Below are 57,671 nucleotides of genomic sequence, written 5' to 3'. Positions count from 1 at the left end.
TTTTCCGGTGCATCTTGTGAGAAAATCGCATGAGTAGCGCAACCATAAATCTTAGCAGCACCAGCTGCTTTTAAAGCCGCGGCCGAAACATCAAAACGCGTCCCAGTATCAATCATGTCATCGATAACGATCGCGATTCGACCCTTAACATCCCCAATAATACTATCTGGAACGATATTATCGTCATCAGGATGCCGATTATCGATAATGGCAATCGGTGCCCCTAACAACTCAGCCATTTTCCGAGCCCGCGAAACCCCGGCATGGTCTGGTGAGACCACAACCAAGTTATCGGTAATCCCACGATCCTTAAAGTAACTGGCAAGTAACGGCGCTGCTTGCAAATGATCAACTGGGATATCGAAGAAGCCTTGAATTTGAGCCGCATGTAAATCAATCGTCAAAATTCGGTTAGCACGATCTTTTTCAAGCAACGTTGCAATTAATTTTGCTGTAATTGGTTCGCGTGAACGTGCTTTACGGTCCTGGCGTGAATAACCATAATATGGAATCACCACATTGATTTCACTAGCGCTAGCTCGCCGTAATGCATCAATCATGATCAATAATTCAAGAATCGTATCATTAACTGGGTCCGAAATTGATTGGACAACGAAGACTTCGGCACCACGAATACTCTCTTCGATATTGATTTGAATTTCACCATCACTAAAACGCTTGACTGAACTCTTCCCTAGTGGAATTCCCACCCGGTCTGAAATCTTTTGCGCCAATGGCATATTAGAATTGAGCGCAAATAATTTTAGCTTGGCATATGATTTGTCTGCTGACATAACGACCTCCAAAAGTTATTTTCATGACATATATCTTAATTATAGCAGTAACCCTACGTAAAAAGCAGTTAAAGCCACATAATTTTCTGATTAACATTTAGCAATTAATAAAAGCTGATATCAACTGATTTTTGCATTATACATCTAGTTCTAACTATGATAATTGTGGCATGAAATCAGCGGGTTTTATCCCTTGCATGCCGATCATCGGATCAATCCCCCCCGTTTGAACTAACGTTGGGGTTAGCCGATAATCAACCGGCGCTTTTGCAGTTGATACTGGTGCAGCCGGTTGCGCATTAGTTGGTACTACCGGTGATGCGTCAGCACTAGCAACTGATGTTGGTACTGCGCCGCTGCTAGTCACTGGCTGAGTGTGCGTTTCAGTTTCAGTCGACGCTGGTGTGGTTTGCGCCTCGCCAAAGACTTGTTGTAACCGTTGGGTCAAGGTCGTGAGTCGATTGACCGATTCATTGGTCACACTACGTTCAAACGACTGCACATCACCTAATAAGATCAACATTTGTTCGGCCCGGGTCACAGCAGTATACAACAAGTTACGCTGTAGCATTCGTGAAAACTGTGGCACCATCGGCAAGATAACCATTTTAAATTGGCTCCCTTGCGACTTATGAATCGACATACTATAAGCGAGCGTCAATCGGTTCCAATCACTCCGTTGATAAGTCACTTCATTTTGATCAAAGGCAATCGTAATCTGATCTTTTTTGCTCTTATTATGCGGGTCCTTTGCTAAATCGATACCAACAATTTTCCCGATGTCACCGTTAAACACATTGTCTTCTGGTGAGTTGACTAAATGTAAGACTTTATCACCGACCCGGAAGGTTTGACCATTATAAGTCAATTGCTTTTGACGTGCTGACTTAACCGGATTAAAAATATTTTGTACCGTGATATTCAATTGATCAATCCCAGCAGCACCACGATACATCGGCGCTAAAATTTGCACGTCATCGGACGTAAAGCCCCGTTTTTGGGCTTTCGCGACGATTTGTTCAATTAAATGATTGACCTGATACGCATTACAAGCAATAAATGAGCGGTCCTTTTGATTAACCGTAAAATCAGCTGGTAAGCGGCCATCTTTAATCGCATGGGCTAACGGGATAATACTTGAGTCATCATCTTGACGATAAATCGTATTGAGCTCAATTTGCGGTAACCATGGACTTGCCAATAAATCATGAAAGACTTGACCAGCACCTACTGATGGTAGCTGGTCTTTATCACCAACTAAAATCACTTGCATATGGCTAGGCACCGCTTGCAGCAATAATTGAAATAAGCTTGTATCGACCATCGACATTTCATCAATAATCAAAATACCGCCATCTAAATCCTTAGTGGGCATTTCAGGACCATCTTCACGCCCGGTTAATCCTAGTAAGCGATGAATCGTACTGGCAGGTAACCCGGTCGTTTCGGACATCCGTTTCGCTGCCCGACCAGTCGGTGCGGCCAATAAGATAGGAAAGGTTTTATCTTGATATTGATTAATATCTAATGACACATCATGTAGTTCTGCAAATAATGCCACCAATCCGCGAATGATCGTGGTTTTCCCAGTCCCAGGTCCACCAGTCAGCAAGAATAAATGTGACGTGATCGCAGATTTCAATGCTTGGGTCTGTGACGCATCATAAGTTAGATTACTGGCCTTCGCTACATGTTCAATCGCCCGATCAACCTTTTTTTCAGCTAAATCATCGCTATCCGCATCATGCAGCCGCTTTAAGTGCTCAGCAATCCCCCATTCAGCCTCATAAAGGGCGCGTAAATAAATCCGGTTCTCATCGCCGACAATCAAATTATCTTTGGCTAATGCCACCAATTGATCCGCTAACTTCTGGGGGTCAACGGCGACATTGCGTGAATTTTCCAACAGTTGCAATGTTGTATTCAATAGTGGCTTAGCAGTCGTGTACGTATCACCATTTTGCGCACAAAGTTCATTGATTTCAGTTAACAACCCAGCCCGCAAACGACTATCTGCTTGGGGATCAATATTTAGTTGGGCTGCAATCTGATCGGCTTTTTTAAACCCGACGCCCTTGATATCTTCAACCAGTTTGTACGGATTCTCTTCAATAACCGTCAACGTATCACCTTGATACTTGGCATAAATCGCAGCCGCTAACCGACTCCCAAAACCATACGCATTTAACCCAATAATGGTTTGTTCCAAACCATTATTAACACGCAACGTGTCTAACAACGTTTGCTTGACACTAGCGCGTAACCCGATTGGTTGCAGCACTTGCGGATCAGCTAGGATCTTGTCAATGGCTTGACTCCCGAGCGTATCCACGATTCGTTCGGCTGTACGTTTACCTAGCCCTGGAAAATCGTCGCCCGCTAAGTAAGCAATTAGGCCACTCCGCGAAGTTGGGGTTTCATTTTGATAATTATCGGCCTGAAATTGGGTCCCGTACTTAGGATGGCGCACTGTCTTACCGGTAAATCGATAGGTCGCTTCTTCTTGAATATCCGCAAAACTCCCGGTAACAACCATCTCATCTTCGGTCCAGTCAATGTTTTGTTCGGTAACTTTGACTAATAAAACTTTGTAAAAACTATCGGCGCTACTAAAAAAGACGGCCGCCACTTTACCGACAATGTAATGGGTCACCGTTTGACCATTAAAATCATCCGGCAATAAACTTGGATTAGGTTCCGCCACGTGCGCACCTCCTTAGATTTTACGACGGCGATGACTGGTCATCAGTTTGTGCCGCCAACATCTTTTCAATATCACTTAATTGTTGTTGATGGGTCTTAAAATAGGCCGCATCGAACTTCTGTGCTTGCGCAAACAAATCCGCATATGGTTTACCTAACACCATTGCGGTCAAGCCAGCATTAAAATAAGCCTTACCTAACGTTGGATCTATCTGAATGGCCTTTTGATAAAAATCGTATGCTTGCTGGTTATTGCCTAATGCAAGTAAAATATCTGCGACCAACAAATTAGTGTCGGCTGTTTGTGGCCGCTTTTCTTGGGCTGTAATTGCCCAGACCAATGCATGCTGATAATCTTTTTTAGCCATCAGTGCTTGGGCAATCATCAAGTAGGCATCGGTTTGTAACTTAGCATCGGTAATTTGTTGATAATAAGGCAGCGCCTTATCATATGCTTCAGCTTGGTAATAAACATTGCCTAAGCCATAAGCCAGTAAATCTTTAGCGGCAGGGTTAGCTTCAAATTGGCCCAAAGCTTTCATTAATAATTCTTCAGCTTGCTCAAAATCTTGCCCAGCGGTTAACAATACTGCTAAATCATAGTAAGCATGATAGTTCGTCGGTTGCTGATCAATTTTAGTGACCAGTTGATGAACTAGCGCTTGTTGTTCGGCCTTCGTTGGCCGTTGATTCGTTGCTTTTTCGGTCACAGAATTACCTCCTAAATCGTATCAGTTGGATCAGGGTGTCGTGAAAGATACGAGGTATCGTTCCACAATAAGAGTTTAAATGACTTGCCACGATCCTTAGTTTCTAAAATAGTCGTACTTGTATTAGATAGGCCGCCACGGTCACGCAGTGTGGCCAACGAAGCCCCTAACAACGTGTTTACTAATGCATTCAATGCGGCCCCATGGCTCACAATCAAGACATTATCATCGCGACGTGGATTAGCAGCAACAATTTGTTTAATCGCTGGCGTCATCCGTTTGACTAGTTGTTGGAAGCTTTCACCATTGATCGCAGTTGGGTCATATTGGTCAGGATGATTGCGAAAGGCATCAAATTCAGCCGGATATTGCGCTTCGACTGCTGTAAACTTCATGCCTTCCATCTTACCCAAATTAAATTCACGTAAGCGACTTAAAATCGTTATCGGTAACTCTGGTTGGGTCAGATCCTGTTTCAATGTCATTGCCGTATCGCGGGCCCGCTTTAATGGGCTAGCATAAATATGCTTAAAATGAATGTCTTGTAAGGCCGCTGCTAATTGATGAATTTCATCATAACTAGCTGGCAATAATGGTGAATCACCCTGTGAGCCTTGATAACGGCCTTCCAAGTTCCATTCCGTTTTGCCATGGCGTACAAATAACAATTTTGTCAAAAGATTACTTCCTCATCTTGGCCGGTATCGACCCATAATAGTACTATCTATTATGCCAGTTTTCGCACTAGTTTTCAAAAAGTGGTCTTAACTTAGCAAAAATAAAATTATGTTAACTAAGTGACTAAATCTAACTTGTGACGATAAAAAAACACCTTAGTCTAGTTAAACTACACTAAGGTGCCTGATGATTACGGCCCTAATTACTTGGTACCACCCCTAAAGTCCAGGTGATGATACTATGATAGTCCCCAGCACTAGCTAATGGGCTAGCAGCCAAGGTTAATTGACTAGCCGTTACATCGTATGTCTGACTATGATAACCACTTTGTGTGGCGATCGTCGTCGAACTATTATTTGCTGAAATTTCCTGATTCAAGCCGGCACTCGTGTCAATCAACGCCAATTGTGGGGTACTTAAACTGCTACCACCATTATCACTAGTCCCAAATGGCGCTAGACTTGCCGATAATGTCCAGGCATTGCCAACCGTACGCTGGTCGCTAACGGCTAATTTACCATCAGCATTACCGTCGGCAGCAGTCCCAGTTGCCTGGCTACTAGTATCAATAGTCAACTGTGTCCCATGGGCAAGTTGCGCGAAGCCCACGGTTCCAAAGTCAAGATTAGGCACCGCGGTCAACGTTAAATTGCCACCTTTCGTAACTGTCAATAACGCAGCATCGGTTGTCACCGTTTGTACTTTGCCATTAACGGTATAGTTCAACGCAGCATAATAGGCGGTCCCATCATCATCGGCATTAGTTGGCTTAGCAATGGTATAACTAGTTGCCGTACTATTTAAAGCAGTACTCTGACCGTTCTTGACGCGATACCAGTTGCTGACTGTCATTCCACTTGGTAAGTTCGCCAACGTAAACGTGGCGGCAGTTCCTTCGACAACCGTGACATTTTGCAACGCCCCAATGGTGATATCCACATGGTCGCTATAGCCGTTAACCGTCCCGGTAATCGTTACAACACCATGGTCATCCGCCGTACCACTCGTACTAGTTGCGGCGGCGGTCGCAGTAACATTACCATAATCATCAACGGTCGCTAAGGCATCGTCACTACTTTTCCAAGTTACTGTATCGGTTGCATTAGCCGGCGTTAAGCTCGCGTGGACCATCGTACTCTCACCATTATTTAAACTAGTGGCGTCCGCACTAACCTTAAGGCCAGTCGCTGCCACCCGACTTGGTTCTACTGTTACTTGGGCCACCCGTGACCAATAATCACTAAAGCTACCAAGGCCACTAAACTTATACTGCACTTGAAACATGAGGGTCGTAGCACTCGTAACCGTTGGTGCCGTAAACTGATAGCTCGAACTATTCGTCCCGACTTGTTGATAGGTTTGCCCACCATCCGTTGATTCCCACCAGACATACTTCCGGCTCCCAAGTGGATTGGTCACCGCTTCTAAAGCACTGCGGGTCCCGGTCGCCACTAAAGTCACTGATTGACCAGCAATTTGATTGGAGTCAATTGGTTGCTGGGTGAAGCCACCTGATAAGTTCAGTCCGAGTACTGAACTCGGTGCAGCACTAGCAGGCTGTGGCGCCGTTGTAGCACTGGCTGCTTGACCAAGTAATGTCAATCCAAACAGCCCCCACAACCAGCTGATCAGCAGTACATTCAACCACCGTCGTCGTTGCATGCCCACTCACCTCCATGGTTATGATTTCTTTGACCGTTGTTTGCCTAGCCAGTATGTTCCAACCAGCAATAGGCTCAACAAGGTCAAGGCTAAAATCAACCATAACCACCAGTTCACAGGCTGCTTAACCGCTTTGACGGTGGTATTGTGCTCTCGTGTGCGCTTAGCTGATAAAACAAAGTTCTGTTTAAAATGCCAATGCCGAGTACCACTCGTTAAGTGTAAATCAAGACTGTAAGTGCCAGCCGCTAAGTCTTTTGACCCTAGCTTGACCCCATAATTAAACCAACTATTAGGTGCCATCGATCCTTGCTTAAGGTGTTGCGTGGTGATCACACGACCCGTTGATTTTTGCCGAACTTGGGCTTGAATTTGTAACTGTCCAAATAAAACTGGCGCCAGATTCCGAATTTTTGCGAATACCATTGGTGTATTATTCTGCAAGCCCACTTTAACCGCTGCTAATTTCAAGGTAATTGGAATTGCCTTTTTTGGCTGACAAGTTAATGAAACCGCGGTCACTTCGGCATAGCGATTTTGTAACCGAAAGTTTTGTTTCTTGCTTTTTGGCTTTGGCACTGTGGCTTTGGGATCGGTCACGAATAACCCACCTAACACTTGACCGCGAAAGCCGCCCGCTGGAATTTTAGTTCTAAACGTGACAGTCTTGCCTTGATGCGGTGCCAATTTGATTGTCATCGCCCCCGACGTTAATGCCGTAAAGGTTGTCTGTGCTGAAGGATCACGCCGTGTCGATGGAATATAGACCACACTACCTGCATCAGAAGTCGTCGCATTAACTGGGATCACTTCTAAAGTTCGCGCCGTATCCCCGGGATTAGTCACGGCTAATTTTAAGACTTGTGTTTGTCCAGGAGTCACTTTTAAATCAAAGTAACCCGCTTTTTTGCTCAATTGATTTTTCGGTAGGAATGGCGTGGCAACGAAATTAGTTGGCTTAGTCGCTGCCTGTAATAGTGGTGGACGACCAATCAATAAACCAAATAATAATCCAATTAAACTAAACGCTAACCAACGTTTAATATGCATTGTCAGCCCCCCTTGATCCTCAAATCATCAACTTAATCAACTCAAAAAAACTAAGGCGTCGTGGTTGAACTTGCCGGTGCGGCCGCTGGGGCATTTTGTAAGGCCCAATAAAGCGTTGCATCATAAGTCCCGGCCGTAATCGTCGGTTGCTTACCAAGGGTCAACGAACTAGTAGGCTCAGCCGTCGCGGTATTGCTACCTTCACCGGTATTGGCATCAGCATTCCAAACCGTTTGCGGACTGCTGATCCACCCACTCGTTGTCGTCCCTTGTGTTAGATTCAATGTCATTGGGGCACTTGTCGACGTATTATCCGTTGCCCCTTTTGAAACATCAAGCGCCAATGAAGCACTTGAAACAGTTGCGGTACCCGATGTAAAGGGTCCCATCCCAACTGTCAACGTCCAACCAGCATGGTCACCACGATAATCGGTCACATTAACATCACTATTACCATTGCCATCATAGCCAGCACCACCCGTGGTATTACCTGCCACTAGTGGTAAGTTTGGACTACCAGTCGCGATACTTTTTACACTAACACTACCTAAAGCGATATTAGGCACCTGATTAAGCGTCAATGACCCTGGGGAAACCGTAAATTCAGCATTTGTCTGTGCTTCTGCATTCCCCGTGCTTGTCGCCGCATAACCATCTGAAACCGTCGTTAAATTACTTGAAGACGTCCCCGGGCCTGTTGTCGTGGTCGTTGCCGCACTGGCAAATAATGGTGTTAACGCCAAAACTGCTAAGGCAACGCCACTGCTAAGACCGCTCATTAATTTAGTTGCACGCATGTCGTTCTCCTCCATTCTTATGCGCTACTAGATGTTATCCATAACCATCCTTTTTTGATTAATATTTGCTGTTTTGTAGTCGTTTGACCACCATCCCTCTCTCTGACACCAGCCACAGCTTACCATGGTTGTACAAAAACTAACCATTCAAAATTTTTATTAGGAAGCTTTGCATACCAACAATCTTGGGCAACAAAAAAGCGTTACTCTGCAGCAACGCTCTTGTTAAGGTCCTATTTTTTTAGCGCTTCATCTAATGCTTCGACACCCTCAATGGGGCCGACAACCGTTAAAACATCGTGTAACGCCATCATATCCGTTGGTTGTGGTGAAACATTGATTTTGCCAGCATGCTTGATGGCAATCACAGTCAACCCAAAGCGCTGGCGTAAGTTCAAATCAATTAAGTTTTGATCAACAAACGTTGGATCAGTGATTTCAATCGCTGCCAACGTGTATTCCTCACTTAAATCAATAAAACTTAAAATATGATTCGACAATAATTTGCGGACAATGCTGTGTCCCATATCACGCTCTGGAAAGACGACCTGGTCAGCACCGACCCGTTCAAGGACACGCCCTTGATCACTCGTTTCAGCCTTTGCAATGACTTTTTTAGCCCCTTGCTCTTTACTTAACATCGTCGTCAAAATACTGGCTTCCATGTTATTGCCAATCCCGATAATCACATAGTCAAATGTGTCGATATTTAACTCCCGCAACACGTCTTCATCACGCGTGTCGGCAATTAAAGTTTGCGTGGCAACTTCCATGAGTTCATTGACGGGGCCTTCTTTAATATCGACTGCTAACACATCTTGATGGGCAGCAACTAGCGTTCGTACCACACTTTCCCCAAATCGGCCTAAGCCAAATACCGCAAAACTTTTTTTCATGCTGTCCTCCTTTTAACCAATTAGAATATTTTCTTCTGGGTAGCGAATCAAATTAACCTTTGCTTGACGCTTTGATAAGGAATATAGCGACGTAAAGATACCGACCCGCCCAATAAACATTAATAACATAATAATCAACTTACCAATAACGGTTAAGTGTGGCGTCAACCCTAGACTCAACCCAACCGTCCCAAACGCAGATAACACTTCAAAGACGATGTATTCCAATCCGAATTCTTTAGGGATATGTTCCGTTTGCGTCAAAATCAACGTTGCCACCGTAATGACAATACTGGCTAAGAAAATCAGCAACAAGGCGCGGCTAATATTGGCTTGGCTAAAACGGCGATGGCTAAATTCCACATCTTGCTTACCGCGTAATTGCGCAATACTTTGAAACATCAAAATTCCAAACGTTGTCGTTTTGATCCCCCCAGCCGTTGATCCTGGTGTCCCACCGACAAACATTAAAATCATCATTAAAAACAAACTCCCGGCTTGTAGACTCTGGGTTGGGATCGTAATCAGCCCAGCCGTACGTGGCGTCACGCTTAAGAATAAGGTATTCACAGTGCGATTAAACCACGAGGTGCCAGTTGGTAAACTTTGTAAATCGCGTTCCGTCACTAAGAATAAGATAAACCCAATCACAAACAAGCTAATCGTCGTTACTAAGGTTAATTTGGAGTTCAAGCTCAAGCGGTGGCGTTCGTGGAATAACAACAAATCACGCCAGACTAAAAAGCCTAAACCACCCGCAATAATCAACACCATCGTGACGATCAACACATACGAATCATCCCGAAATCCCATCAAACTATTGCCAAAAACATCAAAGCCAGCATTACAAAATGACATGACCGCATGATATAACGACACATACAGCCCGTGTCGCCAACCAAAGCGCGGGACAAAATCAAATGACAATAGCAGCAAACCGCCAACTTGAAACATTAATGATAGGCCCACCACATAACGCATTACACTTTTTGTATCACTGAGGTTTTCAAGGTTCAATGATTCCTTGACCATTAATTGCGTTGATAGTCCAATGTTGCGGCGCATGATATTAAATAACAACACCGCAAACGTCATGTAGCCTAATGCGCCAACTTCCGATAAACCTAAAATAACTAACTGGCCAAATGTCGACCAATGACTCGCTGTATTGACCACCGTCAGACCAGTGATACACGTCGCCGAAGCCGCTGTGAACAGCACATCGATAAATGCTGTTCGTTGGCCAGGAGCCGTTGCCATTGGTAAACTTAACAGTATTGAGCCAATCACAATCAACACTACAAATCCCGCTACCATTTTCTTGGATAGCGTATCTAAAAATTTTAATTGTCGCAACCGCGCCATGATTTATTCAGTCCTTAATTCATTGTTTGCGTCATCGTCTGTTAGTGACGGTATAACACCACATCCGTCGTCATCAGACACCGCTAATTCACCTTCCTTTAGCTTAAGCAACTCCCTGCTGAAAAGCAAGACCGATTTCTACGCACCGCAGGTTTTCGCCTATAAAAAAAGCTGACCAACCGCTTCACGCAGTTAGTCAGCTTAATTAAGCGCATTAGATGTATTGCAATACCCGCTCGTCATTATAAGCCGCATCGATCATGCCGGAACCTAAGCATTCCTCACCACGATAGAAAACGACTGCTTGACCTGGTGTAATGGCCCGCACAGGATCATCAAAGGTGACCCGTACTTGTGTACGATCATCATTAAAATGAACGGTCACACCGGAGTCCTTTTGGCGGTAACGGAACTTCGCCGTCACATGGAAGTCATTACCTAAGTCCTCATTAGTGACAAAGTGTAAGTCAGAAGCCTCCAAATAAGTCGCATAAAGGTGTGGGTTATGATACCCCTTACCAACATACAAGATATTTTGCTTCAAGTCCTTACCAACCACGAACCATGGCTGGTTATCCTCACCGTCACCACCGATACCTAAGCCGCGACGCTGACCAATGGTGTAATACATCAAACCAGCGTGCTCGCCCTTAACGTCACCGTCAAAAGTCATCATCTTACCAGGTGTTGCTGGTAAGTAGTGGCCCAAGAACTCATGGAAGTTCTTTTCGCCGATAAAGCAAATCCCAACCGAATCCTTCTTCTCAGCCGTTGCTAAACCAGCATTCAATGCTAACTTCCGGACGTCCGGCTTGATCATGTTACCCAATGGGAACATCACCTTTTGGAGCGTCTTAGAATCTAACTGGCTCAAGAAGTAAGTTTGGTCCTTATTGCTGTCAACACCACGCAATAAATGCATAGTGCCATCTTCGTCATGCTCTAAGCGCGCATAATGCCCAGTGGCAATGTAATCCGCGCCCAAGTCCATGGCATAATCTAAGAATGCCTTGAACTTGATTTCTTTATTACAGATCACATCGGGATTAGGTGTCCGGCCCTTTTTGTATTCATCTAAGAAATACGTAAAGACCCGATCCCAATATTCCTTCTCAAAGTTGATTGAGTAGTACGGAATCCCAATTTTATCAGCGACTTTGGCGACATCCTTATAATCCTCGGTTGCGGTACAAACACCATTTTCATCGGTATCGTCCCAATTCTTCATAAAGACACCCACCACGTCGTAGCCTTGCTGCTTGAGCAACAAAGCCACCACGGATGAGTCGACGCCACCACTCATGCCGACAACGACACGCGTGTTACTGTGATCAGTCATACTTGTTCACCATCATTTCCAAAAGATTCTGGAGAATCCACGATTTGAAGGTCGTACAATTCCAGTAAGTACCATTATAACAAAGAAAACGCCGGCTGCAAGCCAGGCGTTTCATCACTAGTCGACTGCGACGATAACATCACGGTCAAGCATGTCTTTTAAGATGTAATTCAGCTGTTCAACGGCATCAAGATGTGCATCATTTTTGAAGATATCGACGCGTTGCATCCCATTACCTGTAACGGTAGCCATCTTAAAACCTGTTAAATCAGCATTAACCGCCATCTTAAACTTAAAGGCCGCGTTATAAGGCGAAGTTGGGTCCAACGCCCGTTCGTACGCAAACGCCCCCGATTTACCCTTTGTAAATCCTAAATCCATTAACGTATATTTTTTAACGCCGGCACTCAATTGATAAGTCTTGGTGTCGCCGGTTAGTTTAACCGTGGTCGTATAAGCCATGCTGCTAGTCCTCCTTTATTTTTTTCAACAAGCGGTTAACGGTCTTCGTTAATACCGCAACAAATTGGTCTAAATCTGCGGTCGTTGTATAACGCCCAAAACTCAACCGAATTGATTCGCCAATCCGTGGTGAATCCTCACCAAACATGGCAATCAAAACGTGTGATGGTTCCAAACTCCCGGCCGTACATGCCGAACCACCTGAAACCGCGATGCCGCCTAAATCTAAATTCGTTTGCATCGTGTAAGTGGAAATACCCTTGATCCAGAGATTCAAGACATGCTGCAAGTTATTATCCCCTAATTGACCATTAACTTCAAAGTCGACCCCGTTAGCCGTTAATTGGTCAACAACATATTGTTTGAAGTCATGATACTTACTTTGCCGATGCGCCTTTTCTGCAACCGTCAATTCGCTGACGGCTTTAGCAAAGCCCGCAATTGCTGGGACATTTTCAGTACCGGCACGGCGCTTGTCTTCTTGCTCGCCACCCTTGATCAAACTAGGGAAGTTAACCCCATTGCGTTTGTACAAGAAGCCTAAGAACTTCGGCCCATTGATCTTGTGGGCTGAAGTCGACAACATATCAATGTGGTCGCGTTCAACATCGATGTCTAATAACCCATAAGCTTGCACAGCGTCAGTATGGAACCAAGCTTGATGATCCTTTAAAATTTCACCGATTTCATGGATTGGCATGTGTGAACCCACTTCATTGTTCCCCATCATAATTGACACTAAAATGGTATCTGGGCGTAAAGCGGCCTTAAAATCAGCTAAACTGATATCACCATTTTCATCAACTGGTAAATAAGTCACTTCAAAGCCTTGTTCTTCTAACGCTGCACATGACTTTAAAATTGCTTGATGTTCAATCGCCGTGGTAATAATATGCTTACCTAAATTTTGGCGGACTAAGGCAGTTTGCATAATGGCGGTATTGTCACTTTCGGTCCCACCACTTGTAAAGATAATATCATCATCTTGCGCATTGATACTTTGCGCAATCACATGCCGACTATCATCTAAAACTTCGCGCGCAGCCCGGCCAAACGCGTGCGTACTCGATGCATTGCCAAAGTTATGTTGCATTTGATCCATCATGGTATCAACCACGGACGGCGCCATGGGCGTTGTCGCGGCATTATCTAGGTACACTTGCTTCATTATAATACTTCTTTCTTCACAGATTATCGTCGCCCCATTGGTTGGGCGAACTTACTTATTTTGAGCCGCAAATAAAGCTAATAGCATTGCAGCGGATTGCTTGCCGGCCGCCAAGATAAATTCATCAAAGCTGACCCCAGCATCTTCATCACCAACATCAGACATCGCCCGAACAACCACGTATGGTGTGTTAAATTGATGACAAGCTTGACCAACTGCCGCCCCTTCCATTTCACTAGACAAGGCAGCTGGGAAATGACTTAAAATTTTATCAGTAGCAGCTTTGCCAGCGACAAATTGATCACCAGAAACGATTAGCCCAGTTTTAGCATGCAACCCAGTCGCTTCCGCCGCACTGACGATTTGTTTCACCCAGTTAGCATCTGTTTCATAATACAATGGTTGTTGTGGCAATTGACCATACTCGTAGTCAAAAGCGGTCGCATCAACATCATGATAAGCTGTGGCCGTGGCAACGACCACATCACCGACTGCCAACCCTTGACCAATACCACCGGCGGAACCCGAGTTAATGACGACATCAACGTCAAAATCTGCAATCAGAAATGCCGTTGTCATCCCAGCTTGAACTTTACCAATACCTGATTGCACTAAGACCACGGCTTGATTGTCGATAGTGCCTTCATAAAAAGTAATATCTTTAACTGGCTTGATTTCTTCATCTTGTAACGCTTCTCGCAAGGTTTTAAGTTCTTCAGCCATTGCACAAATAATTCCGAATTTCATTAAATAATTGCCTACTTTCCTATGGGGTTAAAAATAAGATTAAAAAGACGATAATAATTGCTAACACTAGGCCTAAGATAACCCAGTTCAATTTGCGACCGAGTCGTTTGGTCTTGGCTTCTTCTAATGTCCGATTGTTTTCGGCAGCATACGCTTGGCGGGTCGAACCGCCAGTAGTTGTTTCAGCATCATCATCACTATCTTGATGATGATATTGATGACGGGTCATCCGACTATTGTCATCAGCCATGGGCTGTCCCTCCTAACTCGGGATGATTTTGCCAGTACCAAATGGCCATGACAGTTTTCGCATCAGGCAGTTCTCCAGCGGAAACAGCTTTTAAAGCTGCCGGCAACGTCATGGTAACGAGTTGAATCCGTTCATCGGTATCTTGTGGTAAAACGATCGTCACTGGTGATAGCCCGGTTGCCACATACAACGTCATCAGTTCATCGGTAAACCCGGGTGACGTGTAGAAACTCGTCACCTTGGTCAGTTTGGCCGCAGTTAACCGCGTTTCTTCGTTTAGTTCCCGAACCGCAGCTTGATCGGCGGTTTCACCAGCTTCAATCTTACCGGCGGGAATTTCTAATGTCACGTCATCAATCGGCGCCCGCCATTGTTTGACCAACAATAGTTCCGCTTGCGTGGTTAACATTAACACGGCTACCGCCGGTTGATGATGAACAACTTCACGTACAACTGGCGTTTGATCAGCCAACCGACTTTGTTGCCGTTCAACTTGGATGATTTGACCCTGATAAACGACCGTCCGGTTTTCGACTTGTTCTTTAAGCACCATCCGCTAAAACCTCCTGTATCCCTGCATTCTAAAATAAGGATACCGATTTTTACGAGTGAATGCAATTTTCGGTCAAGATATATTAAAATCTTAACCAACAAAAAAACGCTGACCAGTCAGCCGACCAGTCAACGCTACAATAATTAAGCCGTCGTTAACGTTTCAACAAAGTTTTCGTAAGCGGTTTGTTCTCCCGTTACCGTCACACTAGCTTGACTGTAATCAGCCGCTAATGCTTCTTCTAATGGTAAGGTCACGATCTTGACAAAGGTGGCATTACCGATCAATTCCATCCAATATTCTTCATCGGCGCCTTGATGAACGACCGTTTTGACCATCCCACCAGGATTCGTCACATGAATTTCTTGATTAAAATCGGTACTTTCTTGATGTAATAAGACGTACATTAATGATGAGGCTGACATGGCCGTGCCACAAGCATTGGTGAACCCGACCCCACGTTCAAAGGTCCGAACAAAAATTGAATTTTGACCGAGCACTTCAACGAAACTGACGTTAACCCCATCTGGGAAAATACTGTTTTGACCATCATTCATCCACTTACCAATACGACCAAGTTCTGGCCCCATTAAAGTTTCATGGTCAACAAACGTAATCAAGTGAGGATTAGGCACCGCAACTGCGGAGAATTTTAATGTATCTGATAGTGCCGGAATCTTTTCATTGATGATTGTTGCGGCTTCATGATTAGCATGCATCCCCAACGTTTGGGCATCAAATGAAACTGGTGAAATTTCAACACTAAAAGCTGGGACATGTTCAGCAAAATCAGCCACAGCTTGAACTTTCAAATCGGCATACATGGTTTGAACCCGGAACGCGTCACGGCTGTTTTGGGTGCCGAGATAGCGGGCAACCGTCCGTAACCCATTCCCGCACATGCTAGCTTCAGTCCCGTCAGCATTAATGACCCGCATCCGACCTAAAGCGCCGGGATGTTCTGATTTATCAACGACCAAGACACCGTCTGCCCCTTCAAAGAGGCCTGCGCCATCGCGTTTACAAATGTTAATTGCCAGTTGTTTTAACCCAGCATCCGTTAGTGGTTCTGGAAATTGCGTTTGGTCCAATAAGTAAAAATCATTACCGGAGCCATGCACCTTGATCATTTTCACTGCCATCAGCATCCTATCTATTTATAATCTCATTTTCGCTACTTCACTATCATACTTACTTTTTAGCAATAATTCAATTACCAAGGACTAAAACACCCACTTGTAACCGTTATCTTAGTTAAAATACCGAAAGTTAGTCACAAACGACCATGACTAATGCTTAAACGACCATGACTGTTTCAGCCTAGAATTGATTGTAATGAACAGGCGATGTCAGGCTTGGGACCAGTCAACTGGGCCGTTTAGCGGACGACTCACTTTACGGCAAAAATAAAAGAAGCGTCTAGATTCGACATCCAAACGCTTCATTATTTTAATCAGATAAAAGCCTAAGCTTCCAAACCAGCATCAACTGATTCTGGATAGTTCGTCCGCACAATATCGGCACAACGCGCGCATAACATTGGGTAAGCAGTATCACTACCAACATCAGTCTTCGTCATCCGACAACGTGAACAAACTTCCCCTTCAGCATGGCTAACTTTGATGGCCATCGCATCACCAAATGTTTCCGCATCAGCTGGTGCATCAGCTAAAGCATGTAAATCTAAAGCTGAAACCATCAACATTTGACGCACATTCGTGTTCAAGCTATCTAACATGGTTTGCGTTTCAGCATCAACATACAAGTCTAAATGAGCTTCTAATGACTTCCCAATTAACTTGGCGTCCCGGGCTTCTTCCAAAGCCTTTAAGACATTGCTCCGCAAGTCCATGAACTTACGCCAACTAGCATTTAATGCGTCGGCATTAGCATAAGTTTGAACAGTTGGCATTTCAGTCAATTGGACAAATTCTTCTGGTTCCTTCAAGAATGGCCAGATTTCTTCAGTCGTATGTGGCAACATCGGTGTGAATAACTTCGTTAACGCAACCAAGGTGTCATAGAAGACCGTTTGCATTGAACGCCGTGAATGACTATCTTCGGCATCAATGTACATAATATCTTTGGCAACATCCAAGTAGAAGTTTGACAAGTCGACGGTCAAGAAGTTCAACAACAACTTGTAAATGTCCAAGAAGTCATAATGGTCATAATGATCTTTAACTTCAGCGACGAAGCTGTTCAACCGAACTGCCATGTATTGGTCAACCGTTGCCAAATCGTCAAAAGCGACCCGGTTCGTTGCTGGATCAAAGTCGGCCGTGTTAGCTAACATGAACCGCATGGTGTTCCGGAATTTCTTGTAGCCATCAGCAACTTGCTTAAAGCTTTCCATTGAAACCCGCACATCAGAACTGGTATCAACCGAAGAAACCCACAAACGCACGATTTCCGCACCCATTTGTTTAATCACTTCAGCTGGCGCAATCGTATTGCCTAATGATTTACTCATCTTCCGGCCTTGATTATCCAAGGTGAACCCTTGTGACAAGACTTGTTTGTAAGGCGCTTGACCAGAAACGGCGACACTCGTGATCAAACTTGAGTTAAACCAGCCACGATATTGGTCAGAGCCTTCCAAGTATAAGTCAGCTGGGTAAGTGAGGTAATCGCGTTCAGCTAAGACCCCTTGATGTGAGGAACCAGAATCAAACCAAACATCCATGATGTCGTCTTCTTTAGTGAATTCGCCATGTGGAGAATGTTCATTGGTATAACCTTCTGGTAATAAGTCCTTAGCATCGCGTTCGAACCATACATTTGATCCATATTTGCCAACTAAGTCAGCAACATGATTAATGGTTTCAGGTGACATAATCGCCGTCCCATCTTCAGCATAGAAGATCGGTAGTGGCACACCCCAGACCCGTTGCCGTGAAATGACCCAGTCACCACGATCACGAATCATATTGTGAAGCCGTTTTTGGCCCCATTCTGGGAAGAATTGCACATCATCGATGGCATGCAAGATTTCATCACGCATATCACCAACCGAGGCAAACCATTGTGGCGTTGCCCGGAAGATGATTGGCTTTTTAGTCCGCCAGTCAAATGGATAGCTATGTTCATATGGCATGTACTTGAGTAACACACCGGCATCCTTTAACTTATCCAAGGCAATTTTGTTTGCATCGTCATAGAAGACACCCGCAAAGTCAGGACCAGCTTCTTCAGTCAAGTAACCTTGATTGTTCACTGGTGCAAAGACAGGCAAGTCGTATTGCATCCCGATACGGTAGTCATCTTCCCCATAACCAGGCGCGGTATGCACTAACCCGGTCCCAGCATCTAAGGTAACGAAATCCCCAAGCATCGTCACTAACTTGCGGTCAGCATCGAATGGATGTTGGCAAATAACGCGGTCTAACTCAGCACCCTTAACGGTCTTTAAGACTTTAACATCTTCCCAACCGAAGCGTTCCGCATTTTCATCAACTAATTCCGCAGCTAATACGTACTTGTGGTCATCACCACTATGTTGCACAACCGCATAGTCAAAACTAGCATCGATGGTAATCCCTTCAGAAGCCGGAATCGTCCAAGGCGTCGTGGTCCAAACGACCATATAAGTGTCATCATCTAAGACACCTTTACCGTCAACCACTTTTTCACCATAAAAAGCAGATGGTGAGGTTACATCATGATATTCAACTTCGGCTTCGGCCAAAGCTGATTCAGATGACCATGACCAGTAAACGGGCTTCTTACCACGATAAATCAAGTGGCGTTTGGCAAAAGCACCAAAGACCCGGATTTGAGCAGCTTCAAATTCTGGCTTTAAGGTCAAGTATGGGTTATCCCATTCACCAGCAACCCCTAAGCGCTTGAATTCTTCGCGTTGACGATCAACTTGCTTTAGCGCATATTCGCGACAAAGTTCGCGGAATTCATTGGTCGACATCTTTTTACGGTCATAACCAGCTTGTTGTAATTTTTGTTCGATTGGTAAACCATGCGTATCCCAGCCAGGCACGTATGGTGCGCGGAACCCATTCATTGATTTGTAACGCACGATAAAATCTTTCGTGATCTTATTAAGCGCGTGTCCCATATGAATGTCACCATTGGCGTATGGGGGGCCATCATGCAAAATAAAGGTTGGCTTACCTTCATTTAACTTTTGCCGTTGTTCATAAACTTTGTTCTCTGCCCAAACGTCTTGACGTTCAGCTTCTTTAACTGGTAAATTACCACGCATTTTAAACTTGGTTTTACCGAGGTTAAGCGTTTCTTTAACGCGCATTTGATCACTCCTTAAAATTTTTATCATAATCAATTCCTAAATTTTGGGTACAAAAAAACTTCGTCCAGCAAGGGACGAAGTTATCGTGGTACCACCCAATTTTAGAATTGTTTAGATTCTCTCTTAGCATGGTTAACGGTCATGAGCCGGTCGACCCTACTACTTTCAAGCCGACACTCGGAGATGATCTGCAAGTCTATCAGGGACGGCCACTTCGCATTTACCGCGGCTCTCTGAGCGTTTAATAGGCTTGTTTACTGTTCTCCTCAAAATATTAATAAAATTAATTTGTACCTCTGATTTTAGTCGACTTATTGCGCCGAGTCAACATCATCATCAGGGAAAATTACAACCGTTTGTTGTTGACCTTGGTCGCCACCGTCAGCAACTGGGGTTTCACCAGCAGCTGCATCGGTAATTTCAGCGGTTGCTTCTGAGTTTACGCTCGCGTTTGCCCCGTTGTCAAGGTCGTCTTCCTTCAAGACATGTTGAATTTCTGAATAAGTAGAGGTATCGGTTTCGCTTAATAGTTGGTCCCAGTCTTTACTTTTGACCACTTCTAGTTGTGATTCAAGCATAACTTGGAGCCGTTGGCGGAAGACCCGCGTTTGCTTCTTTAAATCATCCGTTTCAACAGATAATCGTTTGGCCTTTTGTGATGCTTCGTCAATCATCTGGTTGGACTTGTCAGTGGCTTCACTCACAATATCAGACGCTTGCTTTTGGGCTTCACGGGTAATAATATCCGCTTCCTTCTTAGCATTCGTCTTAACTTTGTCAGCGGCCTCTTGGGCAACTAAGATTGATTGGTTCAATGAATCTTTCAATTCGTTGAAGTATTTCAACTTGCCTTCACTAGCGTCCAAACGTTCCTGGAGGTCTTTATTTTGCTTCAGGGTAATTTGATAATCCTTGATAATTTGTTCAAGAAAATCATTTACCTCATCAATATTGTATCCACGTAATTTCGTGGAAAACTCTTTGTTATGAATGTCATCAGGACTTAACACCATACTAAATTTCCTCCAATATCTATTTACTATGAATAATATTTAAAGTAATTCGCAACCGCGCTTTCTTAGTTTCGCCACCAATTTCCATTAACCGCACCCGACCGTAATGGTTGACACTGAGCATATCAAGCAACGCCAGTTCATAATCGGCTTTCTTTAAATCAGCCCAGTTTAACCGGACATGCGCCCCTTCAACCATTTCCTTGGCATGATGCCGCGACAAGTTAAAGGCTGCCTTAATCACACTGTCAGCGCGCAATGAGCTCACTGTTGTGGTGATGGTTTCCCAATCATTTTGGGCATCGACGGCCGCCGTTAATGGCTCAGCCGTCAAATGCAACTTGGTCTTGCCGATACGATCAATTTGGTCGCTGAAGTAGTCGGCCATTTCGCTTTCACAGAAAAACTGCCAAGTTGACCCATCTGAAATGATGTCGCCAAAAACGTCGCGTTCAACACCAGAATTGGCTAATGTGCCTAGAATCTGACCATGCTTTAACGTGGCAAACTTCATTGGATAAACGACGTTAAACAACGTTAATTGAAAGTCTTCTGCTTGTGGCTCGTAGTAATCTGGATAAAACAAGACCCGTTTTAGCTCGGCATTTGGATAACCACCATTGGCACGCATCCGCACATCATCAAGCTGATTGACCATCGTCTGTGCAATGTATACTTGGCGTGGATTCAAGAATGCCGTTAAAATCGGCCGGTACTGGTCAGCTGCTTGTTGCAGCCAACTCGTCACCTGTTCAATAAATGGGGCTTCACTATCGCGAAAATGCTGTTTTAAATTATCATTCACGATACTATCCTCGTTCTTTTAAAGTAAGTTCAAGCTAACTAATAAATAGTACAATCCACGTTCCGCAAATTCCAAGACCAGAAACGCAATGATTGGTGAAAAGTCCAATCCCGCAATTGCCGGAATGAAACGCCGAAAGATACTTAGAAATGGTTCACAGATGCGACCTAAAAAGCGACCGATTGCTGTATTATAAGCGCCTGGGAACCAGGACATTAAAATATAGATGACCAGTGCAATTTGGTACAACTGAAATAACCGATCAATAATCATGAACAAATATGACAGGGCTATCACTCCTTATCTTATAAACTGTTGGGATTAAATTGACTAGTGGTACTGCCAGAAACTTCATAGTTTTCTGGAATACAGAGAAAAATCTCATCACCAATCCGTTCAATTTCACCATTAATGGCGAAGACCGTCCCCGTCAGGAAGTCGACGATGCGACGGGCCATTTGGTCATCAACGTGATCAAAGTTCACGATCACCGCTTGATTTTTAAGTAATTGTGACGCAATTTCTTTGACATCCGAATAAATCTTCGGTTCAAATAAAGCAATCTTACTATTCACAGATTTACCACCCTGCATTGGGACAATTTTAGGGTTCGCTGACATCCCGGCCGTTTGGTTCGGCACATCACGCGTCGGTTGCGAGTTGGTTGGCGGCGTATTTAAGTCATCGTCGTCACCAACATCAAAAAACTTACTTAGAAAACGTCCGGCCATCATTATCGCTTCCCTTCAATTGGCTACTTGCGACGCCGCTTAAAGAATGGCGGCGTATCTAATGAGTCTCCACGGTCATCATTAGCACTATCATCAGCTTGACTATTGTCATTAAAGACATCAAAGTCAGTCTTTTCAACGTTTTTAAATTCTTGGCTATTATTGTGGGTTGGTCGTGAACTGCTTGGTTCACGCCGAATATCCCAATTGCCAAACGGATCATTATTAGTGTTAGTTGGTGCTTCTGAACTAGTCGTTGCTTGACTAGCAGCACTATTTGGTTGATCAGCTGGGGTGCTGAACATCCCACCACGTTGTTGTGCCTTTTCACTACGACTATGCGTCGTTTCTTTTAATTCTTCACGCTTTTGATCAATCCCAGTCGCAATGACGGTTACACGAACTTCATCGCCTAAGCTTTCGTCAATTGATGTCCCAAAGATAATGTTGACATCAGTGGTTGCAGCTTGTGACACGATATCTGAAGCAGCTTGTGCTTCATACAAGGACATGTCGGGACCACCCGTGATGTTGAGCAAGACTTGTTCGGCACCATCGATAGAAACTTCTAACAATGGTGATGAAATCGCTTGTTTCGTTGCATCAGCAGTCCGGTTTTCACCACTAGCTGAACCGATACCCATTAATGCTGACCCTTGGTTTTGCATCACAGTCTTCACATCAGCAAAGTCCAAGTTAACGTAACCAGGTGACGTGATTAAGTCAGAAATCCCTTGAACCCCTTGACGTAACACGTTGTCGGCTTCTTGGAAGGCTTCCATCATTGGGGTCTTCTTGTCTACAATTTCAAGTAAGCGGTTATTGGCAATAACGATCAACGTATCAACGTTGTCCTTCATTTGCGCAATCCCTTCAGCAGCATTGCGCGCCCGTTTAGGCCCTTCAAACGTAAATGGCCGTGTGACAACACCGACTGTTAAAGCACCTGAGTCCTTGGCAATTTTAGCAACAACTGGGGCCGCCCCGTTACCAGTACCGCCACCCATTCCGGCGGTAACAAAGACCATGTCGGCACCTTGTAAGGCTTCAGTCAAGGCTTCTTCACTTTCTTGCGCTGCTTTAGAACCAACATCTGGGTTGGAACCAGCACCTAAACCACGCGTCAATTTAGGTCCCAATTGAATCTTGGTTTCTGCATTCGATGTTTGTAAGGCTTGAACGTCAGTATTGGCAACAATAAATTCGACACCTTTAACGTCTTCAGCGATCATCCGATTGACGGCGTTGCCACCACCGCCACCCACACCGATGACTTTAATATTAGCCCCTGAATTCTGGGTTGAATCTAAAGAAAATTCCATAATTTTTCCTCCGTCATTCTAATCCAATCAATCGAAAAAGTGGTTGAAGAAACTCTTGAACCGATCGATGCCACTTTCATGATCTGGATCCTGCTTTTTCGCAGGTTGTTTTTTAAGTTGTTTTTGGGTCGTCGGCGCTGCTTGCGGTTGAACAGGTTGACTGTTCGCCGTGGTCGTTTGCGCGTTGGGCGTTGAAAAGTCCAAGGCCACGCTCGCCCGAGTATCCCCGGTGAGTGCACTTTTAACTAATAACGCGACTTCGCTTAAGGCCGCTTGATATTTAATGACAGCTAGCGCCTCATCAAATGACGGATGTCTTAAGCCCATTTGGTTCGGAATAAAGGTCCGCACATTGGTGCCAAAAATTTGACTAGCCAAGTCCGTAATACCCGGTAAGGCCGCCACCCCACCAGTTAAGACCACACCACCTGGTAAATCAAGGGCGTGAATCTCATCCAAATGCTGTTTGATTTTATCAAAGATTTGATCCAAACGTGCTTCGATAATTTCTGCTAAGTATTGTTCACTGATTTGCGTTGGCGTACTTTGACCAACCACTTCAACTGGAAATTCATCTTCATCTGAAGCTTGTTGCGCATCAGCATAGCCGTAATCGCGTTTGAGCTTTTCGGCATTTTCAATCGACGTATTCAAAACGACCGAAATATCTTTGGTGATATATTGGCCACCTTCTTGATCAACGGTCGTGTATTTCAGTTGATGATCATGAATGACGGCCGCAGTCGTTTGACCGCCACCCATATCCACAATAATCGAACCGAAATCCTGTTCACCATCGTTTAACACGAGCGAACTTAAAGCCAACGGTGCAATAATGATTTGCTCAATTTGCAAGCCAGCTTTTTCAATCGCTTTACGCGTATTGTGAATAATGGTTTTAGGCCCGGTAAATAACGTGCCATGCATTTCGAGCCGCACCCCGACCATGCCACGGGGATCTTTAATGCCATCAAAGCCATCAACGACAAATTCATCGGGAATGACATCGAGGACTTCGCGTTCGGGTGGTAAGCTTTGGACTAAAGCCGCTGCAGCCACGTTTTGCACGTCTTCGTTATTTATTTCTTTTGATTCATCAGCCACGGCAATCATGCCACGACATTGTTCAATTTTAACTAAATTAGCAGGTACACCCGCGATGATCTTTTTTATCTCGATACTTGCTTTTTCTTCAGCTTGGCGTACCGCTGATTGAATCGCTGAGGCCGCTTTGTCGATATCGACAATCACCCCACGACTCAGACCATTAGAACGTTCGCTTCCCACACCAATAACGTTCATTTGTCCCTTCACACGTTCAGCAACAATGACTTTTATTGAGGTGGTCCCTATATCAAGTCCGACATAAATTCCTGAATTATCCATAATAGAGGAACCTCCTAGTAATTACATTACATAAATATCCAAAGATTTTGTTAACATATCCAATTATCCCTTAGTTTACCATAGATACAGCGCTTTTAAAAAGGTCTAAACCGGCATTCTCATCAATTATGCGACTTTTTAAACGAATATGAATAAGCACCGACTTCTAAGTTAATGACCCCGGCCTGTTTCATCTTCGCAGCAATCCCCGCATAATAACTCATTTTGCTAGCAAACGTCGTAATCGTGGCATAAACTTCGTTCCCGTCGTTCATATACAAATGCACCCGTTCGGGATTCGCTTTGTTCGGGGTAAACTTAATTTCAGAAATATTGTGTTTCACAGCTGCTGGCAACTTCGCATATTGCTTAATCATCGTCTGTAGTCGTGACCCACTTTTGAAATTAGCATAGATTGGATAAGTGCCACTAGGTTGGCTAACTTTGCTAGTCATAATCGTCCCATTTTCAAGGACTCGTTGATAGGTGTCGCCAGTCACTAAATAACCGGCAATGCGAATCTCATGAATCTTTACTGTGACGGTGTTTAAACCGACCAGCTTCGTTTTAACTGACCCAATTTGTTGATTTGTCCGGCGTGCTTGCTGGCTCGTTGTGGTATCGTGGCCAATCACTGCCCAGATCGACGTCCCCGGCTCAATTTTAGTTGCGGTTTGAACCTGACGGGCCGTCAATTGTTCGGTCCCAGTCACATGGACGGTTTGGACGTGACTGAACGGTGAGATAAAATATCCCGCGATAACCATGCCAACCAGAAATAAACTAATCAATAAGGTGGCGCGCTTAGTGACTAATTTGCGCCGTTGCAATTTTAGTTTTGGTAACTTATCGCCAATCCGGAGTTGCTTTCCTGACCAGCTAAAATGCCGCTTTTCTTCCGCTTGGTGGTTGGCGGCCGCTTGGCGTTGATAGCGTTCCCAGGGGGTTAGCTGATCAAGGGGTCGGTTATCTTTTGGTTGCCGTTTAAAGAAGGCCATACGCCCACCCTTTCACTTAAAATTTAATTTAGCGGTTAATTGCGGTTTCTAAGACGTGCAGCAATTGATCAGCTGCATCGGGCATCCCCAACTTCTTCGCATTTGCAGCCATCGTTTGACGTGCATCTGCATGTAACATCAAACTATCAACCGCTGCTAGTAAACTAGTTGCCGTCAAATCAGCTTCTTTGACTAATTTGGCCGCACCAGCGTCAACTAAACTTTGAGCATTTTTAGTTTGATGGTCATTAGTCACATAAGGGCTTGGAACCAAAATAGACGGAATTCCCAATGCCGTAATTTCAGCAATACTTGTGGCACCAGCACGCCCAAGAATTGCCGCGATCTCTGGTAAAATTGCCGGCATATTCTTAATATACGGGACAATCTTGACATTGTCAGCTAAAGGCATCTCACCAAGTTCAGCCATCAACTTGTCATAGTGCACTTGACCGGTGACAAACAAGGTTTGATAATCACGTTGGTTTAACTCTGGCACCGCTGCTAAAGTCGCTTGATTAATGCGAGCGGCGCCGCGGCTCCCGCCAAAAATAAGTGCCGTTGGTTGGTCGTCGGCTAAACCTAACGCTTGCAAGGCTGCCGTCTTTTGAATGTTAGCCACTTGTTGGGCCCGCGGGTTACCAGTCATAACAACTTTTTTAGCCGGAAACTGGTCACGCGCACTTTCAAATGAAATCGCGATTTTATCCACAAAATGGCTCAAAAATTTGTTGGTGACCCCAACAACGGAGTTTTGTTCATGAATAACCGTTGGGATATGCATCTGACTGGCCGCAAAAACGACCGCGCCACTAACATAACCACCGGTACCGACCACAACATCCGGTTTAAACGCCTTAATATACTTGCGGGCAGTACCGACGCTCTTTAAAAAGAGCCAAACCGTCTTAAAGTTTTGCAGTGATAATGAGCGTTTGAACCCTTGAATCTTAATCGTCTTAAACTCAATCCCACGTTCAGGTACGATTCGACTTTCCAAACCGCGGTGCGTCCCAACGTACAATACTTCGGCTTTTGGATCATGCGCTTTTAAGGCATCAATTAACGCTAGGGCTGGGTAAATATGGCCACCAGTCCCACCGCCAGAAATCATCAATCGCATTAATTTTCTTCCGCCTTTCCAGTTAATTTTTCAATCGCTTTAATGTAACGATCACCCCGAATTTCAAAATTCGGATATTGGTCCCAACTCGCATTGGCTGGTGAGAGCATGATAATATCACCAGGCGCACTCAAGTCCCAAGCTAACGGCACAGCGGTTTCGCAGTTCTCGGTAAACTTAATCGTCTGAATACCAGCTAATTTCCCAGCATCAGCGACCTTTTGCGCCGTTTCACCAAAGACCAACATTGCTTTAACGTGATCCTTCAAAGCTGGTGCCAACTTTTCGAAGGTATTGCCACGATCCAACCCACCGGCTAATAAAATCACTGGTTGATCAAACCCTTTCAAGGCCATCTCAGTTGAAACTAAATTGGTTGCTTTAGAATCGTTATAAAATTGCCGTCCCTCATAGGTTTCGACATATTGTGTCCGATGACGAACACCGGAAAAGGTCTTCAAAACTTGGACAATTCCGGCAGTCGGTACGGCAGAAATTTTTGCTACCGCAATGGCTGCCAACGCATTTTCAACATTGTGATCCCCAGGAATCTTAATGTCTTTAGCAGCCATAATATATTCATCTTTAAAGAATAATTGTCCATCTTTTTCGTACGCGCCAGCTTCAGTCTGATGTTGGCGTGAAAATGGGACGACTTGGGCTTTAGATTGTTCACTCAAGCCACGCCATTCTTCAGAATCCCAGTTAACCACGAAATAATCATCCGCCGTTTGATTCATTGTAATGCGCATCTTGGCTTTAATATAATTTTCACGTGACCCATGATAATCCAAATGGGTCGAATAAATATTCGTTAATACGGCAATGTGTGGATGTAACGTTTGAATCCCACATAGCATAAAACTAGAGAGCTCCGTCACCATCGTATCTTCGGCCGTCGCCTTTTGCGCTACTGCTGAAGCGGGTACGCCAATATTACCGGCAACATAAGCTTTACCGGCAGCTTGGCGTTGGTTTAACATCATCGCAATCATCGTGGTCGTGGTCGTCTTACCATTCGTCCCAGTAACCCCAATCAATTCACCAGCCAAAATTTGACTGGCTAATTCAACTTCAGTAATCACTGGAATGTGCTTGGCAATTGCCCCCGCAACAATCGGATTTGTATATGGAATCCCGGGATTTTTAACCACCACTTTAAAGTCTTCATCTAACAGTGATAGTGGGTGTCCCCCAGTGATCACTTTAATGCCATCGCTCAATAATTCTTGGGCATCAGGATTATTATCAAAATCTTTCTTATCATTGACGGTCACAAAGGCCCCCAACTTGTGAAGTAAACGCGCGGCGTTCATCCCACTTTTTGCTAAACCTAATACCAATACTTTTTGGTTGCGATACTGTTCAACCGACTTCATATACCAAGATCTCCCTAAATTTTGTTTTAAATCAATTCACGTTGTTGTATGTGTTACTTAAATGATGGTTGCGACACAAATCACCGCGGCAACTAACCCAATCGACCAGAAAACGATATCGATTTTCCATTCGCTCCAACCCTTCATTTCAAAGTGATGGTGGATTGGACTCATTAAGAAAATCCGTTTCCCAGTTAACTTGAAAGAAGCCACTTGTAAGATGACAGACGCCGTCTCACAAACAAAGATAATCCCAATCAATAAGAGTGACAATTCATGGTGCAACAAGATTGAAACGGCTGCCAAAGCGCCACCCAATGCTAAGGAACCCATATCACCCATAAAGATTTTAGCAGGTTTGTGGTTGTAGACAAAGAAGCCTAACAAAGAACCCACAACGGCTAAACAAAATAAAGCCACATCAAATTGCTTTTGATGAATCGCGATAATCGCATACGCCCCAAACGCAATCGTCGCTTGCCCGGCAACTAAGCCGTCCAAGCCATCGGTCAAGTTAACGGCATTTGAGAATCCAACTAACCAAATGATCACAAAGATAATGTACCAAATGCCTAATGACCAGTCGCCAAAACCAGGGATGTGTAAGCCCATTGGTAGATGTTCATGTTGGTAAACCAAGGTGAAGACAATCCCACCAACAATTTGACCAAGCAACTTTTGCCAAGCTTTTAGCCCTTCATTTTGTTTCCGCCATAATTTAATACTGTCATCCCAGAACCCAAGGGCCCCATATAACACTAAGATGAACATTAAGATCCAAGTCGTTGGCATGAGTTGCCCTTGCCACCAACCGACCCAAATCGTCGTGATTAAAATAGCAATGATGAACAAGAGCCCACCCATCGTCGGTGTCCCAGATTTTTTTTCATGCCAGGACGGCCCTTCTTCACGGATCATTTGCCCTTCTTTACGTGCCCGGAAGTACCGGATTAAAGATGGCATTAAAACAAACACAATGATAAAGCCACTAATTAAAGTCGCTATTGATTCAATTAAACTCACAACAATTCTCCATTCTACAACTTAGTTATTACTTTAATTTGACGCTTAAGACTTGTTTGGCATCGATTGGATTACCAGCCGAAATACTCTGGGCACTCACATAGCCAGTCCCACTGGTGGTCAACTTCAAGCCGGTTAATGACGCAAAATCAGCCACTTCACTAGCCGACCAACCAGTAATGTTTGGCATATACATCTGACCGTTCGTCACTAAGACGACGCGTTGCTTATCACTCAAAACCGTGCCTGATGAGACAGACTGTTTGACGATTCGCGACCCTTTACCAACAATGATTGGCGTAACGCCAATCTTTTTGGCAGCCTTTTTAGCTGCGCTAGTTGATTTTTCAGTGAGATCTTGCATCTTAACCGTCGTTGACTTCGTTTCACTGGCTTTTTGTTCGTCCAAAGCCCGTTGCATCACCGGCTTAAAAATCTCGGCCATGTCTTCAGATGCGGAAGTCGTCCCCAGCGTTGGCTGTTTCATCGTGATATACAAGATATATTTGGGATTCTTGGCTGGCGCCATCCCAACGACTGAGTACAAATAAGAATCATTACCAGTCTCATAAGTACTCCCATTACTAACTTGGGCCGTCCCAGTCTTAGCGGCAATCCGATAGCCGTTGATCTTAAAGGCGGTCCCAGTCCCATAAGACTTGTAAACCACATCTTGCATATGCTTCAAAACTGAGTTGGCCGTTTTAGCCGTTACCGGTTGACTGACAACTTTCGTTTTAGCTTGATAAACCGTCTTTTTGGTATTTGGATTAACGACTTTAGAGACAAAGTAAGGCTGTAACATCTTACCATTATTCGCAATCGCCGTGAAGCCGCGCAGCATTTGCATGGCCGTCACTTGAATCCCTTGACCAAAGGACGTATCAGCTTGTTCAATCGGATAAGTAAATTGAATTGAACCAGTTTGCTCATCAGCTAATCCACTATTCGTACTACTCCGTAAACCGAAGCGTTTGATGTATTTTAGCCAAGTCTTGGCACCCATCGTTTGTTCCAAGTGGGCCATGGCAACGTTACTTGACAGCGCAAACCCTTTGGCATACGTGATATTCCCCCAACCAGCAGTATTCCAATCGGGCACCGTTTTGCCGCCAATCTTATATTCACCAGTTGGCACTGTAATGTTGGCATTATAGTTACCACTATTAATCGCTGCTGCCATCGTGAAGACCTTCATCGTTGACCCAGGTTCAAAGGTATCTTCAACCAATAAGTTCCGCCACATCTTCGTCAACCCAGATTGCGTTTGCGCATTAAACGTTGGCCGCTGACTCGTGGCTAAAATCGCCCCGGTCTTGGCATTCATCAATGTCGCCGTCATGGATTTCGGATGAACTTGGCTTTCAACTTCTGACATTTTGGTTTCTAACAACGTTTGTAACTTGCTGTCGATGGTCGTGTAAACATTGTCACCATTCTTAACAGCCTTACCAGTCGTTGTTTTGCCTTGATAACCACTCTTAGTAATCGTCTTGTGACCATCAGTCCCTGAAAGTTGTTTGTTAAAGGCTAATTCGATACCCATTGATCCAGTCAAGCGCGTCCGTTCCGAATTTTTAATCGTCTTGGAAGACGTTAACCCGATGAGATGAGAGGCAAACATTCCGTTAGGATATAAGCGGGCCTCTGATTCAATGAAATGTAACCCGGTGATATGAGTCGCTTGAATCTTTTTCTTCGTGGTTAATGAAATATTTTTCCCAGCAGTCCCAAATTCAACTTGGAACGTGCCAGATTTAGCTTGGAGTGTTTTTAACGCCTTTTTATAACTAATCGGTAAATACTTCGCCAAAACCTTAGCCGCTTTCGGCGCACTTTGAATATTAGCGGCTTTACCATTACTATCTTTTTGATTTTTTGCCACGATGGCATAAATCGTATAGGTGCTTGTATCTTCCGCAATGGCATCACCATTGGCACTATAAATCGTTCCTCGTTTTGCGGCCACCGTTTCATTTTCCGTATACAATTGCTTCGTTGCTTTGGTCAAATTGACCCCCGCCACATGATGTCCAATGGCGATATACGAAAAACGAATGATCAAAACACCAAAAATCGCAATCGCGCCAAAGAATAGCCATTGGCCAAAGATCCGTCGATTTTGTTTTGGTGACCGTTTCGAAGTCATTCGTTGTTTGTTCTTATTCATTTGTAAACATTCCTTATACTACCGTTGTTAAGCGATAAACCGTACTTCTTAGCAATTTTATTCAATCGAGTCCGGCTAGAAAGTTCACTAATTTGTTGTGAGGCTGAAGTGTTGCTAGCCTGAACCTTTGTGATCTTTGATTGGACGGTTTGCAACTGGCTTTGCGTATCCCCGATCGCAATGTTTGTTGACACCAATGCGAGTGCTAAACCAAAAATAATCATACTGAAAGTCACACATAATACCTTTTCAAATGCTGAAAACGGAACCCGCTTCGTCTTGATAGCTGGGTTCGGCGTTGCGACGGTTTTATGTACCGGGGTTGTCGAAACACCGGGGGTCTCACGAGGAAGCTCCCGCGCCAATCCATTTTGGGCCATTGTCATTCACTCCTTTAAAGCTAATTATGTTTTGTATTTAAACGTTCAATCACACGCAATTTTGCACTGCGTGCCCGCCGGTTCGCTTCAACTTCTGCCGCACTTGGCACAATCGGTTTGCGATTAACTAAGCGATAATCTGGTTGTAGTTCTGCTGGAATCACTGGTAAACCTGGTGGTAATTCTGGTAAATCGCTATGTTCCTTAAAAATTGTCTTCACGAGCCGATCTTCTAAGGATTGGAACGTAATGACACTCACTCGCCCATGGACGTTGATTAAATCTACCGCCTGTTCAAGTGAAGTTTCTAAGACCCCTAATTCATTATTAACGGCGATTCGAATCGCTTGGAACACCCGTTTTGCGGGATGACCGCCCGTCCGCCGTGCACGTGCCGGAATGGCGCTTTTAATCAAGTCAACTAATTGACCCGTTGTTTCAATTGGCGCATCTTCACGCGCGCGTTCAATCGCTCGGGCAACTTGTTTCGAGAACTTTTCTTCGCCATAGCGATAAAAGATTCGAACCAAATCGGCATATGGCCAAGTATTAACAACTGTCTTAGCCGTCAATGGTGCGCTTTGGTCCATCCGCATATCTAATGGCGCATCGTGTTGATATGAGAAGCCTCGTTCGGCATTATCAAACTGTGGTGATGACACCCCTAAATCATAGACGATCCCATCCACTTCGGTAATCCCACGCGCCGTCAATTCAGCTTGTAAATTAGCAAAGTTACTTTTGATAAAACTAACTTGGCCACTTGCCAAATATGGCGCGAGGTTATCCTGGTTATAATCAATCGCCGTTTGATCTTGATCAAAACTAAATAGATGACCATTTGGCCCTAATTGTTTCAAAATCTCCCGGGAATGACCACCGCCACCTAGCGTACAATCAACGTAGACGCCATCCGGTTTGATTGCTAATGCCGCCACTGCTTCATGTAGTAGTACGGTCGTATGTTCAAATTCAGCCACTGCCGGCCCCCCTTTCAATGCAATATCAGTTTAAAAATCAATCAAATTTTCAGCTAAATCATCAAAGTTTGCTGCCGTTTCGGTTTCAAAGGTTTGCCACTTCTCAGCGCTCCAAATTTCAAATCGATCCGACACCCCAACAATGACGCATTTCTTTTCAAGCTTAGCGAACTGTCGTAATGGTGCTGGAATCATGATTCGCCCTTGCTTATCTAATTCACATTCCGCAGCTGCCGCATAGAAGAACCGTACAAACGCACGGGCATCTTTTTTGGTTAACGGCAATTCATCCAATTGGGCTTGTAACGTGGACCAACGCGCGGGCGGATAGCCAAACAAGCAGCCGTCCATACCACGCGTGATCACAAAGTCAGGTCCCAATAATTCACGGAACTTTGCGGGGATGATTAAACGACCCTTAGCGTCCAAGTTATGCTCAAATTCACCAAAAAACATCTTGGAAGCCATAGTCAATCAACCCCTTTCATTAAACATAATTAAGTCTACCACACCCCCCCACTTCCTACCACACCGATTTGTTAGTTTTCGTAATTGTTACTAAATATTATAAAAAAGTCCCCACCGATTAACGTTTTAACCGATGGGGACTAGTGGGGCTTATTCATATTTAAGGACCAACTTTAGCAATCACATAGCAGCCCAACGCAATCAAATAAACTAAAATCGTAATCAAATCACAAACCCGCCAATAGAGTCTAAAAAAGCGGCCGTATAGAATTTCACCGCGTTGGATCACTTCTAAAATCGTGACCCCAATCCCTAAAATCATCAACGACAGCATCTCATATGGCACAATCGAACTTTCCGTTGCTTGTAGGGTTAAATAGTGTGTAAAGATAATTAATAATGGGGGCCAAAAATCAATTAAAACTAACGACTGCGGCCAATGATGTTTCAACAGCCGACGACACCCCCAAACGACGCCGGTCACAATCACTAACAACAGTAATTGGCCGAGCCAGTTCGTAAATAAGTCGCTCATAATGTCCTCCAATCGCATATCGCTATCATTATAGGGATTCTGCCATGACTTTTCAACGGGCCTTAACCGTTCTATAATGACACTTAACAAATTCATTGGAGGAACTTGGATGTTACAATATTATACCGCCACGGCAACCGGCCAACTCACCACCGGGCGTCAAGCTGATCAACGATGTTGGATCAATGTCGAGCGGCCAACTGTCACTGAGATTAACCAGTTAGTTCAGGAATTTAATTTTCCACGCGATTATCTCACTGCCGTCCTTGACGATGATGAGGGCTCACGAACGGAACAATTAAATCAAACAGCTGACGACCAACCAGCCTTAATGGTCCTACAATTTCCCAAGTTAACGACTAGTGACCTGGGTTATCTGGAATATCGGGTCTATCCTTTTGCCTTAATCTTGACCTCACAAGCTGTTTTGACCGTCAGTAATCAACCAGCCGGCTTTATTCAAGATTTCATCATGGATCCTGATTCATCAAAACTGAGTCTTGAGAATCATGAAGACTTTGTGCTAGCCATTATGTGGTACATTGCGCATGCTTACGTTACTGCGCTCCAACAGATTACCGCAAAAACGAATATCTTAGAACGCCATTTAACCCGCGCTACTCGCAACGAAGAAATCTTTCGTATTATGGCCTATCAAAAGTCATTGATTCGTTTTAATGCAGCACTCACGCAAAACGCGCCGGTCCTAAAAGCAGTCGAAGCATCGGCGACCCGCTTCACGGCACCAGCGCATCAACAGTTAACGAACGATATCATCATCGAAAATCGACAAGCCGCTAATATGACGACTACGACTAATCAAATTTTGCAACAATACAGTCAAATGGTTAGTGCCGTGATTTCAAACAACTTAAACGATGTGATGAAAGTTCTCACGTCATTAACGATTATTTTAACGATTCCAACGATTATTGGCGGCATCTACGGTATGAACGTCGGTCTACCTGGTGCTAGTATCGCCCACGCGTTTAGTTGGATCATGTTGGGCACAATCGTCTTGTGTCTACTAGCCATTAACTACTTACGAAATCATGACTATTTCTAATTAAGATTGAAAAAAAGCGGATTCCACGTTAAACTATGAAAGAATTACTTAAAAAAGTGTGGTGCAGATTACCCTAATGAAAAAGAAGAAGAAGAGTACATTTCAAATTATCACAATGATCGTTATTTGGTTGATGATCATTTCAACCGTTGGTGCCTTGGTATTACAAGCCTTGTCAGGTTTAGGGCTACTTGAATTTTAATGCGATCATAAAAAAGCGTCCGGAATAATATTTCCAGACGCTTTTTTCGTATCATTCTTTATTCTGAAGTTGGTGTCGCATCATCCGCACTCGGTTGCCGATAAACCTTACGTGGTTTACTGCCTTCCGATGGCCCAACGACCCCACGTTCTTCCATCTCATCAACGATCCGAGCTGCCCGGTTATACCCAATTCGGAACCGCCGTTGCAACATTGAGACACTTGCCGACTGTTGTTCCGTAACCAGTTCAACCGCGTCAGCGTAGTACTCGTCTTCGCCATCGCGCGGATCTTCACCATCGCCACTCGTTTCATCATCTTTAACTAACATCGAATCGTCATAATCCGCCGTTTGCTGTTCTTTAATGAAGTTCACGACTTCTTCAACATCATGATCAGACACATACGCCCCTTGAACCCGTAGTGGTTTATTCATCCCCATTGGTTGGTACAACATGTCTCCACGACCAAGTAACTTTTCGGCCCCATTACTGTCAATAATCGTCCGCGAGTCCGTCCCACTTGAAACGGCAAACGCCATCCGTGATGGCACGTTAGCTTTGATCAACCCAGTAATGACATCAACTGAGGGCCGTTGCGTCGCTAAAATCATGTGAATCCCAGCCGCACGGGCCATCTGACCCAGTCGAATAATCGCGTCTTCAACTTCACTAGAGGTTACCATCATTAAATCAGCCAATTCATCTACAATAACCACAATATACGGTAAGATTGGCCGATTTTGACCATCGGCCGCATTCTGTTGTCGAATATGTTGATTATAACCTTGCATATTCCGTTGCTTGGAATCGGCAAATAATTCATACCGCCGTTCCATTTCCGCCACGACCTTATGCAAAGCCCGGGCTGCTTTCTTAGGTTCCGTCACAACCGGGGTCAACAAATGGGGAATCCCATTATAAACACCAAGTTCAACTTTCTTTGGATCAATCAGCATAAACTTCACTTGGTTTGGCTTAGTATTCATTAGCAAACCGGTGATCATCACGTTAATCGCCACTGACTTCCCACTCCCAGTTGAACCAGCAATGAGCAAATGTGGCATTTTCGATAGATCCGCCGTAACTAAATTACCCGAAACATCGCGCCCCAGTGGCACTTCTAACGGCTTCGTTGGATGCGCTGGTTGGGCCTCAACGATATCTCGAAATGAAACGGTTGAAATCTGTTTATTTGGCACTTCGATACCAATTAAAGATTTCCCTGGAATCGGCGCTTCGATCCGTAAATCTTTAGCAGCTAACGCTAAAGCTAAATCATCGGCCAAATTGACCACTTTACTAACCTTGACCCCAACTGCCGGATGCAGCTCATATTTCGTGACTGAGGGACCCAAGCTCACATTTTTAACGTCAACTTGTACCCCAAAACTGGCCAAAGTCGTCTTTAATTTTTCAGAATTAGCTTCAATCGTCGCGTATTCAGCACTTTGGTCGGTCTTAGGGATCTTCGTTAACAAGTCGGCTGCGGGTAACTGATAATCAGCATCATCCATCGTTTCGGTCCCTTGTAAGAAGTCATCGGGCGCCGCAGAGGAGGCTGCTGCTTGTGACTCTTGCTCACTAGCCACCACAATTTTAGGCGCCGCACTACTGACTGGGGTTGGTGCTGCAGATGGTGGTACTGGCGCGGCCGAAGTTGTCGGTGCTTGACTATTCGGCGTAGCTTCATCTGCTGCGGGGCTTGGATCTGCCGTCGCTTGATTTTCCCGTACTTGTCGATGCACCCGCCAACGTGCATATTGGACGCGCACATAATGGCGAATCCGGTCGCCGGCATCGCGTGCCCGGTGTCCCATGACGACTAACCAATTACGAATGATCAATAAGGTTTGTCTAAATGGTAAGTTGAAGGCCACAAAGATCCCGGTAATAATTAAGATAATTGCCACTAAGATAGTCCCAAAGTTAGCCATCAACGGATAGGTCACACTGTAACCGGCCGCACCGGCTAGGCCCCCACCTAGATTAATTGAAATACCGCCCTTGGCAAAATCATTTTTAATCAGGTTCCACGTAATTGACCAAAACTCCGTATGTCGATTTAACTGGTTAAACATGGGAATCTCTAATAATAAGAGATAACTATATAAAACCAAGTTTCCCCCGGTCCACCAGCGCCACCCAAGTCGTGGCAAATGACCAAATATCATGAGATAGGCCATGGCTGCCAACACTAAAATCGCCAAAAATTGGTAAGCATTACCGGCAACCATCCGGAAACATTCGGCAAAGAAGTTCCCAATCAGCCCCAGGTTTAATAAAGCAAAAATCGTCACTAAGACCCCCAACAGGCCAATGACGTTGCCGGTCATCTGATGTTGAGCGGTCGCTTTAGTTGGGCGCTTTTTTCCAGTTGAGCGTCTTTTTTTAGTTGTTCGTCGCTTTTGCGCCACGCGTTAATCGTCCTTTCTGTTTGACTCAGATAGCAAACTCAGTTTATGACCCAGCTTGCGTTTGTCAGTCTTTAATAGTCATAGCTTCATTGTACCAAACCTACGTTCGGATTTGAACGCCTTTACAAGCGAAAAAAACGCCCGCCCCGATTGGTAGCGCACGTTTTCACCGTTATTTCAATTTATCGTTTTCATAATGGTGCGAGCGTTCCAAACTTAAGAAGTTTTGTTGCCGCAACGCTTCGTAAATCACGATGGCCGCTGAATTTGATAAATTCAATGCCCGAATATGTGAGTCATCTTGTGGAATCCGAATGGCTTTTTCGGGATAACGTCGCATAAATGGTTCTGGCAAGCCGGTCGTTTCTTTCCCAAATAAGAAGTAATGGTCCTTGCTTGTGTCGCTATAATCAACATCACTATAGTCATGTTCGGCAAACTTTGAGACCAAGTAAAGGTTATTTAAATCCGGAATGCTAGCCAAGAAGTCTTGTAGATCAGCATGATACGTAATATCGACGCTGTCCCAGTAGTCTAACCCCGCTCGTTTTAAATGTTTATCATCAATTTTAAAGCCCAATGGTTCAATCAAATGTAACGCCGTATCAGTTCCGGCACAAGTCCGCGCAATATTACCAGTATTGGCTGGCATCAATGGTTCAAATAATGCAATATGGTTTGTCAAAATAATCTTCCTTTTACATATAATATTATGGACTATCATACCATGGTGACCCCATTGAAGCCTAGTTTTTCCGGATTAGCCGTCAAAATATTCGCCAACCGAACTAACTTTCATTATACTGATCGTGATTTAGCAACTTATTTTTAGGAGGTCTTTTTTTATGAAATTAATGATTATTGGGGCAACCGGGATGGCTGGTAGTGCCATTACGACCTTAGCATTAGCTCATGGTCATCAAGTTACGGCTGTTGGCCGTTCTGCGACTAAGTTGGCACAATTACCCGCTGACACTAACTTAACCACACTGGCTCAAGATGCCTTTACTTTAACAACGACTGACTTAACCGCCGTTGATGTTGTCGTAGATGCCATGGCGACACCACCTGATCAAGCCTATTTACACGTCGATTTGGCCACTAAATTAGTCGCACAATTACGGGGCACAACACAACCACGGTTGGTATTTATCTTAGGCGCTGGCAGTTTAACGACCGGTTCAGATCAGCATTTATTCGTTAACGATATTGCCGCTGATCCAGCCAATGCCAGCTTTTTATCGATTCCACAAAACCAATTAAAAGAATTAACTTTCTTACGCACCGTCGATAATGTCAATTGGGTCGGCATTTCACCAGCCGCAGATTTTCATGCTGGTCAAGCAACCACCATGCTGACTGGTACAGACACCTTACTCGTTAACCAAGCCGGCCAGTCGGTCACAACCGCAGGCACAATGGCTCAAGCAGTTGTCAACGAAATCGAACAGCCCGCGCATCATCAGACCCGCTTTACCGTTGCCAATGCCGACTAGCTTATCATCAAGCTTTAATTTTCCCCTCACTAAAACATGCTATGCTGATTAGCAAAAGTCTGTTTTAGAGGGGGAATTTTTTAATGAAGACCCGCTTATCGGGGCGCGAAACCTTATTTATCGGTGCCATGTTATTCGGTCTCTTTTTTGGTGCTGGTAACTTAATCTTTCCAATTTATTTAGGCCAACAAGCTGGACAACATGTTGGTTGGGCCATCATCGGTCTATTGATCACTGGGATTGGATTACCACTCTTAGGGGTCATGGGGATCGGCTTGACCCGCAGTAATGGCGTCTTTGACTTAGCAACGAAAGTGAGTCGGCCTTATGCTTATGGGTTTACGGTCATCTTATATTTGACGCTGGGCCCTTTATTTGCCATGCCACGGTTGGCAACGACGGCGTTTCAAATTGGACTGACGCCGTTCCTAAAACAATCACAGCAACCAGCTGTCCTTTTAGGCTTTTCTATCGGTTTTTTTGTGATTACTTGGTTGCTAGCACGTAATCCGGGTAAAATTATGACCTACGTTGGCAAATGGCTTACCCCGATTTTTCTCATTTTATTAGGAAGTTTGATGCTAGTTGCGTTAGTTAAACCACTCGGTGGCTTACATGTAGCCGCACGCGGGGCATATGCCACCGCTCCACTACTCACTGGTTTTACCGAAGGGTACAATACGATGGACGCCTTAGCTTCCTTGGCGTTTGGCATCGTCGTCATCGATTCGATCAAAGCCCTCGGCGTGACTGAACCCGGCCAAATCGCTAAAGATACCATTCGGGCAGGACTCATTAGTGTGAGTTTAATGGGCTTGATTTATGCTCTCCTAGCGCTCATTGGGACGATGAGTCTCGGTAAGTTTGCGCCAGCGGCTAACGGTGGTATCACCTTAGCCCAAATCGCCAATACTTATTTTGGAGCATTTGGTAACTTACTACTGGCTTTAATCGTGATCGTGGCTTGCTTAAAAACATCAGTTGGCATCACCTCGGCCTTCGGGGACACGTTACACGAGATGTTTCCTAAGTTGCCTTATATGGGCTTAATTATTGTAGCTTGCATCATCCCAGCGGTGTTAGCCAATATCGGGCTGACGCAACTCATCAGCTACTCGACGCCTGTTTTAATGCTACTCTACCCGCTTGCAATCGTTTTGATTTTGCTCGCTAGTCTCTCGCCTTTGCTAGGAACTTCTCGGTGGTTATACGTGATGACAACTGCCTGGACCGTGATTCCAGCGGTGCTCGCCGGCGTGGCGGCTCTGCCACAGTCATCGACAAAGGTTGCTTGGATTCAAGCCTTACAACGCCTAAATGACGCCTTACCGTTAGCCTCACTTGGTTTAGGCTGGACGGTACCGGCGTTAATCGGACTAGGCTGTGGTTTGCTTGGGCAGTGGTGGTCACGACATCGGACAACAGTTAACTAGTTTTCATGACTTTTTCAATAAAAATAGACCGGTGCACCTCCACCTTACATCAGTAAGACGGAAATGCACCGGTTTTTGGCTACAAAAAAACGCAGTATTTCGGTGTGGGCACGGCGAAACGCTACGTTAATGAAGTACAACTCGGTAGTCACCAACGACAATAGTCGATGTTAGCTACCAAACGATTTCTCAGAAGTAATCTTAACACCGAGTAAACAATCATGCAAGCACCGGCGGCTGACTTTTACATCGACATCGTCAACAAACTAACATCAATCGTAATTTCAGGTAGACCAGTTGCCCGGGCATGCGCCAAGCTTGCCGCAGTTGCGCCCCAATGCAATGGCGTCATCACCATTAAATCATGAAAATCAACCGTACTAAGGTCAAATTGATACTGGATCCGATGCTGCTTTGCTTGCGGATAATGCTGCATAAATAAATCAATGACGCGTTGATTATCATATTGATATTGACGATCCGTTGGTTCAAACAGCAAGTGCCGCAACTCAATTAAATAATTGGCGTTCGGGACCACTTTTAGCAGTTGTCCACCAGGCGCTAAGACGCGTTCAAACTCATGATAAGCTGATGGTGAAAACACATCCATGATAGCGGTAAACGCTTGGGCTGTGAACGGCAATTGCGCTAAATCAGCCACACAGTAATAGGCGGCTGTATCAAGTTGCGTCGCCAAATTCACACCCGCTTTACTGATATCAAAGCCAATCCCCACATCTTCTTGATTTTGATGCAATACTAAGAGATCTGCGAGTGGAGTTCCCTCGCCACTACCAATATCCAGGATTCGTTGTGGCTCTGCCGGTAACTGCTCATTGATGGCGGTCACAATCGGTTTAAAAAAACCGGCTTGTAAAATCCGACGCCGAGCTGCTAACATGTCGGCGTCATATTCACTTTGAACTTGATGCGTTAAAAAGTATAAGGTCCCTTTTTTAGAGAAATCAAGTTGGTGACCGTTGGCACACTTAAGTGTATGCCCTTCGACTGCCGCGTAAGGTTGGTCACATACTAAGCAGCGAAACAAGCCCAAATGTGCCTGCACAAACTGACTGCCTTGATCAATTTTCTTCACGTTTTTCACACTTTCATTTTTAAATAGTGTCTTAATCATACCATAGCGCCAGTTGCGCTTGAAACAAAATAGTAGCAATTACGATTTGACTATGCTATTTTTAATAACGTTCTAAAAAACACTGCAAAGCCGTTTGAAAACTTGGCGCTACGAATTGCAACTAAACTTTTATTGCAAAGGAGCCCAAACATTATGGCTAAGAAATCAAAAATTGCGAAAGAACGTCGGATTGAAGCAACAGTTGCGCGATACGCCGCAAAGCGTGCTGAATTAAAAGCGGCTGGTGATTATGCCGGTTTAGCACAGTTACCACGGAACGCATCGCCCGTTCGCATTCACCGTCGCGACCATTTAGATGGTCGGCCACATGCCTATTTACGTAAATTTGGCATGTCACGTTTAAACTTCCGCCGTTTAGCCCACGCTGGTCAAATCCCTGGCGTCCGCAAAGCGAGCTGGTAAATCTAATCATCAACTAAAAAATAATGGTCAGCAAATTTTAAAGTTTGCTGACCATTTTTATTAGTCGTCTTTAAAAGTTGTCAGTTGCTTTAGCCCGGCCACGATGCTGGCTTTGGAATAGTCCCCAGCCTGCAATGTGGCTTCGTCAAATCCATTTAAAGTCTGATAAAACCACAGAGCTAACTTAAAAAACTGATCTTCTGTCATCGCGTAACGCAACTTAACTAACCTGGTTGCGGCAACTTGATAACGATGATCCGCAATTAAGGCCCGTAATTCCACTTGGTGCGGCAAATCCGGCCCGCTAGTCCCCGGAAAAACGATTTCGGTATTATTGCTATCTTTAGCGCGTGATAGCAAGTACCCAAACCCCTCCGCTAACGAATGAATCTGCCGTAAAATATAGTCACTTTCTTCAGCCATCTTGTTTTTCATCTGCTTTCGTTTCCGGTGGATACTGACCAGATTGTGTCTGATACCAAGTAAACAAATGGCTAATCAAGACTTTCAAAATGGCATAACCAGGAATCCCAAAGATGACCCCCATTAAGCCAAAAATTTTGCCACTAACTAGTAGGACGATCAAAATCGTCACGGGATGAATCGCCAAACTGCTCCCTAACACTAGCGGCGAAATCACTCGGCCTTCAATCGTCTGTTCAATCACAAATACGATCAAGACTTTGACTAACATCCATGGTGAGATCACAAGTGCGATCACCACTGATGGCACCATCGCTAAAAATGACCCCAAATACGGAATCAAGTTCAAAATACCGGCGGCAATCCCTAAAGTTAACGCAAACTTCATGCCAATAATCCAATACCCAATGGCAAACATCACCGCCACAAAAAATGCAACAGTCAATTGTCCACGGATATAGTTACTGACTTGATTATTCATTTCCGTCAACACTTGCAAAAAGCTCGCCCGCCGTTTTGTCGGGATAAACTTGGCCAAGTAATGTGGCAATTGATGCCCATCTTTTAACAAATAAAACAAGATAAATGGCATCGTAATCAAGCCAATAATCACGGTAGTCAAGGTACTAACTACGCTTGTAATCGATGAAACCGTTCCAGTTAAATACTTCGTGACCTTACCGTTTAACATCTTACTTGCATCGGTATTCCATTGATCAAGTTGATCACGCAATGTTGATAATTTCGGATCATTTAACCAATGATTGATTTCATTGCTGGCATTATGCCAATATGTGGGCCAGTCATTAATAATGCCCAATGTTTGGGTCCGCACGATTGGAATCAATGCAATCACGCCCCAAATAATCAAGCCTAAAATGACGACAAACAGCCCAATAATCGTCCAAGTCCGTCGAATCTGATACTTACGCTCCAATAGATCCACTAACGGATTCATCAAGTAGTACAAGACACCCGCTAAGATAATTGGAAAGCCAACAATGCTAAAAAACTGTTGAACTGGCGTTAACACCCAGTCCACTTGCTTGCCTAAAAACAAGCAAGCCAAAACTAACAAAATAATCGCCAATCCGCGAATCACTTTTTGACTCGTTAATTGGCGGACCGCTGGTTTTGGTTTCAACTAGCGCCACCCCCGTCGTTTATTTAATCCTTATGGTTGATACGTGATGACACTACCCACTTTAATGGTCGGCATGGTTGCTGGACTGAGATAAATCCCATTTTGCATTGGTTTAGCGGGAACAGCCGTAAAGTAAAAAGTGGCATGCCCGATCGAGGTTAAGTTCGCATTGACCAATTCGCCCGCATAAGCGACGGTATAACTTTGATCATCAATTTTAAGCGTCCCACCCGTTTGCACATCTAACCCAGTCAAAGGCGTCGTGAATTTTTGAATAATCGCAATGTCTTCAATAGCTGCCGTTGCACCATCCGCAAAGAAAATTAAAATGGGTTCCTTCGTGGAAATTGCCTGTTTCCCGATTGATTGTACTGTTGCTGTGATTGCCATGTTTACAGAACTCCATTCCTTAATTTGATTGGCTTAATTGTAGCATAGCATCAAAGGACATCGCCAGTTTGTCATCGCTTTCATGTCAACGTTTTATGCTATACTTGAAAAGATAGGAGGTACCTGTATGCAAGAATCTATTTTATTTGGAACTTATACGAAAAAAACGAGTCAAGGCATCTATGCCGGCGTCCTCGACACGACTGAAAAAACGTTAACGAACACCGGCTTAATCGCTAAAGTGGCCAACCCCACTTATTTAGCGCTCTCAGCTAAACACCGGCTTTATAGTGTTGACAAGGCCGATGATGAAGGTGGGATTGCGGCTTGGCAACTTGATGGTCAAACCGCAACTAAACTAAACGAAGTGGTGGCACCCGGAACGCCCCCAGCTTATGTGGCTGTCGATGAAGCCCGCCAACTCGTTTATAGCGCCAATTATCATAAGGGCACCGCGACTGTTATGAAGATTGCCGCTAACGGTGAGCTCGAACTCGTTGACCAAGCCCAACATACGGGGAATGGTCCTCGACCAGAGCAAGATAGTTCACATATCCACTACACTGATTTAACGCCGGACAATCGCTTAGTTGCCATTGATCTTGGTAGTGACACGGTCTACGTTTATAATGTCAGTGATGCCGGCAAACTAAGCTTACAATCAACGCTTAAGTTGGCAGCAGGTTTCGGTCCCCGGCATTTGGTCTTTGCCCCCGATGGTCACCATGCTTTTCTCGTTGGTGAATTGTCTAGCCAAGTGGCTAGTTTAGCTTATGATACGGCTAATGGGACGTTCACCTTGCTAAGTGTCACGACAACGATTCCAAGTGATTACACTGAACATAATGGGGCCGCTGCGATTCGATTAAGTCGTGATGGTCACTTCTTGTATGTTTCCAATCGTGGTTACAACACGTTGGCCGTATTTAACGTCAACGACGACGCTAGCTTAACACTGATTCAACAAATCAGTACCGAAGGCGATTTTCCACGTGATTTTGATCTCGATCCAACCGAAGCATTCATCGTGGTCGTGAATCAAAACACCGATAATGCAACGTTATATGACCGAGATCTCACTACTGGTCAATTGACCCTTCGCCAAAAAGACATCGCCGTTCCCGAAGGCGTTTGTGTCTTATTCTCAAAATAAAGGATGAATACGATGTTATTAAAAGAAGTCGCATTGGAAAACTACACAAATATCCCCGCTGCAATTGCTGCGGGTGCACAACGAATTGAATTAAATGACAACCTCGCCGTTGGCGGCACGACCGTCAGTCGCGGCGTCATGAGTGAAGCAGCCAAATACACCCAAGAACACGGGATTACCTTGATTACCATGATTCGACCGCGTGGTGGCGATTTCGTCTATAACGACACCGAATTAAAAATCATGGAAGCTGACTTACTGCAAGCCCAAGCCCTAGGTGTTGACGGGGTGGCTTTAGGTGCATTGACCGCTGATGGTCACTTAGATACTGAAGCCATGGCCCTCTTAATTGGCGCCGCTGGTGGCATGAGCGTGACCTTCCACATGGCGTTTGACGCATTAGCACCTGACCAACAAGCCCCAGCAATGGATTGGTTAGTCGAACACCAAGTTGATCGCATCTTGACCCATGGTGGTCCCCTCAGTCAACCGATTATGGACTGCCTGCCACATTTAAAAGCAACCTTGGCCCAAGCCGACGGGCGGATTCAAATCTTACCTGGTGGTGGTATCACCGCCGCCAACGTTGATGAGATTGCTGCCGCATTAGATGTCCCACAAGCTCACGGGACAAAAATCATTAACTATTAATTTGATGTTAAAAGACGCCTGAGACAGACAAAACAGTCTGTCCCAGGCGTCTTTTTTGTTGTGGTCAAAGTCGTTTTTGCATTTTAGACCAGCGATAACCAAGCTGTTCATAAAAATGCCCGCCAGTTGTCAGACGTGACGTCTCATCATTGGCGGGCATTTTTACAATTAAGTTTAGTTATTGGTTAGCCGTAATAGCAACCGATCATTAACTTAAGTGTCACTTTCAATTAATCGAACTAAATCCGGCGTTAACGGTGCAAACGTCGTTAAGTCTTGTTCGATAAACGGATCATAAAATTGCAGTTGCATACAATGCAGTGCTTGGCGATCAATCGCTGGATGTTTTGGACCACCATAAAGGTCATCACCAATCAAGGGATGCCCAGCGGCCGCAAAGTGGACCCGAATTTGATGTGTGCGACCGCTATGCAAGCGCACTCGCACAACGGTCATCGTCTTTAAACGTTTTACCACCCAATATTCGGTCAAAGATGGCCGACCATCCGGGGCAACTGTCCGCTTAATAAATGACTCTGGATCACGCGCAATTGGCTGATCTAACCAGCCATGATCCGCTGTGAGCTGCCCACTTACAACCGCCAAATACATCTTCCGCATCGCATGGGCCTTTAATTGATGGTCAATAATCGAATGGGCAAAATGGTGCTTGGCAAACAAAACAATGCCACTCGTATCACGATCCAACCGCGTGGTAATATGAACCACCTCATTAGCGTATCCCTGCGCACGGTAGTAGCCTTTAACACGATTAGCTAACGTATTATCAGGAAGTCGGTGGGCGGGCACTGAAGCCACGCCAGCGGGCTTATTCACGATTAAGTAATCACGGTCTTCATATAAAATGTTAATTGGCAAGTCGGAAACACCTAAAAAGTCGTTCCCAACTTCATCTGGTGTGACCATCGTCACGGTCTCACCACCGGTCAACATATGAATCGCTAAGACTGGCTGTTCATTGACTAAGATGGCCCCGCCATGAAACTTCACTTTTTTCAATAAACTGCGGGTGACCCCATGTTGGGCTAACAACGTCTTGACTTTCATCGGCGCCGTAGCCGTGTTTTGCCATGTAAACCTCATTGTTCATCTAACCCAATGAAGGAACTGCCAACACGTTGCCAGAAACGGTTATGCCGATGTTGGGCAAACGCGATTCGGCGATTAGCAATCGAATAGCGAATCTGTTGAATCGGCCGTGGTTGGGTATCCATTTGATCAGCAGTAAAGATAAAGTGTGATTGTTGTTGTGGCTTGATCGTGATCGTCTCATATGGTGCGACGATGACCGGCGATCCTAACGTCCGGAACACGCGGTTATTGATCGATGCAATTTCAGCCATTTGTAACGCATCTAGGCGCGGATGGATCACAGCCCCACCGACCGACTTATTGTATGCGGTCGACCCAGTTGGTGTTGAGACACATAGCCCGTCACCACGAAAACGTTCAAATAATTCATCTTGAATATAAACATCCGCAACCATCGTGCTACCCAGCTTTTTTAACGTTGATTCATTCAACGCCAAGTAATGATCCGTCTCACCAGTATCGGCATACGTGATTTCAACCGATAGTAATGGGTAAGTCACACTTTGCCCATTATCTTCTTTTAAGCCGGAAACTAATTGATCGATTTCATAATCACGCCAATCAGTGTAAAACCCTAAATGCCCGGTATGCACACCAACAAATCGAACTTGATCAACCATATCGCTGTAATGATGAAAAGCTGATAATAAGGTGCCATCACCACCGACGGAAAAGACCAAATCAGGCGTAAAATCATCGATTTCAAACCCAGCAGTAACTAACTTGGTATGTAGTTCATGCGCAACTTTTTTTGATTTTTCATTTGAATTCGCAAATATTGTGACCTTCATCTTCACTGATCTTCTTTCGTTGGCGGTGTTGACTCACCTTGTGAGCCTTTACCGTATGAGAATAAGCTCTGCGCTTCTTGAATTTCTTCACGAATTTCCGACATTTCTTTGTCCAAACTAAAGGCTGCTTCAGCCGCCCGTTGTAACCGTTGGCTCAAGTTTTCTGGAAAATCGCCTTGATACTTGTAATTCAAAGAATGTTCAATGGTCGCCCAAAAGTTCATGGCCAATGTGCGAACTTGAATTTCAGCTAAAATTTTCTTTTCGCCACCGACCATTTGAACTGGATACTCAATCACTATATGATATGACCGGTAGCCAGACGGCTTTTCATTGCTAATATAATCGCGCTCTTCCAAAATCGTCATGTCAGTCCGTTTACGTAACAAATCAACAACTTGATAAATGTCTTCGACGAATTGACACATGATCCGTAAACCAGCGATATCTTGCATATCTTGTTCCAACCGGTCTTCTTGTACCTTGCGCCGGACCATTTTCTCCTTGATACTATCAATTGGTTTGACCCGGCCAGTCACAAATTCAATCGGTTCGTGTTGGTTTAAATCCCGGAATTGCTTGCGCATCCCGCGTAACTTTACCTTTAGCTCATCAACAGCCTGTTGATAAGGCACTAAAAAATGGTTCCAGTCTTCCATCAAGGCACCTCCGTTTCAAATCCATACCTTAAAATTTTACCATAATTTTGAAGAATAAAAAGCTATCGGGGTCTGGTTTAACAATTCACAGCCATAACCTTACCAACTATGAATCTGGAAGCAAATTACTTTACGAATTTACAAAATCGGTGCATGATGACAGTCGAAGGTTTAATTCAAGCGAACGCTTGACCCTTACAAATAAAATTATTTATGAACTCAAAAACTTGCAAATACCTAGCTTCATTTGGTATTCTGCACTATGACGCGAAAAGAGAAAGTGGAGGAATTATGACGTGTTAGAAGTGTATTTATTTGTAAATCCGTTGGGAGAACAATGTGTCCGCGATGAACAAAATGTCTTGCGTTTAGCCAATGATTCAGATAAACAAATTCAATTTCAATTCGTACCTTTATTGAATATCAATGTGATCCAAAAAGCGATGCAACGCCAAGGGTTACGTCCGACTGATTGGCAAGCACAAAACCAACAATCGCAGACGCTTTATCGGTTAATTTTGGACTATAAGGCTGCTTTATTTCAAGGTAAAAAACGGGGCCGTAATTTCTTAATTGCGATGCAAGATGCCCTGTTACAAGCTGGTCAAACTTATTCTGAATCACTCGTGCAAGCAGTTGCACAACAATGCAAGATCGACTTAGAAATGTTTATGGAAGATCGTAATAGCGACTTGGCGAAACAAGCGTTTCATGCCGATCAACGCTTAGCATCTGAAATGAATATCAGTGAAGCTTCTTCCGCCGTTGTTTTTGACTGTGATCATTACGACTACGGGGTTTTGCTTGAACACTTTACTTACAATACCCTCTTTGACCTCGTTAATGGTCAATTAGATCCCTTCCACGACCTCAATCAACATACCCCAAGTTGCGCGAACTTGGACGATACGCAATTACACGTTTTATAAAAGCTATTGCCATTATTCCGTACGACCTAACCGTTGCCTTTTCGCAACGGTTTTTTTAGTGTCATCAAAAAAGCGCGAGCCACTATTACTAGTTCGCTCACGCTTTGTTTAACTTAGTTTTTAACTAAGCTTTCAAATTCGTTCAGTCGTTGTTCAAAAACCTTAAAAGCATCATCTAGATACGTCGTCTTCGTCATATCGACCCCGGCATTCCGCATCACTTCAATTGGAAATTCAGAGGAGCCCGCTTGCAAGTAACCAAGATAGTTTTTTACAGCATCTGGTTGTTTGGTTGAGATTTGTTGGGCCAAGGTTGATGCCGCCGCAAATCCGGTCGCATATTGATAGACATAGTAATTGTAATAGAAATGTGGAATCCGGGACCATTCATCCGCAATTTCAGGATCACTGACAACTGCATCGCCATAATACCGCTGGTTCAATTGTAAATAATACGTTGACATCCGATCAGCGGTCAACGGCCGACCAGCAGCCGCTTCTTCATGAATCCATTGTTCAAATTCAGCAAATTGGGTCTGCCGGAACAGGGTCCCCTTAAACCCATCTAAATAGTAATTCAAGACATACGCCCGAATTTTTGGATCAGTTTCAGTTGCTAAAAAGTAATTCGTCAATAGATTTTCGTTAGTCGTTGACGCAATTTCCGCCACAAAAATCGAATAATCACCATATTGATAAGGCTGATGGTGCGTGGTGAGATAAGAATGCATACTGTGGCCCATTTCATGGACTAAGGTATACAAGTTATCAATGTTATCTTGCCAGTTCAACAGCATATATGGTGCTGTATCATACATCCCTGATGAATAAGCGCCACTGCGTTTTCCTTGATTTTCCACGACATCGATCCAACGCGAATTAAATGCGGTTTTAACATGCTTCAAATAATCTGGGCCGAGAACTTTTAACGCCTTTAAAGCCGTTTCTTTAGCTTGGTCATACGTATAAGTCAACTCAGGCTTACCAGTCAACGGCGTATATAAATCATACATATGCAACTCATCGACATCTAAAATCGACTTGCGCAACGCCACATAGCGATGTAGCAACGCTAAATGTTGGTCGACCGAGGTCACTAACGTATCATAAACCGCAGTTGGAATCTGATTGGCAGCTAATGCAGCAGTTCGTGCATCCGGATAATGGTGTGCCTGAGCAACAAAATTATGGACTTTGACCTGACTTGCTAGCGTTGAAGCTAAGGTCCGGCGAAATTGTGTATACACCGAATATAAGGCCTTAAACGCGGTTCGCCGCGTCGCTGGGTCAACTGACTCCAATAAGACCCCATAAACCCCTTGTGAAAGTTTGACGGGATTACCGTGTTCATCATTCACAACCGGAAAATCAAAGTCAGCATTATTAAGCACCCCAAAGGTCTTCGCTGAAGCATCAAAAATATCGCCAGCGCCGGCTAATAAGGCTTCCTCACTAGTCGATAAGACATGCCCTTTTTGTAAGCGTACGGTGTCAAAAAAGTGACGATAATCACGTAATGCGACATTTTCATCCAAGTACGTGTCTAATTGACTGGGTGTTAACGTCAAAATAGCCGGTTCCAACCAAGCAGTTGCAGCCGATACTTGCGCCGTCAACGCACTGGCTTGGTCATCTAAAGCCTGATTGGCACTATTTCCAGTATCCTGATCACTCTTTAGGCTTGCGTATACCGCCACTTTTTCAAGACGTCGATATAGCGCTAGCACCCCTTGAACACCAGCTAACACGTTATCTGCCGAATCTGCAAACTGCGCTTTTAGCTCGGTGACCGTTGCCAAAGCCGCTTTGACTTGGTCCACATCGGCGGTGTATGCCGCCTGGTCTGCATAAATCGTGGTTAAATCCCAAGTCAACGCTTCTGGCACAGCTGACCGGGTTGGTAATTTTTTGGTTGCTACCATTTTAAGTTACAACTATACCCTGTGTAGTCAATGACAACTGTCATTTAAAAAGTCACGGTATAGCACTCCTTTCAAAGTTAATGGCCAGGCTAATTCCAGCCAGATTATTCCCGTTGCAACGCTACACATTGACTTCCATTGCCGCGAACAATCAAATTCGTCATATAACTTAGGGTAACACACTATCTCGATTTCGCACGCTTTGCACTCGCCTGACTCAGGCTAACGCCACGCCAATTGACGCTGAACAACGCGCCAACCACCAGCGACTGGTCGAATAACTTGCTTGGTCATTAATTCGTTTAAACACGTCTGAATCAAGTGTTGACACAAATGGCGTGGCGTCTCAATACAACTCATCGGTGCTAAACATGGTTGCAACGTTTGCCAAATCAATTGGCGCAAGGCTAGCAGTGACCAAACTTGGACCGGTTGTTTGCGTAGGGCAATAAAAAGCTGCACTTGCCAGGCCAAAAACGCGGTCGTTAGAATCGGCAATTTCGCTTGCATCGGATAGACCCAGAGTGGCAAAGTCGCTAACGTCCCACCGTGCTGATAACACAACGTTTGTAGCGCCATGAACCGTGGCTGGCGCGTCAATCGACCGATCACTAACCGACGTTGCCGTCGCTGAAACTGTTCGGCGACGATTTGTGGCACTAATAAGGTCGGTCGATAGGTCATTAATTGGTCTACCGGTTGGCGCTGTGACCAAAAGAGCTGACGTTGTGATTGCAATGGATCACCATCGAAACCCAATAAATTAAACCGTAAACATAACGCCACTTGCTGGACATCCCAAAAAGCCAAGTAACAGCCCCATTGTTGATTGTATTGTAAAAATTTCAAGGCTTTAGATGTCGGCCGTAAACGCGCTTGCTGATAAGGCGTCCCCAATACCCATAACACCCGATAACCATGCTGTCGATACCCCAGCGTACGCGCTTTTAATCGTGGCACTGCTAATGGTGAACATTGAAACTCAATCGCTAAAGGCTTTTGTCCTGGCAATTGTACTAATAAGTCAGGGCGTTGATGAATAGCCGTTAAGGGCGCCTCCAATTGGACCTTATACCCACTCGCTAAAAACCAAGCTGCTAACTGCTGCTTGCCTAATAAATGTTCAGCCGTCTCACCTTCAGAAAACGTCTGACAAGCTTGGTCACGCTGATGCGCGAAATGGGGTGTCATGACGGTACCACGTTTTAACTGGACGGGTGCTTGACAACCAGGACAATGATAGCCCGTTTTTCGATGGGCTACAGTCGCGTTAATGGCTTGTTGATTAGCATCATGTGCCATTAACATCTCATCACCTCCTCTTAAGTCAGCTCCGAAAAAAGCACAAAAAAAATCGCAACCAAATAAATTGGTTACGATTTCTAATCAAACTATTTAAAATAATGTCTGACTGTCTCAAGGGCAGCATTTGACATCACTTTTTCACCATGTTCTAACAAGACATCAGCAGTTACCTTAGTCCTATGCGCATATTCAAGCGCAACGGCAACATCATCTTGGATAATACCGGTTGAAGATTGATCGACGAAGAAGACTAACTCTAAGTAGTAATTGTCTCGATACTTAAATAAGTTCGACGCCAACCCATCTGGCCGAAAAATTTGGGCTAACGAAATGACGTCCTCAAAATTATCAAATTTTAAGACATATTCTTTCGTTGGTGTGTCTGGATCATCGATATAAGGATCTAAATCGTTGGTATCCTTAGTTTGGTTATGTTGGACGCCCTGTGGCTGATCGCCACCATCCGTATCAGTCTGCATTAATTTGCGTTTTAAATAATCTGAAACATCATCTTGCATATCATGATCACCCGACTGATTTGGTGACTGCGTCGCCTTAGCAATCGTGTCTTGCAAGTTTTCACTATTTTTACTAATAAATAACTCCAGACCGTTGCGGTTTGGTAGAACTTGGAAAGTGACGGCATCGTTGTCTTGAAATTGATGATCAACATCAACTTCTTCTAAAATGCTATAAAAGAAACTTTCAATTTGCTTATGATTCCCTAGTAAATCCAATACGCGAATCCCGCGTTCATTGAGATCATCGTTACCGATAAGAACTCGAATCGTATCTTCATTGATTCGTTCCATCTCCATTACAGATCCACCCCTTTCTAAGTGTCAAGGGCCATAATCACTATCACAATTCTAACTTATTTCAGCGCTTTGTAAAGTAATCTATCTGAAAATAAAAAAATTGACTAATTAGGTCGCCCAACTAGCCAATTAGGAATTTTTTAACTGTTTGCAAGCTGTTGGGCACGTAGGAGTTCTAACGTCCGAATTTGGCGTGGTAGGAACCGCCGGATTTCATCTTCGTTATACCCGACTTGCAATCGTTTGTCATCTAAAAGAATCGGTCGCCGTAATAAACTAGGGTCACGGCTGATCATGTCATAAAGTTCATTTAACGATAAATCATCAATGGCCACGTTTAACCGTTGAAAGGCCTTAGAACGGGTTGAAATGATTTCTTCAGTGCCATCTTCTGTCATTTTTAAAATGCCTTTGATTTCATCAATTGATAAAGGGTCCGAAAAGATATTACGTTCTTCAAACGCAATTTCATGCGTCTGTAGCCATAACTTTGCCTTGCGACATGAGGTGCAACTTGGTGAGGTATATAAAGTAACCATAAAAGTCCTCCTTTGGGGGCGCCAACATCACAGCTTTAGTACAAATATTATTATACATGCTCAACAATTATTTGTGAATAGTTTTTTAAAAATATTTTTTTGATATTATTTTTAGTATTGAACATTTTTTCTATTTTTGTATTATTATATACCTAAAAAGCAGATAATATTATATTATGTCGCATATTGAATTGCACACAATTTAGAATTTGCTTATTATTTTTATAAATGAAGATAAAAAATTAACCTAAAAAACGACTAAGCGTTTCCACTTAGTCGTTTCAACTTAAAGCTTTAGTTGTAAATACTTTTGGGCAACAACGACTTGCACCCCTTCGCCAGCCGTTACTTGCGCTTCATGCCGCAATTGTTCAAAATCAACATCTTGTGGTAAATGCGTTAGTAACAGTCGCTTAGCATGCGCTTGTTTGGCAATCTCACCAGATTGCGCTGAAGTCATATGCCAGATTTTACCGGTCTTATCAGCGCCGAAGTTAGTATCTGTCATTAATAACTGCGAACCAGCCGCAAACTTAGCTAATTCAGGCAAGTAAGCCGTATCAGCTGAGAATGTTAATTGTTGGCCAGTCGAGCGTTCCACAATTTTAACCGCAAACGCTGGGACCGGATGTTTTGTCTTTAAGAAAGTGACGTCAAACGGACCAATCTGGTTGACTGCTGCTGGATCATAAGCACGTCCTTCAGTTGCCCCAGCCCAAGTTAGTGCCCCAAAGTTTAGTGGGTCTTCTGTATGGCCATAAATGGGCAATACTGGCGTTTTACGGTCACCTTGGCGTAATTGCCAATAATATTGTAAAACGCCCACATCAGCCGTATGATCGTGATGATAATGTGTCAATAAGACAGCATCTAGCTGTAATGGGTCAAGAATTTCTTCAAGTGCATTTAAAGCGCCCGAGCCACAATCTAATAAAAGTTGATAATTACCAGCAGTGACTAAATAAGCACTAGTCCCGACGCCCTCATAAGGATAACCACCATAATAACCTAGTACGGTTAATTTCATTAATATCAGTCCCTTCCCTATTTATTTTAACCCAAACATAAAAATAATTGAAACCGTTCACCAAGTTGTTTTCAATTATTTTCGAAAACACGTATAATAATAACTGTAATAATTAAGGAGTGATATTTGATGAGTGGAAAGATTTCAGCAACTTTTGGGACCCGCAAAATTTTGACCATGATTCAGCAGCAAAATGCTGATCGTGATTTGCTATTAATGCAGGCCAACGCCACTGAAGATCGATATATGTTACTCGACCTTACCGGTGAAAAATCGGTCTTTGCAAGTCCCGTTTCCTATGACGTTTTATTATCTAAAGGTAGTGAAGACTGGCATGGTATGACTAGCTTTATCTTTGTTGACCTACCAATCGAAGAACAAAAGGTTTTCAATTCAAAGTTTAGTGCCTTTCGGGCTGAATACGAAAAGCCTAATGGTCTAAAGCATTTCTGGATCTTACGTGAAGCTAAAAACGATGCTGCTTTTGTCATCGTTACAAACTGGCACAGTGATTCTGAATATGCGGTCTGGTTACGTAGTGCTTCATTCAAGCCATTTGCCAAATACCTATCAGAAGACTACGACTATCATGAAAGTCGTTACTCCTTCGTTCGGTCATTAAAGTCTTAAGCATAACGCTCAAAAGCATCCCAACTCTTTTAAAGTTGAGATGCTTTTTTGCCGCCATCGTTCTCACAAGTGCCCATTGCCTGTTATGGTTGGCATTGCTTTCAATATCATTATTCGAAGACACAAAAAAAGTGTTATTCAGACGAATAACACTTCATAGGACGGTCCGTACGAGACTCGAACTCGTGATCTCCTGCGTGACAGGCAGGCGTCCTAAACCAACTAGACCAACGGACCAAATTGCGGGAGCAGGATTTGAACCTACGACCTTCGGGTTATGAGCCCGACGAGCTACCAGACTGCTCCATCCCGCGATAATATAATGACCCCTACGGGATTCGAACCCATGTTACTGCCGTGAAAGGGCAGTGTCTTAAACCACTTGACCAAGGGGTCATATTTGTAAATATTAGAACTACGGAGAAGGAGGGATTCGAACCCTCGCACCGCTTGCGCGATCTACACCCTTAGCAGGGGCGCCTCTTCAGCCACTTGAGTACTTCTCCATAATGGGCCTAAATGGACTCGAACCATCGACCTCACGCTTATCAGGCGTGCGCTCTCACCAACTGAGCTATAGGCCCATAAAAGCGGGTAACGAGAATCGGACTCGCGACAACAGCTTGGAAGGCTGTGGTTTTACCACTAAACTATACCCGCAGGAACTAATGTTATGGCGCGGGACAGAATCGAACTGCCGACACATGGAGCTTCAATCCATTGCTCTACCGACTGAGCTACCGAGCCATTTAGCCATACTTCTTATATTTAATTAATGTAACGGTCCGTACGAGACTCGAACTCGTGATCTCCTGCGTGACAGGCAGGCGTCCTAAACCAACTAGACCAACGGACCATATAATTGCGGGAGCAGGGTTTGAACCTACGACCTTCGGGTTATGAGCCCGACGAGCTACCAGACTGCTCCATCCCGCGATAATATAAGGAGGATGAGAGATTCGAACTCTCGCGTGGTTTGACCCACCTGACGGTTTTCAAGACCGTTCCCTTCAGCCAGACTTGGGTAATCCTCCATAAAATGTGTAACTAGGAACACGTCCACTAATAATAGCAGATGGACCTTGTAGGACTCGAACCTACGACCGGACGGTTATGAGCCGTCTGCTCTAACCAACTGAGCTAAAGGTCCAAGCTCTTTATTCCTATCGCGGCAGGGGGAATCGAACCCTCGACCTCCCGGGTATGAACCGGACGCTCTAGCCAGCTGAGCTACACCGCGATCTGTTAAATAACCAAATGATTACTTAATCGGGAAAACAGGATTCGAACCTGCGACCCCCTGGTCCCAAACCAGGTGCTCTACCAAGCTGAGCTATTTCCCGCTATATGCACCCAGTAGGAGTCGAACCTACAACCTTCTGATTCGTAGTCAGACACTCTATCCAATTGCGCTATGGGTGCTTCATAAAAGTGCCGAGGACCGGGATCGAACCGGTACGGTTATCACTAACCGCAGGATTTTAAGTCCTGTGCGTCTGCCAATTCCGCCACCCCGGCAGCACTTGATGAAAGCGGAAGACGGGATTCGAACCCGCGACCCCCACCATGGCAAGGTGATGTTCTACCACTGAACTACTTCCGCATAATATTCAGTTAATGCCGACTAGAGGATTCGAACCTCCGACCCCCTGTTTACAAGACAGATGCTCTGCCAGCTGAGCTAAGTCGGCATGACTTAATGATTAACACAACTATAATATCATATCATAGCTATTCATTTAAATCAATAACTTTTTTAAATTAATTTTATTGGTTTAACAATGAGCCGTGACAGTCTCGAACTGTCGACCCTCTGATTAAAAGTCAGATGCTCTACCAACTGAGCTAACGGCTCAATGGAGGATACAGGGCTCGAACCTGTGACCCTCTGCTTGTAAGGCAGACGCTCTCCCAACTGAGCTAATCCTCCAGAGTGCATGGCAACGTCCTATCCTCGCAGGGAGCGATCCCCCAACTACTATCGGCGCTAAAAAGCTTAACTTCTGTGTTCGACATGGGAACAGGTGTATCCTTTCCGCTATCGCTACCACACTGTTGGAACTTAAATATTAAGATGTAATATTCATTTAACCTTCCGGTTAAATGAGCCGTGACAGGTTCGAACTGTCGACCCTCTGATTAAAAGTCAGATGCTCTACCAACTGAGCTAACGGCTCGATGGAGGATACAGGGCTCGAACCTGTGACCCTCTGCTTGTAAGGCAGACGCTCTCCCAACTGAGCTAATCCTCCATG

55 protein-coding genes, 21 tRNA genes, 1 rRNA gene and 1 other annotated feature (1 of these 78 running past the window's edge) are annotated in these 57,671 nt (G+C 44.4%); of the genes, 9 read left to right on the top strand and 68 right to left on the bottom strand.

Translation table 11 applies throughout. The annotated features are described in order from the left end of the window. From FFM75_RS11670 to FFM75_RS11515, 32 genes are all read right to left on the bottom strand, one after another. A protein-coding gene (locus tag FFM75_RS11670; protein WP_137629337.1) for a ribose-phosphate diphosphokinase crosses the window boundary here: on the bottom strand, positions 1-794 show its 5' portion. Its footprint begins 172 nt before the window's first position; 794 of the gene's 966 nt are visible here — the first part of the coding sequence; it begins with the start codon at positions 792-794; its stop codon lies off the left edge, out of view. A 154-nt stretch (positions 795-948) separates the two neighbouring features. Then, on the bottom strand, positions 949-3,498 hold the full coding sequence (gene recD2 / locus FFM75_RS11665; RefSeq protein WP_137629336.1) for an SF1B family DNA helicase RecD2: 2,550 nt from the start codon (positions 3,496-3,498) through the stop codon (positions 949-951). A 19-nt stretch (positions 3,499-3,517) separates the two neighbouring features. Further along, positions 3,518-4,207, bottom strand: a complete 690-nt coding sequence (locus FFM75_RS11660) for a tetratricopeptide repeat protein (protein WP_137629335.1) — start codon at positions 4,205-4,207, stop codon at positions 3,518-3,520. Between the two features lie 11 nt (positions 4,208-4,218). Next, a complete protein-coding gene (locus tag FFM75_RS11655; protein ID WP_137629334.1) occupies positions 4,219-4,884 on the bottom strand; it encodes a histidine phosphatase family protein in 666 nt (221 codons plus the stop codon). A 199-nt stretch (positions 4,885-5,083) separates the two neighbouring features. Then, the gene (locus FFM75_RS11650; protein ID WP_137629333.1) at positions 5,084-6,547 is read right to left on the bottom strand and encodes a WxL domain-containing protein; all 1,464 of its coding nucleotides are present in this window, start codon (positions 6,545-6,547) and stop codon (positions 5,084-5,086) included. A gap of 18 nt (positions 6,548-6,565) precedes the next feature. Then, positions 6,566-7,597, bottom strand: coding sequence for a WxLIP family cell surface protein (locus tag FFM75_RS11645; RefSeq protein WP_137629332.1), 1,032 nt, complete (start codon positions 7,595-7,597; stop codon positions 6,566-6,568). 50 nt (positions 7,598-7,647) lie between these two features. Continuing rightward, entirely contained in the window at positions 7,648-8,394 is a 747-nt protein-coding gene (locus tag FFM75_RS11640; protein WP_137629331.1) for a WxL domain-containing protein, read from the bottom strand. Between the two features lie 233 nt (positions 8,395-8,627). Then, positions 8,628-9,290, bottom strand: a complete 663-nt coding sequence (locus tag FFM75_RS11635; RefSeq protein ID WP_137629330.1) for a potassium channel family protein — start codon at positions 9,288-9,290, stop codon at positions 8,628-8,630. Between the two features lie 12 nt (positions 9,291-9,302). Beyond that, positions 9,303-10,655, bottom strand: coding sequence for a TrkH family potassium uptake protein (locus tag FFM75_RS11630; RefSeq protein ID WP_137629329.1), 1,353 nt, complete (start codon positions 10,653-10,655; stop codon positions 9,303-9,305). Positions 10,656-10,869: 214 nt separating this feature from the next. Then, entirely contained in the window at positions 10,870-11,994 is a 1,125-nt protein-coding gene (mnmA, locus tag FFM75_RS11625; RefSeq protein ID WP_137629328.1) for a tRNA 2-thiouridine(34) synthase MnmA, read from the bottom strand. 117 nt (positions 11,995-12,111) lie between these two features. Then, entirely contained in the window at positions 12,112-12,456 is a 345-nt protein-coding gene (locus FFM75_RS11620; RefSeq protein ID WP_137629327.1) for a DUF1831 domain-containing protein, read from the bottom strand. A gap of 4 nt (positions 12,457-12,460) precedes the next feature. Further along, positions 12,461-13,624: a cysteine desulfurase family protein gene (locus FFM75_RS11615; protein WP_137629326.1), complete on the bottom strand. Its 1,164-nt coding sequence runs from the start codon at positions 13,622-13,624 to the stop codon at positions 12,461-12,463. 51 nt (positions 13,625-13,675) lie between these two features. Then, positions 13,676-14,371 (bottom strand): 5'-methylthioadenosine/adenosylhomocysteine nucleosidase, encoded by a 696-nt coding sequence (locus FFM75_RS11610; protein WP_137629325.1) that lies wholly within the window; start codon positions 14,369-14,371, stop codon positions 13,676-13,678. 19 nt (positions 14,372-14,390) lie between these two features. Next, the gene (locus FFM75_RS11605) at positions 14,391-14,621 is read right to left on the bottom strand and encodes a hypothetical protein (RefSeq protein ID WP_137629324.1); all 231 of its coding nucleotides are present in this window, start codon (positions 14,619-14,621) and stop codon (positions 14,391-14,393) included. Then, complete coding sequence (locus FFM75_RS11600) at positions 14,614-15,174, bottom strand: NUDIX hydrolase (protein ID WP_137629323.1); 561 nt, start codon at positions 15,172-15,174, stop codon at positions 14,614-14,616. Before FFM75_RS11600 ends, FFM75_RS11605 begins: the two co-directional genes overlap by 8 nt. A 143-nt stretch (positions 15,175-15,317) precedes the next feature. Further along, the gene (gene dapF / locus FFM75_RS11595; protein ID WP_137629322.1) at positions 15,318-16,316 is read right to left on the bottom strand and encodes a diaminopimelate epimerase; all 999 of its coding nucleotides are present in this window, start codon (positions 16,314-16,316) and stop codon (positions 15,318-15,320) included. 323 nt (positions 16,317-16,639) lie between these two features. Continuing rightward, on the bottom strand, positions 16,640-19,438 hold the full coding sequence (gene ileS, locus FFM75_RS11590) for an isoleucine--tRNA ligase (RefSeq protein ID WP_137629321.1): 2,799 nt from the start codon (positions 19,436-19,438) through the stop codon (positions 16,640-16,642). A gap of 67 nt (positions 19,439-19,505) precedes the next feature. After that, positions 19,506-19,717, bottom strand: a binding site (T-box leader). A 32-nt stretch (positions 19,718-19,749) separates the two neighbouring features. Next, positions 19,750-20,451: a DivIVA domain-containing protein gene (locus tag FFM75_RS11585; RefSeq protein WP_137629320.1), complete on the bottom strand. Its 702-nt coding sequence runs from the start codon at positions 20,449-20,451 to the stop codon at positions 19,750-19,752. A gap of 19 nt (positions 20,452-20,470) precedes the next feature. Continuing rightward, positions 20,471-21,256 carry a YlmH family RNA-binding protein gene (locus tag FFM75_RS11580; RefSeq protein ID WP_137629319.1) on the bottom strand — a complete coding sequence of 262 codons (786 nt, stop codon included), beginning with the start codon at positions 21,254-21,256 and terminating at the stop codon, positions 20,471-20,473. Positions 21,257-21,274: 18 nt separating this feature from the next. Beyond that, a complete protein-coding gene (locus FFM75_RS11575; protein ID WP_137629347.1) occupies positions 21,275-21,529 on the bottom strand; it encodes a YggT family protein in 255 nt (84 codons plus the stop codon). A 32-nt stretch (positions 21,530-21,561) separates the two neighbouring features. Next, positions 21,562-21,987, bottom strand: a complete 426-nt coding sequence (locus FFM75_RS11570; RefSeq protein WP_137629346.1) for a cell division protein SepF — start codon at positions 21,985-21,987, stop codon at positions 21,562-21,564. Between the two features lie 23 nt (positions 21,988-22,010). Further along, entirely contained in the window at positions 22,011-23,309 is a 1,299-nt protein-coding gene (ftsZ, locus tag FFM75_RS11565; RefSeq protein WP_137629318.1) for a cell division protein FtsZ, read from the bottom strand. 27 nt (positions 23,310-23,336) lie between these two features. Then, positions 23,337-24,695: a cell division protein FtsA gene (gene ftsA, locus FFM75_RS11560; protein WP_137629317.1), complete on the bottom strand. Its 1,359-nt coding sequence runs from the start codon at positions 24,693-24,695 to the stop codon at positions 23,337-23,339. Positions 24,696-24,817: 122 nt separating this feature from the next. Next, positions 24,818-25,693, bottom strand: a complete 876-nt coding sequence (locus tag FFM75_RS11555) for a cell division protein FtsQ/DivIB (protein ID WP_137629316.1) — start codon at positions 25,691-25,693, stop codon at positions 24,818-24,820. A gap of 28 nt (positions 25,694-25,721) precedes the next feature. Then, positions 25,722-26,816 (bottom strand): undecaprenyldiphospho-muramoylpentapeptide beta-N-acetylglucosaminyltransferase, encoded by a 1,095-nt coding sequence (murG, locus tag FFM75_RS11550; protein ID WP_137629315.1) that lies wholly within the window; start codon positions 26,814-26,816, stop codon positions 25,722-25,724. Beyond that, entirely contained in the window at positions 26,816-28,195 is a 1,380-nt protein-coding gene (murD, locus tag FFM75_RS11545; protein WP_137629314.1) for a UDP-N-acetylmuramoyl-L-alanine--D-glutamate ligase, read from the bottom strand. Before murD ends, murG begins: the two co-directional genes overlap by 1 nt. Positions 28,196-28,252: 57 nt before the next feature. Next, positions 28,253-29,158 (bottom strand): phospho-N-acetylmuramoyl-pentapeptide-transferase, encoded by a 906-nt coding sequence (gene mraY / locus FFM75_RS11540; protein ID WP_379831670.1) that lies wholly within the window; start codon positions 29,156-29,158, stop codon positions 28,253-28,255. Positions 29,159-29,246: 88 nt separating this feature from the next. After that, complete coding sequence (locus FFM75_RS11535; protein ID WP_137629312.1) at positions 29,247-31,388, bottom strand: penicillin-binding transpeptidase domain-containing protein; 2,142 nt, start codon at positions 31,386-31,388, stop codon at positions 29,247-29,249. Further along, positions 31,385-31,768, bottom strand: coding sequence for a cell division protein FtsL (gene ftsL, locus FFM75_RS11530; protein WP_137629311.1), 384 nt, complete (start codon positions 31,766-31,768; stop codon positions 31,385-31,387). The genes FFM75_RS11535 and ftsL overlap by 4 nt, the downstream gene beginning before the upstream one ends. A 20-nt stretch (positions 31,769-31,788) precedes the next feature. Next, entirely contained in the window at positions 31,789-32,748 is a 960-nt protein-coding gene (gene rsmH / locus FFM75_RS11525; RefSeq protein ID WP_137629310.1) for a 16S rRNA (cytosine(1402)-N(4))-methyltransferase RsmH, read from the bottom strand. Positions 32,749-32,778: 30 nt separating this feature from the next. Continuing rightward, the gene (gene mraZ, locus FFM75_RS11520) at positions 32,779-33,204 is read right to left on the bottom strand and encodes a division/cell wall cluster transcriptional repressor MraZ (RefSeq protein ID WP_137629345.1); all 426 of its coding nucleotides are present in this window, start codon (positions 33,202-33,204) and stop codon (positions 32,779-32,781) included. A gap of 172 nt (positions 33,205-33,376) precedes the next feature. Beyond that, a complete protein-coding gene (locus FFM75_RS11515) occupies positions 33,377-33,751 on the bottom strand; it encodes a DUF3397 domain-containing protein (protein ID WP_137629309.1) in 375 nt (124 codons plus the stop codon). Between the two features lie 109 nt (positions 33,752-33,860). Here FFM75_RS11515 and FFM75_RS11510 point away from each other — a divergent pair, with 109 nt between their 5' ends. Both FFM75_RS11510 and FFM75_RS11505 read left to right on the top strand, forming a co-directional pair. Further along, positions 33,861-34,817, top strand: a complete 957-nt coding sequence (locus FFM75_RS11510) for a magnesium transporter CorA family protein (RefSeq protein WP_137629308.1) — start codon at positions 33,861-33,863, stop codon at positions 34,815-34,817. 76 nt (positions 34,818-34,893) lie between these two features. After that, positions 34,894-35,019, top strand: coding sequence for a DUF4044 domain-containing protein (locus FFM75_RS11505; RefSeq protein WP_137629307.1), 126 nt, complete (start codon positions 34,894-34,896; stop codon positions 35,017-35,019). A gap of 58 nt (positions 35,020-35,077) precedes the next feature. Here the strand turns inward: FFM75_RS11505 and FFM75_RS11500 are convergent, their stop codons facing one another. Further along, entirely contained in the window at positions 35,078-37,435 is a 2,358-nt protein-coding gene (locus tag FFM75_RS11500) for a DNA translocase FtsK (RefSeq protein WP_137629306.1), read from the bottom strand. Between the two features lie 172 nt (positions 37,436-37,607). Then, the gene (locus tag FFM75_RS11495; RefSeq protein WP_137629305.1) at positions 37,608-38,120 is read right to left on the bottom strand and encodes a tRNA (cytidine(34)-2'-O)-methyltransferase; all 513 of its coding nucleotides are present in this window, start codon (positions 38,118-38,120) and stop codon (positions 37,608-37,610) included. A 160-nt stretch (positions 38,121-38,280) separates the two neighbouring features. On the opposite strand from FFM75_RS11495, the gene FFM75_RS11490 reads away from it, so the two are divergent. Both FFM75_RS11490 and brnQ read left to right on the top strand, forming a co-directional pair. Beyond that, positions 38,281-38,931, top strand: a complete 651-nt coding sequence (locus FFM75_RS11490; protein ID WP_137629304.1) for an NAD(P)-dependent oxidoreductase — start codon at positions 38,281-38,283, stop codon at positions 38,929-38,931. An 83-nt stretch (positions 38,932-39,014) separates the two neighbouring features. Further along, the gene (gene brnQ / locus FFM75_RS11485) at positions 39,015-40,364 is read left to right on the top strand and encodes a branched-chain amino acid transport system II carrier protein (protein ID WP_137629303.1); all 1,350 of its coding nucleotides are present in this window, start codon (positions 39,015-39,017) and stop codon (positions 40,362-40,364) included. A 244-nt stretch (positions 40,365-40,608) separates the two neighbouring features. Here brnQ and FFM75_RS11480 read toward each other — a convergent pair whose 3' ends face one another. After that, positions 40,609-41,460, bottom strand: coding sequence for a methyltransferase domain-containing protein (locus FFM75_RS11480; protein WP_137629302.1), 852 nt, complete (start codon positions 41,458-41,460; stop codon positions 40,609-40,611). A gap of 192 nt (positions 41,461-41,652) precedes the next feature. Between FFM75_RS11480 and rpsN the strand changes: the two genes are divergently transcribed. Beyond that, positions 41,653-41,922, top strand: a complete 270-nt coding sequence (gene rpsN / locus FFM75_RS11475; RefSeq protein ID WP_130843153.1) for a 30S ribosomal protein S14 — start codon at positions 41,653-41,655, stop codon at positions 41,920-41,922. 60 nt (positions 41,923-41,982) lie between these two features. Here the strand turns inward: rpsN and FFM75_RS11470 are convergent, their stop codons facing one another. The 3 genes from FFM75_RS11470 to FFM75_RS11460 are packed head-to-tail and all read right to left on the bottom strand — an operon-like array spanning position 41,983 to position 43,879. Continuing rightward, entirely contained in the window at positions 41,983-42,357 is a 375-nt protein-coding gene (locus tag FFM75_RS11470; RefSeq protein ID WP_307722398.1) for a DUF6483 family protein, read from the bottom strand. Beyond that, positions 42,338-43,489, bottom strand: coding sequence for an AI-2E family transporter (locus FFM75_RS11465; protein WP_137629301.1), 1,152 nt, complete (start codon positions 43,487-43,489; stop codon positions 42,338-42,340). Before FFM75_RS11465 ends, FFM75_RS11470 begins: the two co-directional genes overlap by 20 nt. 30 nt (positions 43,490-43,519) lie before the next feature. Then, positions 43,520-43,879: a PTS glucitol/sorbitol transporter subunit IIA gene (locus tag FFM75_RS11460; protein WP_137629300.1), complete on the bottom strand. Its 360-nt coding sequence runs from the start codon at positions 43,877-43,879 to the stop codon at positions 43,520-43,522. Positions 43,880-44,006: 127 nt separating this feature from the next. Here FFM75_RS11460 and FFM75_RS11455 point away from each other — a divergent pair, with 127 nt between their 5' ends. Further along, positions 44,007-45,032 (top strand): lactonase family protein, encoded by a 1,026-nt coding sequence (locus FFM75_RS11455; RefSeq protein WP_137629299.1) that lies wholly within the window; start codon positions 44,007-44,009, stop codon positions 45,030-45,032. Between the two features lie 12 nt (positions 45,033-45,044). Further along, positions 45,045-45,683, top strand: a complete 639-nt coding sequence (locus tag FFM75_RS11450) for a copper homeostasis protein CutC (protein WP_137629298.1) — start codon at positions 45,045-45,047, stop codon at positions 45,681-45,683. A 213-nt stretch (positions 45,684-45,896) separates the two neighbouring features. On the opposite strand, the gene FFM75_RS11445 is transcribed toward FFM75_RS11450, so the two are convergent. From FFM75_RS11445 to yjbM, 3 genes are read right to left on the bottom strand one after another with little or no spacing between them, the layout of a single operon-like run. Continuing rightward, positions 45,897-46,787, bottom strand: coding sequence for an RluA family pseudouridine synthase (locus FFM75_RS11445; RefSeq protein WP_137629297.1), 891 nt, complete (start codon positions 46,785-46,787; stop codon positions 45,897-45,899). Further along, the gene (locus tag FFM75_RS11440; protein ID WP_137629296.1) at positions 46,784-47,587 is read right to left on the bottom strand and encodes an NAD kinase; all 804 of its coding nucleotides are present in this window, start codon (positions 47,585-47,587) and stop codon (positions 46,784-46,786) included. The genes FFM75_RS11445 and FFM75_RS11440 overlap by 4 nt, the downstream gene beginning before the upstream one ends. 2 nt (positions 47,588-47,589) lie before the next feature. Then, a complete protein-coding gene (yjbM, locus tag FFM75_RS11435) occupies positions 47,590-48,249 on the bottom strand; it encodes a GTP diphosphokinase (RefSeq protein ID WP_307722397.1) in 660 nt (219 codons plus the stop codon). A gap of 293 nt (positions 48,250-48,542) precedes the next feature. On the opposite strand from yjbM, the gene FFM75_RS11430 reads away from it, so the two are divergent. Continuing rightward, complete coding sequence (locus FFM75_RS11430) at positions 48,543-49,175, top strand: DsbA family protein (RefSeq protein ID WP_137629294.1); 633 nt, start codon at positions 48,543-48,545, stop codon at positions 49,173-49,175. Between the two features lie 113 nt (positions 49,176-49,288). Here the strand turns inward: FFM75_RS11430 and pepF are convergent, their stop codons facing one another. The 5 genes from pepF to FFM75_RS11405 form a co-directional block, all read right to left on the bottom strand. Next, complete coding sequence (pepF, locus tag FFM75_RS11425; protein ID WP_137629293.1) at positions 49,289-51,097, bottom strand: oligoendopeptidase F; 1,809 nt, start codon at positions 51,095-51,097, stop codon at positions 49,289-49,291. 222 nt (positions 51,098-51,319) lie between these two features. Next, a complete protein-coding gene (locus tag FFM75_RS11420; RefSeq protein WP_137629292.1) occupies positions 51,320-52,405 on the bottom strand; it encodes a competence protein CoiA in 1,086 nt (361 codons plus the stop codon). 83 nt (positions 52,406-52,488) lie between these two features. After that, a complete protein-coding gene (locus tag FFM75_RS11415; protein WP_137629291.1) occupies positions 52,489-53,220 on the bottom strand; it encodes an adaptor protein MecA in 732 nt (243 codons plus the stop codon). Between the two features lie 140 nt (positions 53,221-53,360). Beyond that, positions 53,361-53,759 carry a transcriptional regulator SpxA gene (gene spxA / locus FFM75_RS11410; protein ID WP_137629290.1) on the bottom strand — a complete coding sequence of 133 codons (399 nt, stop codon included), beginning with the start codon at positions 53,757-53,759 and terminating at the stop codon, positions 53,361-53,363. A gap of 286 nt (positions 53,760-54,045) precedes the next feature. Then, positions 54,046-54,786, bottom strand: coding sequence for an MBL fold metallo-hydrolase (locus tag FFM75_RS11405; RefSeq protein WP_137629289.1), 741 nt, complete (start codon positions 54,784-54,786; stop codon positions 54,046-54,048). 129 nt (positions 54,787-54,915) lie between these two features. On the opposite strand from FFM75_RS11405, the gene FFM75_RS11400 reads away from it, so the two are divergent. After that, positions 54,916-55,416 (top strand): hypothetical protein, encoded by a 501-nt coding sequence (locus tag FFM75_RS11400; protein WP_137629288.1) that lies wholly within the window; start codon positions 54,916-54,918, stop codon positions 55,414-55,416. A 162-nt stretch (positions 55,417-55,578) separates the two neighbouring features. Here FFM75_RS11400 and FFM75_RS11395 read toward each other — a convergent pair. The 22 genes from FFM75_RS11395 to FFM75_RS11290 all read right to left on the bottom strand — a co-directional run bounded on the left by FFM75_RS11395 (position 55,579) and on the right by FFM75_RS11290 (position 57,668). After that, positions 55,579-55,653 (bottom strand) — tRNA-Asp (locus FFM75_RS11395). 3 nt (positions 55,654-55,656) lie between these two features. Beyond that, positions 55,657-55,730 (bottom strand) — tRNA-Met (locus FFM75_RS11390). 9 nt (positions 55,731-55,739) lie between these two features. Then, positions 55,740-55,812: transfer RNA gene (locus FFM75_RS11385), tRNA-Glu, on the bottom strand. Between the two features lie 22 nt (positions 55,813-55,834). Next, positions 55,835-55,922: transfer RNA gene (locus tag FFM75_RS11380), tRNA-Ser, on the bottom strand. A gap of 4 nt (positions 55,923-55,926) precedes the next feature. Further along, positions 55,927-56,000, bottom strand: a tRNA-Ile gene (locus tag FFM75_RS11375). A gap of 5 nt (positions 56,001-56,005) precedes the next feature. Then, positions 56,006-56,076: transfer RNA gene (locus tag FFM75_RS11370), tRNA-Gly, on the bottom strand. 14 nt (positions 56,077-56,090) lie between these two features. Continuing rightward, positions 56,091-56,163: transfer RNA gene (locus tag FFM75_RS11365), tRNA-Phe, on the bottom strand. A 34-nt stretch (positions 56,164-56,197) separates the two neighbouring features. Then, positions 56,198-56,272, bottom strand: a tRNA-Asp gene (locus FFM75_RS11360). Between the two features lie 6 nt (positions 56,273-56,278). Beyond that, positions 56,279-56,352 (bottom strand) — tRNA-Met (locus FFM75_RS11355). An 8-nt stretch (positions 56,353-56,360) separates the two neighbouring features. Then, positions 56,361-56,450, bottom strand: a tRNA-Ser gene (locus tag FFM75_RS11350). Positions 56,451-56,492: 42 nt separating this feature from the next. Further along, positions 56,493-56,566, bottom strand: a tRNA-Ile gene (locus FFM75_RS11345). A gap of 16 nt (positions 56,567-56,582) precedes the next feature. Beyond that, positions 56,583-56,656 (bottom strand) — tRNA-Met (locus FFM75_RS11340). A 29-nt stretch (positions 56,657-56,685) separates the two neighbouring features. Beyond that, positions 56,686-56,759: transfer RNA gene (locus FFM75_RS11335), tRNA-Pro, on the bottom strand. A gap of 5 nt (positions 56,760-56,764) precedes the next feature. Continuing rightward, positions 56,765-56,838: transfer RNA gene (locus FFM75_RS11330), tRNA-Arg, on the bottom strand. 10 nt (positions 56,839-56,848) lie between these two features. Further along, positions 56,849-56,934 (bottom strand) — tRNA-Leu (locus tag FFM75_RS11325). 13 nt (positions 56,935-56,947) lie between these two features. Continuing rightward, positions 56,948-57,019, bottom strand: a tRNA-Gly gene (locus tag FFM75_RS11320). A gap of 15 nt (positions 57,020-57,034) precedes the next feature. After that, positions 57,035-57,107, bottom strand: a tRNA-Thr gene (locus tag FFM75_RS11315). 91 nt (positions 57,108-57,198) lie between these two features. After that, positions 57,199-57,271 (bottom strand) — tRNA-Lys (locus FFM75_RS11310). A gap of 2 nt (positions 57,272-57,273) precedes the next feature. After that, positions 57,274-57,346 (bottom strand) — tRNA-Val (locus tag FFM75_RS11305). Positions 57,347-57,351: 5 nt separating this feature from the next. After that, positions 57,352-57,468: ribosomal RNA gene (gene rrf / locus FFM75_RS11300) — 5S ribosomal RNA — on the bottom strand. A 52-nt stretch (positions 57,469-57,520) separates the two neighbouring features. Then, a tRNA-Lys gene (locus FFM75_RS11295) sits at positions 57,521-57,593 on the bottom strand. 2 nt (positions 57,594-57,595) lie between these two features. After that, a tRNA-Val gene (locus tag FFM75_RS11290) sits at positions 57,596-57,668 on the bottom strand. Between the last annotated feature and the right edge of the window lie 3 nt (positions 57,669-57,671).

The sequence above is a fragment of the Lactiplantibacillus daowaiensis genome (assembly GCF_005405085.1).
Lineage (GTDB): Bacteria > Bacillota > Bacilli > Lactobacillales > Lactobacillaceae > Lactiplantibacillus > Lactiplantibacillus daowaiensis.
Note: the sequence above shows the minus strand (reverse complement) of the source record. Positions and strands in the feature narration are given on the sequence as shown.

Coding starts and splice junctions, on each gene's coding strand:
- rpsN (WP_130843153.1), top strand. CDS start 41,653: ATGGCTAAGAAATCAAAAATTGCGAAAGAACGTCGGATTGAAGCAACA.
- FFM75_RS11620 (WP_137629327.1), bottom strand. CDS start 12,456: ATGGCTTATACGACCACGGTTAAACTAACCGGCGACACCAAGACTTAT.
- ileS (WP_137629321.1), bottom strand. CDS start 19,438: ATGCGCGTTAAAGAAACGCTTAACCTCGGTAAAACCAAGTTTAAAATG.
- FFM75_RS11470 (WP_307722398.1), bottom strand. CDS start 42,357: ATGAAAAACAAGATGGCTGAAGAAAGTGACTATATTTTACGGCAGATT.
- FFM75_RS11585 (WP_137629320.1), bottom strand. CDS start 20,451: ATGGTGTTAAGTCCTGATGACATTCATAACAAAGAGTTTTCCACGAAA.
- FFM75_RS11445 (WP_137629297.1), bottom strand. CDS start 46,787: ATGAGGTTTACATGGCAAAACACGGCTACGGCGCCGATGAAAGTCAAG.
- ftsL (WP_137629311.1), bottom strand. CDS start 31,768: ATGGCCCAAAATGGATTGGCGCGGGAGCTTCCTCGTGAGACCCCCGGT.
- spxA (WP_137629290.1), bottom strand. CDS start 53,759: ATGGTTACTTTATATACCTCACCAAGTTGCACCTCATGTCGCAAGGCA.
- pepF (WP_137629293.1), bottom strand. CDS start 51,097: ATGGTAGCAACCAAAAAATTACCAACCCGGTCAGCTGTGCCAGAAGCG.
- FFM75_RS11610 (WP_137629325.1), bottom strand. CDS start 14,371: ATGAAATTCGGAATTATTTGTGCAATGGCTGAAGAACTTAAAACCTTG.
- FFM75_RS11440 (WP_137629296.1), bottom strand. CDS start 47,587: ATGAAGGTCACAATATTTGCGAATTCAAATGAAAAATCAAAAAAAGTT.
- FFM75_RS11505 (WP_137629307.1), top strand. CDS start 34,894: ATGAAAAAGAAGAAGAAGAGTACATTTCAAATTATCACAATGATCGTT.
- ftsA (WP_137629317.1), bottom strand. CDS start 24,695: ATGGATAATTCAGGAATTTATGTCGGACTTGATATAGGGACCACCTCA.
- FFM75_RS11460 (WP_137629300.1), bottom strand. CDS start 43,879: ATGGCAATCACAGCAACAGTACAATCAATCGGGAAACAGGCAATTTCC.
- FFM75_RS11415 (WP_137629291.1), bottom strand. CDS start 53,220: ATGGAGATGGAACGAATCAATGAAGATACGATTCGAGTTCTTATCGGT.
- FFM75_RS11490 (WP_137629304.1), top strand. CDS start 38,281: ATGAAATTAATGATTATTGGGGCAACCGGGATGGCTGGTAGTGCCATT.
- FFM75_RS11555 (WP_137629316.1), bottom strand. CDS start 25,693: ATGGCCTTCTTTAAACGGCAACCAAAAGATAACCGACCCCTTGATCAG.
- murD (WP_137629314.1), bottom strand. CDS start 28,195: ATGAAGTCGGTTGAACAGTATCGCAACCAAAAAGTATTGGTATTAGGT.
- FFM75_RS11640 (WP_137629331.1), bottom strand. CDS start 8,394: ATGCGTGCAACTAAATTAATGAGCGGTCTTAGCAGTGGCGTTGCCTTA.
- dapF (WP_137629322.1), bottom strand. CDS start 16,316: ATGGCAGTGAAAATGATCAAGGTGCATGGCTCCGGTAATGATTTTTAC.
- FFM75_RS11605 (WP_137629324.1), bottom strand. CDS start 14,621: ATGGCTGATGACAATAGTCGGATGACCCGTCATCAATATCATCATCAA.
- FFM75_RS11575 (WP_137629347.1), bottom strand. CDS start 21,529: ATGATTATTGATCGGTTATTTCAGTTGTACCAAATTGCACTGGTCATC.
- FFM75_RS11420 (WP_137629292.1), bottom strand. CDS start 52,405: ATGTTAATGGCACATGATGCTAATCAACAAGCCATTAACGCGACTGTA.
- mraY (WP_379831670.1), bottom strand. CDS start 29,158: ATGCCATCTTTAATCCGGTACTTCCGGGCACGTAAAGAAGGGCAAATG.
- FFM75_RS11650 (WP_137629333.1), bottom strand. CDS start 6,547: ATGCAACGACGACGGTGGTTGAATGTACTGCTGATCAGCTGGTTGTGG.
- FFM75_RS11515 (WP_137629309.1), bottom strand. CDS start 33,751: ATGAGCGACTTATTTACGAACTGGCTCGGCCAATTACTGTTGTTAGTG.
- FFM75_RS11400 (WP_137629288.1), top strand. CDS start 54,916: ATGAGTGGAAAGATTTCAGCAACTTTTGGGACCCGCAAAATTTTGACC.
- FFM75_RS11615 (WP_137629326.1), bottom strand. CDS start 13,624: ATGAAGCAAGTGTACCTAGATAATGCCGCGACAACGCCCATGGCGCCG.
- brnQ (WP_137629303.1), top strand. CDS start 39,015: ATGAAGACCCGCTTATCGGGGCGCGAAACCTTATTTATCGGTGCCATG.
- FFM75_RS11535 (WP_137629312.1), bottom strand. CDS start 31,388: ATGAATAAGAACAAACAACGAATGACTTCGAAACGGTCACCAAAACAA.
- murG (WP_137629315.1), bottom strand. CDS start 26,816: ATGCGATTGATGATTTCTGGCGGTGGGACTGGTGGCCATATTTACCCA.
- mnmA (WP_137629328.1), bottom strand. CDS start 11,994: ATGACTGATCACAGTAACACGCGTGTCGTTGTCGGCATGAGTGGTGGC.
- FFM75_RS11455 (WP_137629299.1), top strand. CDS start 44,007: ATGCAAGAATCTATTTTATTTGGAACTTATACGAAAAAAACGAGTCAA.
- FFM75_RS11450 (WP_137629298.1), top strand. CDS start 45,045: ATGTTATTAAAAGAAGTCGCATTGGAAAACTACACAAATATCCCCGCT.
- ftsZ (WP_137629318.1), bottom strand. CDS start 23,309: ATGGAATTTTCTTTAGATTCAACCCAGAATTCAGGGGCTAATATTAAA.
- FFM75_RS11645 (WP_137629332.1), bottom strand. CDS start 7,597: ATGCATATTAAACGTTGGTTAGCGTTTAGTTTAATTGGATTATTATTT.
- FFM75_RS11510 (WP_137629308.1), top strand. CDS start 33,861: ATGTTACAATATTATACCGCCACGGCAACCGGCCAACTCACCACCGGG.
- FFM75_RS11635 (WP_137629330.1), bottom strand. CDS start 9,290: ATGAAAAAAAGTTTTGCGGTATTTGGCTTAGGCCGATTTGGGGAAAGT.
- FFM75_RS11570 (WP_137629346.1), bottom strand. CDS start 21,987: ATGGCCGGACGTTTTCTAAGTAAGTTTTTTGATGTTGGTGACGACGAT.
- FFM75_RS11405 (WP_137629289.1), bottom strand. CDS start 54,786: ATGAAATTAACCGTACTAGGTTATTATGGTGGTTATCCTTATGAGGGC.
- mraZ (WP_137629345.1), bottom strand. CDS start 33,204: ATGTTTTTTGGTGAATTTGAGCATAACTTGGACGCTAAGGGTCGTTTA.
- FFM75_RS11600 (WP_137629323.1), bottom strand. CDS start 15,174: ATGGTGCTTAAAGAACAAGTCGAAAACCGGACGGTCGTTTATCAGGGT.
- FFM75_RS11630 (WP_137629329.1), bottom strand. CDS start 10,655: ATGGCGCGGTTGCGACAATTAAAATTTTTAGATACGCTATCCAAGAAA.